The 57,671-nt window shown below is 34.6% G+C and carries 55 protein-coding genes and 1 pseudogene (2 of these 56 running past the window's edge); 20 read left to right on the top strand and 36 right to left on the bottom strand.

Translation table 11 applies throughout. The features are described from left to right. The 5 genes from BUC31_RS11875 to BUC31_RS11855 all read left to right on the top strand — a co-directional run. On the top strand, positions 1–1,454 hold the 3' portion of the coding sequence (locus BUC31_RS11875; RefSeq protein WP_170861956.1) for a TonB-dependent receptor plug domain-containing protein. The gene continues 1,042 nt to the left of window position 1, outside the view; 1,454 of the gene's 2,496 nt are visible here — the last part of the coding sequence; its start codon lies beyond the left edge, outside the window; the stop codon is at positions 1,452–1,454. A gap of 169 nt (positions 1,455–1,623) precedes the next feature. After that, the gene (locus tag BUC31_RS11870; protein WP_073244450.1) at positions 1,624–3,078 is read left to right on the top strand and encodes a vanadium-dependent haloperoxidase; all 1,455 of its coding nucleotides are present in this window, start codon (positions 1,624–1,626) and stop codon (positions 3,076–3,078) included. 145 nt (positions 3,079–3,223) lie between these two features. Beyond that, positions 3,224–4,435: a cytochrome-c peroxidase gene (locus BUC31_RS11865; protein WP_073244448.1), complete on the top strand. Its 1,212-nt coding sequence runs from the start codon at positions 3,224–3,226 to the stop codon at positions 4,433–4,435. Positions 4,436–4,835: 400 nt separating this feature from the next. Then, positions 4,836–5,696 (top strand): outer membrane beta-barrel protein, encoded by an 861-nt coding sequence (locus BUC31_RS11860; RefSeq protein WP_073244446.1) that lies wholly within the window; start codon positions 4,836–4,838, stop codon positions 5,694–5,696. A 254-nt stretch (positions 5,697–5,950) separates the two neighbouring features. Continuing rightward, the gene (locus BUC31_RS11855; protein WP_073244444.1) at positions 5,951–7,978 is read left to right on the top strand and encodes an NADPH-dependent 2,4-dienoyl-CoA reductase; all 2,028 of its coding nucleotides are present in this window, start codon (positions 5,951–5,953) and stop codon (positions 7,976–7,978) included. 38 nt (positions 7,979–8,016) lie between these two features. Here the strand turns inward: BUC31_RS11855 and BUC31_RS11850 are convergent, their stop codons facing one another. The 4 genes from BUC31_RS11850 to BUC31_RS11840 all read right to left on the bottom strand — a co-directional run bounded on the left by BUC31_RS11850 (position 8,017) and on the right by BUC31_RS11840 (position 12,199). Further along, positions 8,017–8,811 (bottom strand): hypothetical protein, encoded by a 795-nt coding sequence (locus tag BUC31_RS11850; protein WP_073244442.1) that lies wholly within the window; start codon positions 8,809–8,811, stop codon positions 8,017–8,019. A gap of 155 nt (positions 8,812–8,966) precedes the next feature. Beyond that, positions 8,967–10,202, bottom strand: coding sequence for a pyruvate kinase (locus BUC31_RS11845; RefSeq protein ID WP_084135027.1), 1,236 nt, complete (start codon positions 10,200–10,202; stop codon positions 8,967–8,969). Positions 10,203–10,243: 41 nt separating this feature from the next. After that, positions 10,244–10,783, bottom strand: a complete 540-nt coding sequence (locus BUC31_RS19905) for a pyruvate kinase (protein ID WP_084135026.1) — start codon at positions 10,781–10,783, stop codon at positions 10,244–10,246. A 129-nt stretch (positions 10,784–10,912) separates the two neighbouring features. Further along, on the bottom strand, positions 10,913–12,199 hold the full coding sequence (locus BUC31_RS11840; protein WP_073244440.1) for a putative glycoside hydrolase: 1,287 nt from the start codon (positions 12,197–12,199) through the stop codon (positions 10,913–10,915). A 120-nt stretch (positions 12,200–12,319) separates the two neighbouring features. Between BUC31_RS11840 and BUC31_RS11835 the strand changes: the two genes are divergently transcribed. Next, entirely contained in the window at positions 12,320–13,660 is a 1,341-nt protein-coding gene (locus BUC31_RS11835) for a hypothetical protein (protein WP_084135025.1), read from the top strand. A 92-nt stretch (positions 13,661–13,752) separates the two neighbouring features. On the opposite strand, the gene BUC31_RS11830 is transcribed toward BUC31_RS11835, so the two are convergent. The 4 genes and pseudogenes from BUC31_RS11830 to BUC31_RS20435 all read right to left on the bottom strand — a co-directional run bounded on the left by BUC31_RS11830 (position 13,753) and on the right by BUC31_RS20435 (position 17,151). Continuing rightward, the gene (locus tag BUC31_RS11830; protein ID WP_073244438.1) at positions 13,753–14,055 is read right to left on the bottom strand and encodes an EF-hand domain-containing protein; all 303 of its coding nucleotides are present in this window, start codon (positions 14,053–14,055) and stop codon (positions 13,753–13,755) included. A 124-nt stretch (positions 14,056–14,179) separates the two neighbouring features. Next, positions 14,180–14,974, bottom strand: coding sequence for a 5'-methylthioadenosine/adenosylhomocysteine nucleosidase (locus BUC31_RS11825; RefSeq protein WP_084135024.1), 795 nt, complete (start codon positions 14,972–14,974; stop codon positions 14,180–14,182). Next, positions 14,965–16,269, bottom strand: a pseudogene (locus BUC31_RS20560) (NCS2 family permease). The gene BUC31_RS11825 and the pseudogene BUC31_RS20560 overlap by 10 nt, the downstream one beginning before the upstream one ends. A 153-nt stretch (positions 16,270–16,422) precedes the next feature. Beyond that, a complete protein-coding gene (locus BUC31_RS20435) occupies positions 16,423–17,151 on the bottom strand; it encodes a hypothetical protein (RefSeq protein WP_211573866.1) in 729 nt (242 codons plus the stop codon). Between the two features lie 244 nt (positions 17,152–17,395). Here BUC31_RS20435 and BUC31_RS11810 point away from each other — a divergent pair, with 244 nt between their 5' ends. Continuing rightward, positions 17,396–18,088 (top strand): nitroreductase family protein, encoded by a 693-nt coding sequence (locus BUC31_RS11810; protein ID WP_073244436.1) that lies wholly within the window; start codon positions 17,396–17,398, stop codon positions 18,086–18,088. A 186-nt stretch (positions 18,089–18,274) separates the two neighbouring features. Here the strand turns inward: BUC31_RS11810 and hxlA are convergent, their stop codons facing one another. Both hxlA and hxlB read right to left on the bottom strand, forming a co-directional pair. Then, positions 18,275–18,904, bottom strand: a complete 630-nt coding sequence (gene hxlA / locus BUC31_RS11805; RefSeq protein ID WP_073244434.1) for a 3-hexulose-6-phosphate synthase — start codon at positions 18,902–18,904, stop codon at positions 18,275–18,277. A 50-nt stretch (positions 18,905–18,954) separates the two neighbouring features. Then, positions 18,955–19,539, bottom strand: a complete 585-nt coding sequence (gene hxlB, locus BUC31_RS11800; RefSeq protein WP_073244432.1) for a 6-phospho-3-hexuloisomerase — start codon at positions 19,537–19,539, stop codon at positions 18,955–18,957. A gap of 227 nt (positions 19,540–19,766) precedes the next feature. Here hxlB and BUC31_RS11795 point away from each other — a divergent pair, with 227 nt between their 5' ends. Continuing rightward, a complete protein-coding gene (locus BUC31_RS11795; protein ID WP_073244430.1) occupies positions 19,767–20,609 on the top strand; it encodes a helix-turn-helix domain-containing protein in 843 nt (280 codons plus the stop codon). Positions 20,610–20,654: 45 nt separating this feature from the next. Here the strand turns inward: BUC31_RS11795 and BUC31_RS11790 are convergent, their stop codons facing one another. Continuing rightward, on the bottom strand, positions 20,655–22,010 hold the full coding sequence (locus tag BUC31_RS11790) for a M24 family metallopeptidase (RefSeq protein WP_084135023.1): 1,356 nt from the start codon (positions 22,008–22,010) through the stop codon (positions 20,655–20,657). A gap of 238 nt (positions 22,011–22,248) precedes the next feature. On the opposite strand from BUC31_RS11790, the gene BUC31_RS11785 reads away from it, so the two are divergent. Continuing rightward, a complete protein-coding gene (locus BUC31_RS11785; RefSeq protein ID WP_073244426.1) occupies positions 22,249–23,109 on the top strand; it encodes a sigma-70 family RNA polymerase sigma factor in 861 nt (286 codons plus the stop codon). Positions 23,110–23,213: 104 nt separating this feature from the next. Here BUC31_RS11785 and BUC31_RS11780 read toward each other — a convergent pair whose 3' ends face one another. The 4 genes from BUC31_RS11780 to BUC31_RS11765 form a co-directional block, all read right to left on the bottom strand. Beyond that, positions 23,214–24,548, bottom strand: coding sequence for a DEAD/DEAH box helicase (locus tag BUC31_RS11780; RefSeq protein ID WP_073244424.1), 1,335 nt, complete (start codon positions 24,546–24,548; stop codon positions 23,214–23,216). 204 nt (positions 24,549–24,752) lie between these two features. Beyond that, on the bottom strand, positions 24,753–25,793 hold the full coding sequence (locus tag BUC31_RS11775; RefSeq protein ID WP_073244422.1) for a leishmanolysin-related zinc metalloendopeptidase: 1,041 nt from the start codon (positions 25,791–25,793) through the stop codon (positions 24,753–24,755). A 553-nt stretch (positions 25,794–26,346) separates the two neighbouring features. Beyond that, positions 26,347–26,919, bottom strand: a complete 573-nt coding sequence (locus tag BUC31_RS11770; protein ID WP_073244421.1) for a hypothetical protein — start codon at positions 26,917–26,919, stop codon at positions 26,347–26,349. A 120-nt stretch (positions 26,920–27,039) separates the two neighbouring features. Beyond that, the gene (locus tag BUC31_RS11765) at positions 27,040–28,254 is read right to left on the bottom strand and encodes a patatin-like phospholipase family protein (RefSeq protein WP_073244419.1); all 1,215 of its coding nucleotides are present in this window, start codon (positions 28,252–28,254) and stop codon (positions 27,040–27,042) included. A gap of 246 nt (positions 28,255–28,500) precedes the next feature. Between BUC31_RS11765 and BUC31_RS11760 the strand changes: the two genes are divergently transcribed. The 6 genes from BUC31_RS11760 to BUC31_RS11735 all read left to right on the top strand — a co-directional run bounded on the left by BUC31_RS11760 (position 28,501) and on the right by BUC31_RS11735 (position 33,378). Further along, entirely contained in the window at positions 28,501–29,085 is a 585-nt protein-coding gene (locus tag BUC31_RS11760) for a TetR/AcrR family transcriptional regulator (protein WP_073244417.1), read from the top strand. 1 nt (position 29,086) lies between these two features. Next, positions 29,087–29,758: an NAD(P)H-binding protein gene (locus tag BUC31_RS11755; RefSeq protein WP_073244415.1), complete on the top strand. Its 672-nt coding sequence runs from the start codon at positions 29,087–29,089 to the stop codon at positions 29,756–29,758. A 10-nt stretch (positions 29,759–29,768) separates the two neighbouring features. Beyond that, complete coding sequence (locus BUC31_RS11750; protein WP_073244413.1) at positions 29,769–30,401, top strand: NAD(P)H-dependent oxidoreductase; 633 nt, start codon at positions 29,769–29,771, stop codon at positions 30,399–30,401. 47 nt (positions 30,402–30,448) lie between these two features. Further along, a complete protein-coding gene (locus BUC31_RS11745) occupies positions 30,449–31,606 on the top strand; it encodes an iron-containing alcohol dehydrogenase (RefSeq protein WP_073244411.1) in 1,158 nt (385 codons plus the stop codon). 139 nt (positions 31,607–31,745) lie between these two features. Further along, a complete protein-coding gene (locus BUC31_RS11740; protein ID WP_073244409.1) occupies positions 31,746–32,645 on the top strand; it encodes an EamA family transporter in 900 nt (299 codons plus the stop codon). Between the two features lie 121 nt (positions 32,646–32,766). Continuing rightward, positions 32,767–33,378, top strand: a complete 612-nt coding sequence (locus tag BUC31_RS11735) for a DEAD/DEAH box helicase (RefSeq protein ID WP_073244408.1) — start codon at positions 32,767–32,769, stop codon at positions 33,376–33,378. 14 nt (positions 33,379–33,392) lie between these two features. Here the strand turns inward: BUC31_RS11735 and BUC31_RS11730 are convergent, their stop codons facing one another. From BUC31_RS11730 to BUC31_RS11630, 21 genes are all read right to left on the bottom strand, one after another. Then, a complete protein-coding gene (locus BUC31_RS11730; protein WP_073244407.1) occupies positions 33,393–34,157 on the bottom strand; it encodes a patatin-like phospholipase family protein in 765 nt (254 codons plus the stop codon). Between the two features lie 30 nt (positions 34,158–34,187). Next, positions 34,188–34,805, bottom strand: a complete 618-nt coding sequence (locus BUC31_RS11725; RefSeq protein ID WP_244534043.1) for a DUF6134 family protein — start codon at positions 34,803–34,805, stop codon at positions 34,188–34,190. Between the two features lie 165 nt (positions 34,806–34,970). Then, on the bottom strand, positions 34,971–35,561 hold the full coding sequence (locus BUC31_RS11720; protein WP_073244405.1) for a DUF6515 family protein: 591 nt from the start codon (positions 35,559–35,561) through the stop codon (positions 34,971–34,973). 193 nt (positions 35,562–35,754) lie between these two features. Continuing rightward, a complete protein-coding gene (locus BUC31_RS11715; RefSeq protein ID WP_073244403.1) occupies positions 35,755–37,653 on the bottom strand; it encodes a monovalent cation:proton antiporter-2 (CPA2) family protein in 1,899 nt (632 codons plus the stop codon). 62 nt (positions 37,654–37,715) lie between these two features. Next, entirely contained in the window at positions 37,716–38,246 is a 531-nt protein-coding gene (locus BUC31_RS11710) for an NAD(P)H-dependent oxidoreductase (RefSeq protein ID WP_073244401.1), read from the bottom strand. 35 nt (positions 38,247–38,281) lie between these two features. Further along, entirely contained in the window at positions 38,282–38,908 is a 627-nt protein-coding gene (locus tag BUC31_RS11705) for a MarC family protein (RefSeq protein WP_073244399.1), read from the bottom strand. Between the two features lie 405 nt (positions 38,909–39,313). Continuing rightward, on the bottom strand, positions 39,314–40,432 hold the full coding sequence (locus BUC31_RS11700) for an esterase-like activity of phytase family protein (RefSeq protein WP_084135022.1): 1,119 nt from the start codon (positions 40,430–40,432) through the stop codon (positions 39,314–39,316). Positions 40,433–40,515: 83 nt separating this feature from the next. Beyond that, the gene (locus BUC31_RS11695; protein WP_073244397.1) at positions 40,516–41,301 is read right to left on the bottom strand and encodes an SDR family NAD(P)-dependent oxidoreductase; all 786 of its coding nucleotides are present in this window, start codon (positions 41,299–41,301) and stop codon (positions 40,516–40,518) included. A 191-nt stretch (positions 41,302–41,492) separates the two neighbouring features. After that, positions 41,493–42,455 carry a 2OG-Fe(II) oxygenase gene (locus BUC31_RS11690; RefSeq protein WP_073244395.1) on the bottom strand — a complete coding sequence of 321 codons (963 nt, stop codon included), beginning with the start codon at positions 42,453–42,455 and terminating at the stop codon, positions 41,493–41,495. Positions 42,456–42,662: 207 nt separating this feature from the next. Next, the gene (locus tag BUC31_RS11685) at positions 42,663–43,646 is read right to left on the bottom strand and encodes a zinc-dependent alcohol dehydrogenase family protein (RefSeq protein WP_073244393.1); all 984 of its coding nucleotides are present in this window, start codon (positions 43,644–43,646) and stop codon (positions 42,663–42,665) included. A gap of 142 nt (positions 43,647–43,788) precedes the next feature. Beyond that, positions 43,789–44,634 (bottom strand): enoyl-CoA hydratase/isomerase family protein, encoded by an 846-nt coding sequence (locus BUC31_RS11680; RefSeq protein ID WP_073244391.1) that lies wholly within the window; start codon positions 44,632–44,634, stop codon positions 43,789–43,791. 122 nt (positions 44,635–44,756) lie between these two features. After that, positions 44,757–45,623: an AraC family transcriptional regulator gene (locus BUC31_RS11675; RefSeq protein WP_073244389.1), complete on the bottom strand. Its 867-nt coding sequence runs from the start codon at positions 45,621–45,623 to the stop codon at positions 44,757–44,759. 14 nt (positions 45,624–45,637) lie between these two features. Then, on the bottom strand, positions 45,638–47,281 hold the full coding sequence (locus BUC31_RS20635; protein WP_084135021.1) for an FAD-dependent oxidoreductase: 1,644 nt from the start codon (positions 47,279–47,281) through the stop codon (positions 45,638–45,640). 12 nt (positions 47,282–47,293) lie between these two features. After that, positions 47,294–47,563, bottom strand: coding sequence for a UBP-type zinc finger domain-containing protein (locus BUC31_RS11665; protein ID WP_073244385.1), 270 nt, complete (start codon positions 47,561–47,563; stop codon positions 47,294–47,296). A 32-nt stretch (positions 47,564–47,595) separates the two neighbouring features. Next, entirely contained in the window at positions 47,596–48,069 is a 474-nt protein-coding gene (locus BUC31_RS11660; RefSeq protein WP_073244384.1) for a Dps family protein, read from the bottom strand. Between the two features lie 284 nt (positions 48,070–48,353). Next, entirely contained in the window at positions 48,354–49,202 is an 849-nt protein-coding gene (locus tag BUC31_RS11655) for a DUF4437 domain-containing protein (RefSeq protein WP_073244382.1), read from the bottom strand. Between the two features lie 16 nt (positions 49,203–49,218). Beyond that, positions 49,219–49,686 carry a cupin domain-containing protein gene (locus BUC31_RS11650; protein ID WP_073244380.1) on the bottom strand — a complete coding sequence of 156 codons (468 nt, stop codon included), beginning with the start codon at positions 49,684–49,686 and terminating at the stop codon, positions 49,219–49,221. A gap of 30 nt (positions 49,687–49,716) precedes the next feature. Next, entirely contained in the window at positions 49,717–50,724 is a 1,008-nt protein-coding gene (locus tag BUC31_RS11645) for a zinc-binding alcohol dehydrogenase family protein (RefSeq protein WP_073244378.1), read from the bottom strand. Positions 50,725–50,739: 15 nt separating this feature from the next. Beyond that, positions 50,740–51,399, bottom strand: a complete 660-nt coding sequence (nfsB, locus tag BUC31_RS11640; protein WP_073244376.1) for an oxygen-insensitive NAD(P)H nitroreductase — start codon at positions 51,397–51,399, stop codon at positions 50,740–50,742. 210 nt (positions 51,400–51,609) lie between these two features. Further along, positions 51,610–51,909 (bottom strand): putative quinol monooxygenase, encoded by a 300-nt coding sequence (locus tag BUC31_RS11635; protein ID WP_073244374.1) that lies wholly within the window; start codon positions 51,907–51,909, stop codon positions 51,610–51,612. A gap of 66 nt (positions 51,910–51,975) precedes the next feature. After that, entirely contained in the window at positions 51,976–52,605 is a 630-nt protein-coding gene (locus BUC31_RS11630; protein ID WP_073244372.1) for an alpha-ketoglutarate-dependent dioxygenase AlkB family protein, read from the bottom strand. 177 nt (positions 52,606–52,782) lie between these two features. Between BUC31_RS11630 and BUC31_RS11625 the strand changes: the two genes are divergently transcribed. From BUC31_RS11625 to BUC31_RS11605, 5 genes are all read left to right on the top strand, one after another. Then, a complete protein-coding gene (locus BUC31_RS11625; protein ID WP_073244370.1) occupies positions 52,783–53,679 on the top strand; it encodes an AraC family transcriptional regulator in 897 nt (298 codons plus the stop codon). 357 nt (positions 53,680–54,036) lie between these two features. Then, complete coding sequence (locus BUC31_RS11620) at positions 54,037–54,777, top strand: SDR family oxidoreductase (protein WP_073244368.1); 741 nt, start codon at positions 54,037–54,039, stop codon at positions 54,775–54,777. Positions 54,778–54,797: 20 nt separating this feature from the next. Further along, positions 54,798–56,192: an NAD-dependent succinate-semialdehyde dehydrogenase gene (locus BUC31_RS11615; RefSeq protein ID WP_073244366.1), complete on the top strand. Its 1,395-nt coding sequence runs from the start codon at positions 54,798–54,800 to the stop codon at positions 56,190–56,192. A gap of 239 nt (positions 56,193–56,431) precedes the next feature. Then, on the top strand, positions 56,432–57,430 hold the full coding sequence (locus tag BUC31_RS11610) for an NADP-dependent oxidoreductase (protein ID WP_073244364.1): 999 nt from the start codon (positions 56,432–56,434) through the stop codon (positions 57,428–57,430). Positions 57,431–57,473: 43 nt separating this feature from the next. After that, positions 57,474–57,671 carry the beginning of a type 1 glutamine amidotransferase domain-containing protein gene (locus BUC31_RS11605; protein WP_073244362.1) on the top strand. Its footprint extends 480 nt past the window's final position, so 198 of the gene's 678 nt are visible here — the first part of the coding sequence; its start codon is at positions 57,474–57,476; its stop codon lies beyond the right edge, outside the window.

Raw genomic sequence — 57,671 nt, 5'->3', positions numbered from 1 at the left:
ACCCTAGTATTAATTCCCCAAAATTAACTGCCTTCTCTAATCTTAATTTTCAGGGTAGTCGTTTAGAGGATGTTGCCGATGATGTCAATAGTGAATTTTTTAAAGTGGGATTTTATGATATCAATTCAAAACTCGTCTATGATATTAATGAAAACCATAAGGCAACCGTTAGTTATATCAGTATTCAAAACCTATTGTCGGCAACTCTAGAAGATACTGATGATAAGGATAATAAAGATTTTAGGGATTTGTCTCTAGATAACTGGGGTATGACCGTAAAGTGGGAAGGTACATTCTCAGAGAAGCTTAAAGCGCAGGCACGGTTTAGCAAATCATCACTATTTATAGATAATAAAAGTGAAGGTTTTTCTGCATCAGAGCGTTCAAGTTTTGAGAAATACTCCAATACCATTGAAGATACTAGGTTCATCACTGAAGTTCAATTACAACTAAACGAAAATACCGCTCTAGAAACAGGATATACATTAACAGATTACAGTTTAAGGTTTGATGAGCGAAATGATGAGAATAGCATTGACAGCCGTAGAGATCAAGATGCAATGACGCATAGTATGTACGCATCCTTTAATAAGAATTGGAACGATAAGGTAACGGCTAATTTTGGGATGCACACAGATTATTACGATCCTAATAAAAGATTCTTTGCAGACCCTAGAATTTCAATAAATGTTAGAACAAGTGATGCATTATATTTAAAAACTTCGGCAGGTCGATCACATCAATTCATTCAAAAAAAACTACGTGACGATTTTGATGATTTCAATAATCAGACGCAATTCTGGTATTTACCTGATCAAACCACAGCGGTATTGGAGGGTTACCAAACTATGCTTGGGGCTTTGTACAACAAATCTGGCTGGTTGGTAGATTTGGAACTATATATTAGAAATACCAATAACGTAACATTACAGACCAATACGGATACGCTAGAAAAAGGAAAGCTAAAAAGTATGGGTGCCGATCTCTTTGTAAAAAAACGGTGGAATAATTTTGAAACACTCTTTAGCTATTCCTTAAGTGAAGTAGATACCGACTTTGGAAAAACATTGCCTATTTACTTTGATCAGCGTCACATTTTACACGTAACAGGGCTATGGCATTTAGATCCCTTAAACTTGGCTGTAACTTGGGGTTTCTTTTCTGGTATGCCTGTAGTTGTTCCAGATTTTGAAACAGACGAAGGTACTTCTCAGGACGATTTAGATATTGGGTACACAGACAGATTTCCCCATATGCACCAATTAGATGTATCTGCCACGTATGCCTTTTCAAATCCTAAAAAAAGTTGGAAAGGTATAGTAGGTCTTTCGTTCGTTAATTTATATGACCAAGATAATATTGTCAATATCTTTCAGAATGAACCACCGGTTGACGACCCCTATCGTAAAACTATAGCCTTTGCTCCCAACCTTCAATTAAGCATACAGTTTTAACCGCTCAATGAATATTGGAACTTCAATTTATATTACCATTTTTTCAGCACCCAAAAATTAATTCTATTTATTTTTAAAATAAGGGTTGGGTAAAATCATAAGCTAAACGTATTAAGGAAAAGGCAAAAAAAATAGCCTGAAATAAACATTAACCTTAATGCGAAAATTTATGAGAAACTTTAATATAGGATGGGTGCTACTAATTTTATCGGTGATTTTAGTTCAATCTTGTGCAAAAGATGAATTAGATGTGCTAGAAATTAGCGAGACGGATACAGATGATTTTGATACCGTAGCTCAAGATTCCTTAACCGCCAGAAGACAGAACGATCGAAACAACGGTTTAAACCCTTCGGAAGAGACCGTACAGCTTATAACGGATTGGAATGATCTGTGGTTGGTATTAGATCGATACACGAACGGTTTAAGACCAAATACTACTGCGAGAGCTTTGGCATATATTCATTTGGCGGGATATGAAACTGCAGTTGCAGACATGGACGGCTATGGATCAACTAGAAATCAATTGCAAGGTTTTAATCTAGACCAAGATGATAGGGCTGATACTGTAGATAGAAATTTGGCATTAAACACGTGTTATGCCTTGGTATTCGATCATTTTATGTTCAGTGTATCCAACAATGCTAAAGCAGGTATTACCACTTTAGAAAATGAAATGGCAGAAGAACTTTCCGAAAATTTATCTCAAGAAGAAATAGAAGATTCTGAGGAATGGGGAGCATTGGTCGCAGAAATGGTCATTGCCTATAGCCAAACGGATAACGAAGCTGAAACCCAGCAATTAGATCCAAATCCGGGTTCTTATGTAGCTCCTGTGGGTGAGGGTCTTTGGGCGGCTTCAGAGGGAGAAACTGCATGGTTTCCTTATTGGAACAGGGTAAGAACTTTTGTGATTTCTCCAGAACAGACTTCTAGTACACCACCACCTTTTTCACATAGTGGGAATAGGAATAGTGGTTATTATAATCAAATGGATGAGGTGGAAAGTACTGCAACCACGGCAAGATTGGAAGATAATGAAGACTTATGGATTTCAGAATTCTGGTCAGATGATGTAGAGGGGTTAATGATGAGTCCTCCAGGTCGTCAGTTTTCAATAGCAAATCAGCTTATTGACCAAGAAGATTTAGATTATGAGCAAACCTTAGAGCTATTATTAAAATTGGGTTTCGCGATGAATGATGCAGCAGTTTCGGCTTGGGATGATAAATATACTTACAATACGGAGCGTCCAAGTAGATATATTTTAGAATATATAAATGACGATTTTCAAACGAATTTAGCACGGTTTATTTCCTCTCCAAATCCTGCTTTTCCTGCGTATCCTTCAGGTCATGCAACCTTTGCAGCTGTGGCATCTGGAGTATTTATGGACATATTTGGTGGTGATGCAATCAATTTTACGGATAGAACCCATGCCGGACGATCAGAATTTAGAAGTGATTCTAGAAGCTTCAGTTCTTTTTCTGAAATGGCAGAAGAAAACGGATATTCAAGAATACCCTTAGGTGTGCATATACAAGCTGATAGTGATGAAGGTGTCCGTTTAGGGTATGAAATTTCAGCTGCAATTAACAACTTCAGTCTTTCTCCAAATTTTTAGTATAAACTTTTAATTGTAAAGGTTTCGCCATTGCGTGGCGAAGCTTTTACTATTATAAAATATCTACCCTTCCAAAAATTTAAGTGACCTGAATGACAAAAAACTACTTTTTAATTTTTATCAATCCCTTTAAAATCAATTTAATATGAAAAAGTATGTTATCACCTTATGTCTAATGACATTTATAATTATTTCTTGCGGAAAAGATGAGTATATAGAAATTCCTGAAGTAGAGGAAGAAGTAGTTTTGGTTGAAGATGATAGTGAAGTTGATACCACGGTAGAAGAAGAAATATCAGATATTGTGGAGGTGGATGATTCTATCCTAAACCTACCTGATTCACCTTTTAATTATGCCAATATTCTTTTACCTGATTTTTTCTTTGACAATGATGTCAGAGATGAAGATAATACTCCCAATAATAATTCTACAACAGATAATGGTGCAACTTTAGGTAGGGTTCTGTTCTACGATAAAAACCTATCTATGAATAACACCATTTCATGTGCTTCTTGCCATATACAAGAAAACGGATTTTCTGATCCCAATGCATTAAGTACAGGGTTTAATGGAGAATTGACTTCAAGAAATTCTATGGGGCTTGCAAATGCCAGATTTTACGAGAATGGAAGATTCTTTTGGGATGAAAGAGCAGTAACCTTAGAAGCCCAAACCTTAGTACCGATACAAGACTTAGTTGAGATGGGGTTAACATTGCCTGAACTTGAAGAGAAACTAACACAACAGCCCTATTATGCAGCTTTATTTACAAATGCTTTTGGCGATGAAACGATAACAAGCAATCGGGTGGCATTGGCACTATCACAATTTATAAGATCAATGGTTTCTTACGAATCTAAATTTGATGATGGGCTAGCTCAGACCCAAGATATAGATGATAATTTCCCCAATTTTACGACATCTGAAAATAGAGGTAAACAATTATTTATGAGTAATCAAACGCGATGTTTTGATTGTCATGCCACTAATGTATTTGTAGGAGATGATGCAAGAAACAATGGATTGGATGCTACTATAACAGATTTGGGTGTAGGTGGTATAACAGGAAACAACAATGAGTTAGGTGAATTTAAAGTGCCATCATTAAGAAATATAGCCTTAACCGGACCGTATATGCACGACGGAAGATTTGAAACTTTAGAAGAAGTTATCGAACATTATAATAGTGGTGTCCAAAATAATCCTAATCTAGATAATAGATTAACCCAAGGCAATAATGTTCGTCGATTAAACTTGTCTGATACAGATAAACAAGCCTTGGTAGATTTTCTAAATACCTTAACAGATGATGAGTTTATAAACGATGAAAAATATGCCAGTCCGTTTTTGGAATAATTTAGTCATATCGAACGGTTTATTACTGCTTTTGTTCATTCATACGTTACTGTTTATTGGGTTTAAGACTCAAAAAAATGATTGATGTTAAACAAAAAACAAATTATCAATTCCCAATAAATTGCAATAAAGTAGGTTATAAGGTTCTTGTTTTGTTTAATTGATAATGCAAACGGCAAAATCAAGTATAGACTTCATATAGAGTGTTAAATAATAATCATAGATATAGGAATTTTCCTTAATAAAGTAACTTTGATAGACTAATTTAAAAGAAGCAATTAAAATCTTAGCAATACTTTTAAGGTTGTTGGTCAAAACTCTGTTAATCAGCAGTTAATGTAGTTTGGCTTTTGCTAATAAATTAGGTTTTAATCAATTTTCAACTTATAAATCATTTATTATGAAACACTTAATCGCTGTATGTGCAGCTGTTTTATTTAGCACGATATCTTATGGACAATTGCAGGTTTCTGCAAGTTCTGGATTGGCAATTGGTAGTGCAACTATGAAATTAGGAGAACGCGTTAATGCTTCTAGCACCGAGAACTCTTATGGTAGTTATGGAGAAGGAATTAATTTTCAAATTAGGGGTACCTACTTCTTTGACGATTCATTTGGTGCAGATTTAAGTATTGGGTATTTAAAAGGAACAGATCAAGATGTATCTATAGTTAATTTGCCAAGTACAGAAGTTAATGCTGTAGCTAGAGCACGTGCTTTTGGAGCTTCTGCATCTGTAGTCTATAAGTTTACTAATAATATTTATGGTCGTTTTGGAGCCTTATTAAAATTAGGCGGAAAAACTGAGGGTGTTATCTACCAAAAATCTGTTTTCTCTGAAGCTGAAGCTGAAGCTTTTGGTGTTCCAAATGGTTCATATTCTGAAACAAACTATAAGGAGGATTTTCACGGACATTTCCCTTTAGGTTTTGTAGGTGCATTTGGTTATAAGTATGACTTAGATTCTAATTTTAGTCTTTTTGCTGAAGTAGAGTATTACGGTATCAGTTTAAAGCGTAAAGATTCTGAAATAGCTGAGTTTAATACCGATGTTAAATTACCTGATGGTACAGTTGCGGTTAGCGGATTGTATACTATCGATAATTTACCAGAGGGCATAAACAAGACTACCACCTATGTTGATGAATTATCAAATACAAATACTGATACTTCTAGAGAGTTATCTCAAAAAGTACCTTATTCTTCTTTTGGTATTAACTTTGGTATTACGTACAAATTTGCACGGGCTATAAAAGAATAATTGTAAAGGTTTAATCCTTTTAGTAATAGAGAAAAATCCCTATGAAACTTTTGGTTTCATAGGGATTTTTTTATTCTGCTTGTTAAGGTTTTAAACTCGATACTGAAGAACTTCGGGTAGTCAAAATCTAAGTGTATAATTGAAAATAAGCGGTTTATACTCAAAAAATGTTTAGTTAGTTTTCAAATATTAAAAACGTATCTTGTTAACTATTATGCATGCATAATAAATAATCAACTAAAAAGTAACGTGTAATGACCAAGTACAAGCATATTTTTGAGCCTTTAGATTTAGGATTTACCACCCTTAAGAATCGAATTTTAATGGGTTCAATGCATACCGGATTAGAAGAAGAAAAAAATGGCATAGAGAAAATAGCCGCTTATTATGCCGAAAGAGCCAAAGGCGGAGTCGGATTAATAGTAACTGGCGGAATAGCGCCCAACGTACAAGGTTGGACAGGTCCTTTCTCAGCACGAATGAGTACTAAAAAACATGCAGAGCATCATAAGGTCATTACTGATGCCGTACATAAAGAAGGTGGTAAAATTTGTATGCAAATACTACATGCTGGCAGGTATGGATATCATCCTTTTGCTGTGGCACCATCAGCTATAAAGTCCCCCATCTCCCCTTTTAAACCATTTAAGCTCAACAAATCTGGTATTAATCGCACCATTCGTGATTTTGTAAATTCTGCTAATCTTTCAAAACTAGCGGGTTATGATGGCGTAGAAATTATGGGTTCTGAAGGTTATTTAATTAATCAATTCATTGCAGAAAGAACAAATAAACGTACCGATACTTATGGTGGTAGCTATGAAAACCGAATGCGTTTACCCATAGAATTAGTAAAGCAAACACGTGAAGCCGTTGGTGAGGAATTTATTATTATCTATCGCTTATCAATGTTAGATTTGGTAGAAAAAGGAAGCTCTTGGCAAGAAGTGGTTGCCTTGGGTAAAGAGATAGAAAAAGCTGGTGCCACCATTATAAATACAGGAATTGGTTGGCATGAAGCCCGCATACCAACAATTGCAACATCGGTACCTAGAGCAGCATTTACTTGGGTGACCAAAAAGATGAAAGAAGAATTAACCATTCCGTTAGTTACCTCTAACAGAATAAATATGCCCGAAACTGCTGAGCAAGTTTTGGCAGAAGGTCATGCAGATATGGTTTCTATGGCGCGACCATTTTTAGCAGATCCAGAGTGGGTCAATAAAGCTGAAGCAGCTAAGGCAGATGAGATAAACACTTGTATTGGTTGTAATCAAGCTTGTTTAGACCATGTTTTTGAACGTAAAGTTGCTAGTTGCTTGGTGAATCCGAGGGCATGTCATGAAACGGAACTGAATTATAATCCAACAGAAACAAAGAAAAAAATAGCCGTTGTAGGTGCTGGTCCAGCAGGTTTAGCAGCGTCAACAATAGCAGCACAGCGTGGTCATAATGTTACACTTTTTGATGGTGAAAAAGAAACAGGCGGACAATTTAACCTGGCTAAGCAAATACCTGGTAAAGAAGAATTCTACGAAACCATTCGCTATTTCAATAAGCAATTAGAGCTGCATAATGTAACGGTGAAATTGAATACTAGAGTAACAGCAGAAGACTTGCAAAATGGCAATTTTGATGAAGTTATTGTAGCAACCGGAATAAAACCAAGAACTCCGAAAATTGAGGGTGTTGACCACCCAAAAGTCCTAAATTATATAGATGTCTTAAAATTGAAAAAACCTGTGGGCAAACGCGTTGCCGTTATCGGCGCTGGCGGAATCGGTTTTGACGTCTCTGAATATTTAGCCCATGAAGGGGAAAGTACAGCGTTAAATATTGATGCTTGGCTTAAAGAATGGGGAATTGATAAGACCTTAGAGGCTCGTAGTGGTATTGAGAACATACGGTCAGAAATACACCCATCGCCAAGAGAAATTTTTATGTTTAAACGTAGCAAAGGTAAGTTTGGTGCAAACCTTGGTAAAACCACAGGTTGGATTCATCGTTCTACGTTGAAAAAGAAAAATGTACAATTTATTAATGAAGTGCAGTATACTAAGATAGATGATGAAGGTTTGCATTATACCCAAAATGACGAACAAAAAATACTAAAAGTAGATACTATTATTATTTGTGCAGGACAATTACCATTTAAAGAACTGTTAGAACCATTGCAGGCAAAAGGTATAAAAGTACATGTCATTGGTGGTGCAGATGTTGCCGCTGAATTAGATGCTAAACGTGCAATAAATCAGGCTTGTAGATTAGCCGCTGAAATTTAATGCAGCTAAAACAGGTAAAGGCGCTATTTTAAAATGATTTAATTTTCTAGAGGTATAAACACTCCGTTTTTATACCTCAGTTTTAGAATTTTACCGGTAGAATCCATGAAGCCTGATGGGGAATCTAAGTCTCCATCGATATAATTCTCTACCAACTCATGGTATGATATTTCCATGGTATCAGGGTTGTATTGTGGTATCAATTCATCATGACCTCTACTTATCTCGTACATGAATTTATTATCGCCATTAAAACAGCCATCGCAGTCTTTTAAAACTCCATCCCTAAAACTTAATAGTCTAAACATGTAAAACTCTTTACCACTACCGTGTGTACCGTAAGCTTTTGCAAGGTATTTGTCGTTGTCGATACTATAAATTTGATAATGGTAAACTTCTGTATTATCAGTAATATAATGATCCTCAGTTTTGGTTGTAAGAAAACCTACGGCCAACTCATTATTTACTTTATACTGATACATAGAGTTATAGATGTGCCAGGTGCCACCATTAAATTCATCCCAAGAAAAGATCTTTAGTTTATCATCTTTTGAAGTTATTATCTTCATGTGTTCAGATAACGAATCATATTTTACATTCAAAAAAGATTCCTTCCTAAGTGTTTCAGCCAATGTGTTTTGAAATCGTATTAAAATGCTGTCTCTAGCTTCTCCATATTTACCACCGTAGTCATGTCTATTATCCTTAAACTTTTTATAAATAGAAGTCAAATGAGTATCTACAGAATCAACATCAATGGATTGTTGTGAATGTATGGTAGTACTATATCCTATTAATATAATAAAGCTGAGTATAAAAATTGATTTATTCATTATTTGAGAAGGGCTAAATACGCTACTATATTAAGTAAAAATTAGAACATTGGAGTAAATTCATAATTAACGACAAGCAACGTTTTATAAAACAAGTTTTTAGCAGGGCTGTGTGTTTTACTTAGTGTCAAGATTTTTATCAAATTTGATAGGTCTTAGAGTTTTCTAATCTTTGGCAGCATTGTTTCGTTCTTTTCTTGGTAGTCTTCCATATTAGAAAGAATTGTATTTAAAAGTACCAGTACATCTTCCATATATGGACCTTTGTTAACCATTACACATTCTGAATTTAGCGCCGTAACCACATCGGTAATTTCTGATCTTGATGGTAGTCCGTTTTTTGCGAGGTTCTCCAAAACTTGTGTCGCCCAAATTACCGGCACATGAGCTGATCCGCATATAGATAAAACCTCATGTTGCACTTGCCCTATATCTTGCCAGCCAGTTTCTACGGCAAGATCACCGCGTGCAATCATAACCCCAACATCTCTTACTTGCATGGCTTCTTGTAGTATTTCCTCTAGATTATCGAAAGCAAATTTTGTTTCTATTTTTAATATGACTCCAAGAATATCAAATACCCCCAATCTTTTAAATTCTGATAGCAGCTCGCTCACATCTTTTTTAGAGTTTACAAAAGAGAAATTGACAATATCTGCATGTTTGGCAACAAATTCAAGGTCTTCTATATCCTTAAGGGTGAGTCCGCCAGTTCCCAAATTAGTATTGGGAAAATTCATGCCTTTCTCCGCCTTTAATTTAGTTCCCTTCTCTACAGCTCTAGTGATAATTACTTCAAAACTTTCTTTGGATACAGATTGTATAGTTCCTTCAATTTTACCATCATCAAATAAAACTAAATCACCGTGGTTCACTTTTTCGAATATATCAGCAAACTGACAAGGAATATGAGCTTTTTCAATAATCTCCCCTATCTCATTTACGATAGCAGAACTCCCTAAAATGCTCTCTTTTGTTACCACTAGAACATCACCTTTATGGAGTAGTACTGCCTTTTGAATTTCTGGTAAAGTACCTATAGTTCCTTTTTTATTTAATTTCTTACACTCTAAAAGCATACCGCTTTTAAAAATAATGCGTTTTTTAGACCTTACAATAATTCCATTTTCAGACACGCTAACTACTTTTAGCTTTCTAAATTTATTCTTAGCATCAACTAAGCTAAGTGTATCATCTACAGTAAGTTGGTCTAGCCATTCTGCTTCAATAGGTACGGCATTAGTCGGTATGATTTTAGAAGTCGCAGAAACCAGTTCAATATCAACAGGATTTACAACATTACCCTCATCATCTTTCTCGGGTTTGAATTTTACTATTCTACCCCCTGGTTTAACGTTGCCAGTTCTAATTTTAGGTCCGGCTAAATCCATTGCAATTTTAACTGATGTCTTAAGTTTCTTAGAAGCTTCTTTTATATTTTCAATAATTGCCAGCCAAACCTCAGGTGGTCATGCGCACAATTAATTCTTGCGCAATTCATACCGTTTTCAATCATTGTGGTAACGAATTCTTTGTCATACGCGGCATGAGAAGGCATGGTAACCATAATACGAACTCTACGGCCCTTTGAAGGAGAGCCTAAAAGCGATTCTGTATTGAACTTTAAAAGTGCTTTACTCTTTTTAGTAGATAAATTTACTTTCTTAAAATCTGCTGATTTACCATCTTTTAAACGGTATAACAGATATAGTACTTTTATCAAGCTATCTTCAACATGACCTTGAGCATTCGCAAAGCGAGTCATACCTAAATCACCTAATTTTCTTTGACTTACTCTAAAATCTGATTTTCTAAATCTTTTATAATGCACAAGATTTACGGCACTCATTTTATGAAGTAGATGTATCTTTTTCAAAGTAGGTGCCGTCTTTTTCTCCTCTTTCCTAATTTTTCGCAATACAGCTTCCACTTCTTTAATGAGACTATTTATCTTTTTATGATTGATATTCATAGGTGCTTTTGTAAAAGGATTGACTTTGCGGGTAAGGTATTGAAGACTACTTTTTTAAAATATGACAACTGTCATTTAAAATTCTATATATTTCAGAATAGAAGGGGTGATTAATTGTACACAGAAACGCTATTGTTCACTTATCTTTCTCAACACGGTTCCGCTTAAGGCATTCACTACAATAGAACTTACCTCTTCCCCTTCTTCATTTAAATAAGGCGTGTCCAAATCTAATTGTACGCTGCCAGTGTCACTTGCGTTTACCAAAACTAAGGCACGAGAAAATTCTCTTTGGTAGAGTCCGTTTTCTAGTTGCGTAAAGTTGCCAGTGGCTACCCCAAAATTCCATGTGTATTCATCTCGCCAAGGCGAAGGTTCATTATAGGCATCGGTAACCTCTTGTTCAGAAAAATAGGTAGAACCATCGTTTACCAACCAGTAACTGGCAAAGGCATAATAAAAGCCTTGGTTATCATTTGTAGAAGTATGCGGTTGTACCAAGGTGATTTTGTTTTTCGACTCATTAACGACCACTTCGTTAATCTGCGGTATAAATCCTTCAGTATAATCAGAAAGGTAATTTCCGTTGCCGAAAACAAGCCACCATTCATCTAAAGCACCATCTAAATGTTGCATATAGCTTTCCCAAACATCGGGGTGTAATCTAGTATTGGTAATATTGGCAATTCCTATTTTATTATCAACCTTAAGCCTAGTGTTTATAGTCGTTAACATTGACTTATATGCCAGTTGAAAATCTTCATTAGATTCATAGTTCTTAGGGAAGATATTTTCATGGTATGTATCTAGCGTATAAATAGCATTATCCATTAAAACTCCGTCCCAATCATTAGCCACAAGCTCGTCAACCACTTGGTCTGCCCACAGCTGCTGGTATGCTGTATTACCAATATCCATCTGCCAATGATCGGTATAGCCGGTATACTCCAATCGATTATTATTCTCATCTACTAAAAACCATTCTGGGTAATTGGAGTTGGCATATTCAAAACCAATCCCTGTGGGTAGATAAGCATTGTCTGTACCATTTTCTACAGCATAGCTTCTGGTAGAAGAAAGATCTTTGTAAACCAACGTTTTAATATCTGGATTAACAGATTTAAATTTTTGAACATATTCATGAAACCAAGCATTCATTACAATTAAATCTCGTCTTGGCGCCTCGGTTTCTATTAAGGCATTGGGTATTTCTTCGTGATGTAAGTATAACCAAAACAATTTGGTTTGGTTGACGATAGTATCATTTGAAGTTTCTTCTAGTACGCTTGGTGTTTCAATAATATCTATCTCAGAAGAATCAATTTCTTCGCTGATTGCTTCATTATTATCACTGCTGCACCCTTGGCAAATGAATATGATTGATACCGCTACTAAATTTAAAATAAGCTTGTTCATAAATCAATTTTGATAACCTGAAGATTGGGTAATCTATAGTCAAATTACATAAAATCATTGTTTTAACAACTATACCGATATTTCTAAACGTACATAATATAACCCCAAAATTAAAACGTTATGCGAAAATTGAAGACTTGCCTATGGTTATTTAGTCTTAGTTGTGCCATAATTGGCTGTACTAATGAAGAAGCTGTTTTACCAATAAATGACAGTATTGACGCTGAAACTGAAACAGCTGAAGAAACGGTTGAAGAAGAGGAAGAAACGGAACCAGCAACTGATGAAAATATAATATCAGTAGAAGTAGCAACAACACTCGTTGCAAATGACCTTGAACCACACCCTATGCAAGATGTTGCAAAACCAGATTATTTAGAAACGATAGTTGATCCGTCTTTTGGAACAATTATTCGTAGAATTTCTAATGCTGGTAATGGTGGAGTAATAAAACCCATGTATAGTACTATACAGGCATGGAACGCAGATGAAACTAGAATGATCTTGTATGATCAAACTAACGGAGTTCATCAGTTACTTAATGGTATGACATATGAGTTTATTCGGAATTTAGATGATGTACGACCAGACGATCTAGAGCAGTTGTTTTGGGATTTTAATAACCCCGATGTTTTGTATTATTTGGATGCCTCTACCGATGAATTTGTAAAGTACACAGTATCATCAGGTACAAAAGATATACTTGTGAATCTTAAAGATGTTTCTAACTGTTCAGGAAGCATTAGTATGGGCAATGACGTGCAAATGATGTCTTGGGATTCTGATCTTATAGGATTTAGATGCGACAATAACGAATCTTATTCTTATAGAATATCTACACAAGAATTAGTCACTTTCAATTTAGATGATGTCAATTATACAGCGGCAATGCCAGCGCCAAGTGGAAACTTGTTCTATCATAATGTATCATCCTATGATGCCAATGGAGATTTTAAAGCAAGATTAAATATGACTAAGCCAGAACATTCTTGCTTAGGACAAATGGCAGATGGTACGGATACAAATTTCTCTGTAAGTTTTGATGCCGGACCAAATGGTGGATGCCAAGGAAATATCATTGCCTATGATTTGAACACTGGTGATTGCTTACCGGTCATATCAGAAGGTTTGGGCTATGCCTATACGAAATCGGGAACACATATTTCGGCTGTTGCACATAAGAATCCGGGATGGATTGCAGCATCAATGATTGGTTTTGAAGGAGACGGTCAGGCATTGTTGGATCAAGAACTGGTAATAGCTTATGTATCACCTGGTAATGTAGAACTATACAGAATTGGACATCATAGAGCCGATGAAGATGAGTTTGATTATTGGGGAGAGCCACATGCAGTAATTAGTCCCACAGGTACAAGAGTACTTTTTGGTTCTGATTGGAGCGGTAGTGAAGATGGCACCTCTGTAGAATCTTATGTAGTGGAACAGCCTTCTTTTAATTAGATAACCACCTTGTAAATTATTAATATCTGTAAGTACTAAAAACAAAAAAAGGCGTATTCTAATGAATACGCCTTTTTTAAATATCATATAATTTACTTCTTCAACAAAGCAAGAATACCTTCTAGTTCAGTAAGGTTTAGATTAGAACTGTTATCAGTATCTAATACATCAAAGTTTTCAGCTACAGAGCCAATAGCTTCTGTAGAGCTAATAGCTTTGTCATTATTAGTATCTAAAAGACTAAATAGACTTGCTACTTGTTGTACTGTAGAGTTAGAGCTTAAAGAACCTAATAGTTGAGCAGCATCTGAAACCTTAGAGGTATCCATATTTTTTACGCTATTACAGCTAGTTATTGTAGCTGCTAGAATGAATGTTGCAATTACTTTTTTCATGGTTATGTGTTTTAATTTAATAGCAAAAGTACTCTTAACGATGTGTTATTAAAAAGATTATATACAAATAAGCTTTTTAAACCTATTAACCGCCTTTATTTATAGATGAAAACATGGGGGGATTTTAGAGCGTATTTTCAAGTAAAGCCAAAACCATTTGGGCTGAATTTACGGCAGCGATTTCAACAAATTTAAAATAATCTGTATGAGCGTCGGTATTTGCATTATCGCTACAACTACGTATTACGATATAAGGTAGATTTAACATTGTGCAAATCTGGGCTACCGCGGCTCCTTCCATTTCAGTGGCAAGCGCATTAAAATTGGAGTATAAAGCTTTAGCCTTCATAGCATCGCTTACGAAAGTATCACCAGTAGCAATTGTCCCTATATAGAATTTAGGCACTCTGTTTTTAAATGCCTTTAGTTGAATAGTATTAGAGACTATTTTACTTGTATGAAGTAAGGTGCTATCTACAGAGAGAAATACCGGGTTTTTAGTATTCTTAATAAGATTTCGTGTTGGCCATGTTATAAATTCATCATTCTGTAATTGCCCAAAATCATATTGAACCAAACTATCGGCAATAACAATATCACCTGGTAGTATATCTGGGTGCAATCCGCCAGCGACACCAGTAAAAATCAGCGCATTAAGTTTAAAGTGAGTAGTAAGTATTGCAGTACTGTATGCCGCATTTACCTTTCCAATACCAGCCTTTAGAAGAACAACTTCCTTGTTTTTAAGTTTACCGGTGTAGAATATAATTCCGTTTTTCTCTATTTCTTCTTTGTTCTCTAATTGCCCCTTTAGAAGTTCTATTTCTTCGTCCATCGCGCCCATAATTGCAATACGTTGGGCTTTTACTCCGCATAAAGCAAATAGCATTAGAAAAATTAGATAGTGTCTTATAGCCATAGGTAAAGAATTGATAATGCATTTATAATTAATAACACTGGGTTTATTTCTGATTTCTTACCAACAAAGAGTTTTAGTAAGGTATATGTTAGAAAACCAAAAATGATTCCTGTGGTTATGCTGTACGTTAATGGCATTAGTATCATGGTAAAGAAAACCGGAATAGCTTCATCTGCTGTATTCCAATCAATTTTAGTTAACGGTTTCATCATAAAAGAACCTACTAAAACCAATGCAATAGAACTAGCTATACTTGGAACTATGGATAACAATGGAGAGAAGAATAGAAATGGTAAGAAAAGAATGCCGGCAGTAATTGCTGTAAGTCCCGTTTTACCACCTTCGCGAATACCAACAGCAGACTCTATATACGCAGTACCTGAGCTCGTGCCTACCAAACCTGAAAATATGGTGGTAACCGCGTCTACCATTAAAGATTTTTTAAGATTTTTTGGATTTCCGTCTTCATCTTTATAGCCAGATGCTTCTGATAAACCCACGAATGTAGAAAGACTATCGAATAAATCTGTAAAAGCAAATACAAAGATTACTGGTAAAAATGCATATTTAATAGAACCTAATAAGTCAGCTTTGAATAATAAGCTGAAGTCTGGCATTGAGAAAACTCCTGAGTAATTAACAATAGTAGGGATGCCATAATTTACAAGAGAGGCATCTCCCCACCATCTGCCAATTGGTCAGGCAAGAATAGTAGTTAATACTATACCTATAATCATAGCTCCCGTAACCCTTTTAGCTATTAATATGGCAGTAATGATTAGTCCGACTAAAAAAGTAAGACACATAGGGTCTTTAAGTGAACCCAGACCAACTAAGGTTGCTTTATCGTCAATAATAAAACCTGCATTTTGGAAACCTATAAAAGAAATAAAAAGTCCGATACCGGCAGCAATGGCAAATCTTAGGGAGTGTGGTATGGCAAGTACAATCTTATCCCTGACTTTAAGAACACTTAGGATTAGAAATAAAATACCTGCCCAGAAAACGGCACCTAAGGCAGCTTGATAACTTAAACCTAAGCCTAATACGGCGGTATAGGTAAAAAAGGCATTTAAACCCATGCCCGGTGCGATAATAAAGGGATTTTTTGCATATAATCCCATCATAATACTACCAAAGGCACAAACAAGTACCGTTGAGGTTACCGCTGCAGAAAAGGGCATTCCGGAAGCAGAAAGAATTGATGGGTTTACAATGATGATATAAAATGTTGCTAAAAATGAACTAATACCTGCTAGTATTTCAGTTCGTATAAACGTACTTCTATCTTCCATGAAAATTAAAATAGTAAGAAAAGAAGCATTTTACACGTATCGTTGACGGAATCTTAGAACATTTTTCGAATCATCATTTATAACTGTATATTTTAGGGATTAAAGCTATTAGTGAGTTAATAATTATTGATTTTAAAACGTTAAACAGTCCATTTAACCTATGTCTGCCTTAAACCAAATATCTATAGTCGTTTCTTCTGGTCTATCATTTTGTGGTGATGGTCCACCTTGAGATCTGCCGCGACCACCGCCGCCTTGACCTCCTTGTCCTCCTCTACCACCACCTCCACCGCCTTGACCACCACCGCCAAAACTGATGTTTGAATCTTTATCTTTAGATTCTTTTTCCCTTTTAGGTGTTACGATACCAATGGATAGTTTAGATAAGTTAGCATCGCTAATTTTATATTTCGGAATGATTAGTTCGTATTGAAGCTCTTTGTTTTCTTCATTATAAACGTAGGTAATAGAAACTCCTAATTGGTTTAAGTCTAAATGGAATTCTTGTTCATAATCTAGATTGGTATATTCCCCAATTTTTGGCATTTCGGCTAGCAGTGTGGCAATATCAGGAACTCTTTGCTCCTCTTCTAGTTCTTCTCGGGTTCCATTATTTCTTTCGTTTCTATTTGGTCTTTCAGGAGGTGCAATGTTTATAGGATACTGTATAGCCACATTCTTTTTTCTTTTACCCTTAACATCAAAATAAACATAAAAGCCCTTATGTAGCATGGTAAGCATTGTGGCTTGGTCAAACGTGCTTAGTTGTACGTGAACATTTTCGTCCGTAATAAAACTACTATAATTAATGTTGTCTTCTGAGTTTTGGGCTTGGCTGGTTGCCATTACTAAAACCATCATTACTTGAAAATAATATCTCATACTTAATTGCTATTGTCTATTATGGTTTCAAACTTAGCGCTAATGCAAAAGCAAGATGTTAACTTTAAGTGGCTTTAGAGTAGCTCTCAGTGAACGTAAGATGTTTGGAGGTAATTGAATTAGGTTCTCACTTAAACTAGTTCATAATTATTGTTTCAATGATTAAAACAACCGTATTAAATGTTACTTTAAAAAAGCAATATCTTTGAGAGTAGAAATAGAAATTTAAATAACACTCAAAAAAATGGCAACCGAATCTCATATATCTGTAAACGGACATACGCATGTACTTTATAAAGAAAATGCCTTGTCTCAAGATGAACTTATAAAACAGAGCGAGGCTTTTTATAATCTTTTAGATGAGCGAAGATCGGTTAGGGAATATGCAGATACACCTGTTCCAAAAGAAGTGATAGAAATGTTGATTAAAACGGCTTCTACAGCACCATCAGGTGCGCATAAACAACCATGGACCTTTTGTGCGGTATCTAACTCAGAATTAAAAACAAAGATTAGAGAAGCCGCTGAAGCAGAAGAGAAAGAAAGCTATGAAAGTAGAATGAGCGAACGTTGGTTGAAAGATTTAGAACCAATGGGCACGAATATGTACAAACCGTTTTTAGAAGATGCCCCTTGGCTTATAATCATTTTCAAAAAAGTACATGATATAGATACCGATGGTGAAAAAGTTAAAAATTATTATGTAAACGAATCTGTGGGTATTGCTGCAGGGATGTTAATTACAGCGATACACAATGCCGGATTGGTTACACTAACACATACTCCAAGTCCTATGAACTTTCTAGCAAAGCTATTGGGTCGGCCAAGTAATGAACGCGCATTTTTACTGTTGCCAGTTGGTTACCCAAAGACACCAACATATGTGCCAGATATTGAAAGAAAATCATTGGTTGAGGTTTCTAAATTCTACGAGTAATACTTTAAGTAATGATACTTTAAATCCTATCTAATAATATTTTAGATAGGATTTTTTGGTTGTAGTTGATTTTGGATTTTAAATATTTTAATGTATAAATATCGATAGTGGTATAAAACAACAAATCCCCATTAAAATAATGAGGATTTGTGTTGCTGTAAAAGTGTAACTATTGCCTTCTACTACTTAAGCCATTGCCAATGCTTGTAATTCTTTGGCAGCTTTAGCAGGATCTTCTGCACCATAGATAGCTGCACCAGCTACTGCAACCGTTACTCCAGAGTTTTTAACCGCGGTAATACTGCTTAAATTAACACCGCCTGCAATCGAAACTGCCACTCCTGCTCTAGTTGCTTCATCAATTAGTACTTGAATAGAGTATCCGTCTTCAGCTTGCTCATCTAAACCAGCATGCAATTCTACGAACTCAGCACCTAAAGCAATAGCTTCTTTAGCACGTTTTACTCTATCTTTTACGCCAATGGTATCAACAACTACACCTTTACCGTGTGCTTTTGCTGCTTTGACAGCACCTGCAATTGTAGAATCGCCCGTTGCACCTAATACTGTAATATAATCTGCACCAGCACCAAAAGCCATGTTAGCTTCTAGCTCACCAGCATCTGCAGTTTTAAAATCAGCCAGTACTAATTTATCAGGAAAAGCATCTTTCATCTTTCTAATACCTGCTAAACCTTCACTTTTAATAAGCGGTGTACCTAACTCAATAATATCTATATACGGAGCAACTTTGGTTGCTAATGCAATAGCGTCATCAATATTTAATAAATCTATTGCTACTTGTAATTTTGCCATAATATGTTATTTAAAATGTTCTTAATTTATATCTGTATTTCTATTTGTAATTATTCCATATTCGCATGACGCTCCCATAATTCAGAAGCAGAACTACCGTCAAGATCCCAAAGCGTTTGTATTAAAGCATCGAAAACCAAAAGCAACGATTGTTCAAAAAGGCTACCTGCATATTGTTTAGATACATTTTCGTCACGCTCTTGTTTTTGTGCAGCAGGTATTAATACTGTTTGTTTAGATAAATTAGCCAAAGGTGAATTTCCATTAGTAGTTATGCATACTACATCTGCACCAACTTTCTTCGCAGTTTTTGCAGCATTTACAATACCGCCAGTTGTACCGGATCCAGAACCTGCAATCAACACATCACCTTCTGTAATTGCTGGTGAAGTGGTTTCGCCTACTACATGAACATTATAGCCTAAGTGCATTAAACGCATAGCGGCGGCTTTCATCATTAGCCCTGTTCTACCAGCACCCATTATAAAAATTTGCTTGGCATTGGTTATAATAGGAATCAGTGCAGCTACTTCATCATAATTTATGGCATGTACTAGTTTTATGTGCTCATTTATAATGATATTCATAGCACTTTCAACCAACTGGGTATCTTTGTTTTCAAGTAAATTTTCCATAATTACTGTGTAATTTTTTACTGCTTCATTAATTCGAGTACAAAGTTATAGCCGTACTTATCCTAATACTTATACAATTTGATAGATGTGTGGTACAATCTGCCCATAACACAAATATCATTGGTATTATTTTCTATTTTTGTGGTACATTTTGGAAATGACTGAATTATAACATGTAATAATTACTTATTGAAAATGACTATTGAAGTGCTAAAAAAAATTGAATTATGCTGAGTGATCAAGTTTTATACATTAAAGATTTAGGAAACTGTCCTCCATCCTATTTAAATGACCCTGCGAGAAGAGATTTCTATGAAATCGTTTGGTTGGTTAATGAGGATGCACTTCATGAGCCACAACATGATTTTCAAACCTTAAAAGGAGATTGGATCTATTTGATTCCGCCACACAGAGTTCATCAATTGAACAAAGCAGGTAAAAACGGCGTGCTTATTTCCTTTAAGCAAGAATTATTAGAAGGCGATTTAAAAGAGTTTTTGTTAGATGTTTTTAGAATATTTAATATTCAAGGAGAGTTTTCTTGTTTACAGGTGAATGAAGAAACCAGTAAAGGATTGGCGACCGTTTTACAATTATTGAAGGATGACTACAATAAAGAGACTGTTAACTTAATTATGGTCAAAGCACTTTTGAAAGTCTTTCTATTAAAGTTGATACATTTAAAAGAACAACATTTTACCCTTCAAGATATAAATGAAAAGCGCGTTTATGAGTTTATGCTTTTGCTTGAAAACAATTATAAAGAAGAGCGTAATGCCAAATTCTATGCAGAGCAATTGGGTATTAGCGCAAAACGATTGAATCAGATATTGAAAGAAAAACTAGATAAGACCGGAGTACAATTAATTCATGACCGATTAATTTTAGAGGCTAAAAGACAGATTATACATAGTGAGAGTACAATAAAGGAAATTGCTTATAACCTAGACTTTAAAGATCATTCCTATTTTAGTCGCTTTTTTAAACAACACGCAGAACAAACTCCGCAAGAGTTTCAGAACAAGGTGAAAAAGCATGTAATATCGCATGACAATACCTTGTATAGTTAGTTATTACGTCCGTTAATAGTATTCTAAACGTTAATAAATAGATATCTAGCCCTTTATCAATCTCTCTAAATCTTCTGGAGTTCTAGGCAAATCGGCACTTAATACCTCACAGCCATCTTCAGTGATAAGAATCATATCTTCAGTAAAAACTGATATGTTTTCATCATGATTATAATACCATGGCTCAACTGTAAAAACCATACCTGGTTTTAATTCTGCGGTAGATATATTAGGATCTCCGGTAGAGAGACCTAAATGATGACCAAAGAATAAACCTACTTGCATATACTTTTTTGCATCAGCAGGAATAATGCTATTAGTAAGCGTTTGTATCTCTTTAAATGTAATACCGGGTTTTAGAAACTTAATTATTTCATCGGCTATTTTAGTTTCCATGACAAGAATCTCTTTCTGTCTATCGGTAAATTTACCAGATACGGGAAAGGTTCTACCGATATCACTAACATACTGCTCATACTCACAACCGACATCAAAAATAACTAAGTCTCCATTTTCCATAACTCTATTTCTACGGTTATAGTGGGTTGCTAATATTCGCCATGGCCAATGAGAATTAGGTCCAGATTTAATGATGGAACCAAAAGCTAAGCGTTGAGATCCGTTTATTTTAAAATCGCCTTCAAGAATACCTTCTAAATAACGCTCATCTACACCAGGTTTTATCTTTGTAGCACATTGCTTAATACCATTTACTGTTATTGTAGCAGCCTTACGTATAATTTCAATTTCAGCTTCAGATTTAATCATACGTACATTGGCAACTGCCTCGTATATATTTTCATGCTTCAGTTTGGGATGTTTATTGCTCAGGGCTTGTAACAAAACTTGTACTGGAGTATAGGTAGCTATATATGCGTCAGATGCATACGCAATGTCACCTTGTCGCCCATTATTAATTAAAACCGTATTTTCCTTTTTACTTTCAGTATCCATTAAAGCTTTAAAGTCATCAATAGATGCGAGGATTACTCCGGTTTTTTCAGTAATGTTCTTATCGTTCAATAAAGGTCTACCCGGAAAATCATTTACCCTAGAACCATTTTCAAAACGTAAATCTCGTTCAGGAGTATATATAGTTACCGAATGGTTGGCAACATTCATTACTAAAATGGCATTTGGTAATTCTAAACCGGTGAAGTAATAAAAATCATCTGCCTGTCTAAACGTTTCACCGAACGAAAATCCGTCATTAGCAGGTATAACTATTACTCCTGATTTGCCTTGCTCTTCTAAAATACTCATTAAGTTATCTCGACGTTCACTTAACTCTTCTTTTGTGAATGGCAAGTTTGTCCATTCAAAATAGGATTGTACAGGAGTTTGCGCAAAAAGAAAAGTGGAAGAGAAAAGAAAGATAATGAATGTGATGGTTGTTCTCATTTTGGTTTGTTATGGTTAGTTCGAATTTTGAGATTTTTTCTAAAGGAGTGATTTCTAGGGATAACTATTGTCTACATATTAGAGATTTGATAAAATAACATCAAATTACTATAAAATATTATATTTAATTAAACGATTTTAAAAATTCATTAAAATAATTACAGCAAATACTTGATTTCATTAGGATTTCATTAAAAAATAGTTTACATTATAACAACGATAAAAACAAAGACAATATATGAGGCAACTGAAGATCACTAAGCAAATTACAAACAGAGACACTAAATCATTAGAAAAGTACTTTCAAGAAATATCAAAGATTGATTTGATTACCGCAGATGAAGAAGTGGAGCTGACTAGAAAAATACGTGAAGGAGATCAAAATGCCCTAAATACCTTAGTAAACGCTAACCTACGTTTTGTAGTTTCTACAGCAAAACAATATCAAGGTAGCGGATTACGACTTTCAGATTTAATCAACGAAGGAAATATTGGTTTGGTAAAAGCGGCAAAACGTTTTGACGAAACCAGAGGTTTCAAGTTTATATCTTATGCTGTTTGGTGGATTAGACAATCAATATTATCATCAATCTCTGAGCAATCTAGAATGGTACGTATTCCATTGAACAAAATTGGTGAAATCAGTAAAATCAAAAAGGTGTATTCTACTTTGGAACAATCTCTACAAAGACCACCAAGTACTACTGAAATAGCTAGAGAATTGGATATGAGTAGTACGCAGGTAAAGCTTGCATTAAAAAACTCGGGCAAACATTTATCAATGGATGCACCTTTTCAAGAAGGAGAATCATCTAATTTATATGATGTAGTAAGTTCTAAGGATGCAAACAGACCAGATGCAGGTATGATGATGGATTCACTTAAAACTGATCTTAATCAAGCATTAAATACATTGCCTAGTAGAGAAAGCGAAATAATTAAGCTGTATTATGGCATTGGTGAAAGTCACCCTAAAAGTTTAAGTGAAATTGGAGAACTTTTTGACTTAACCAGAGAAAGAGTAAGACAACTTAGAGAAAAGGCTGTACGTAAATTGCGTAACAAGTCTCAAAACGAAATGCTAAAAGCATATTTGTAGACCTCTAACTTTCCATATATCAAATAAAAAAGCCGACTTAATAAGTCGGCTTTTTTATGCTGTAAAAAGTCGTTAACAATAACGATTACTAGTGATTTTTATAATTATTTCTTCTTTTTCGGTTCCTCTGGTTTAATATTTAAACTGGCATTTTGAGCTAGGTAATTCGCTAATATTTTCTCTACCAATTCTTCTTTGGTCAAGTGATGAAATATCGTTCTTACCTTAGTTTTAAATTCTTCAGATACTTCACGATTAGGTTTAGTTTTAAAGATTTTTTTAGCCCAAAGCAATGTGTTGTTCTCTTCTATACTCTGTGCATCTGCCTTTTGGTATTTCGAGAAAGAAATACCTAATTCCTTTTCAAAATCAAATACTTCGGCTACTTCCTCTTTTTGTAGAATGGTTAATGAAAGTCCCTTCTCTCCTGCTCTAGCAGTTCTACCGCTTCGGTGAACATAGGCATCATAAGTATCAGGTAAATGATAATTAACTACGTACCCCAGTTCTTTTACATCAATACCACGAGCTGCCAAATCTGTAGCCACCAATATATCTATATGTCCATCTCTAAACTGACCCATTATACGATCACGAATACCTTGAGATAAACTACCGTGTAAAGCACCAGATGAAAATTTATTGATAGCTAAGTTTTTTGCTAATTTGTTGACTGCTGCTTTTGTTTTACAGAAAATAATACCTTGCTGCCCTTCTTTGGTATTCAAGAAATGCATAAGCACATCTAATTTTTCAATAGGCTCTACTACTACATATTTATGATCAATACCTTGGTGACCAAGTGTTGACATATCAGCCTCAACATGAACTACATTTTTAGACATGTAATTTTGAACTAGCTGTTTTATTGCGCCAGACATGGTAGCAGTGAATAATAACGTACGGCGAGATTTTGGAATGCCTTCGATTATGGTATCCAAATCTTCTTTCAAAGCAGTCACCATTTCATCCGCTTCGTCTAAAACCAGGTATTTTAAATTTTTAATGTCTATAGCTTCACGTTTTACCAAATCGACTAATCGACCAGGTGTAGCAACAATAATATGCGTTGCCGTTTTTAAACGTTCTATTTGAGGTTTTATAGGTATACCACCACATACCGCTGCTATAGATATCGCCGGACTATGTTTCGCATACGAAATTAGGTTCTCATGTATCTGCTGGGCCAATTCTCTTGTTGGCGCTAAAATAACGGCCTGTACGGCTGTGTTTTCTGTATTTATTATCTGTAGTAATGGCAAGCCAAAAGCAGCGGTTTTACCCGTACCTGTTTTTGCTAATGCAACAAGGTCATCTTTTTTCTTTAAGACAACAGGAATGCTTTTTAGTTGTATATCTGTAGGAACAGTAATTTGTAACTCTTCTAAACTTTGTAGAATTTCTTTATTGATTCCTAAATCTGAAAACTGCCTTGACATAAAATTATTTTTGGCAAAGATAGCTACAGTTTTACTAGGCGAGGGTATTAAAGGCTAAAGGTTACAATTAAAGTGATTTGGAAGATTGCAGAGTAATGAGTATTAATCAGGATTAAATAAAAAAAAGCTTGCAACAAATTTCTTTGATGCAAGCTTTATAGTAGTAATGATTGTATGTTAGTAAGAAGCTAAAATACTTAGGTATTATTTTTTAGCATTTACAAAACCTCTAACTCCAAGTAAAACTTCCATTTTAGCAATATTTAAACCTTGATTTTCAGCAGTGCCAAAATCACCAAGATCATTAATATCAACACCTTCTGTACCACGTGGTAAGTCATAAGACTCGCCAACAGAAGCAGAACCGTAACCAAGGTCTCTCATTGATCCAGCAGTTATTCTACTTAATGGGTTTTCTCCAAGATTTAAGAATCCTGTCATTAGTTCATTATTTAGAGTAGCTTCTCTCCAGTGACCTAAAGCAGTACCAGGACCACCCATGTTCTCAATAGGTAATTCATTAGTTCCACCTTCAGCATTCCAAAATACATTGGCATTTTTACCTGTAAAGTATGGGTTGCTATCAGGACCTGCTCTTAGGGTTCTATCAAATCCGAAAGGAGCTGTATTCCAAAGAGTACCTACGCCTAAAACGTGACCCATTTCATGAACGATTACTTCTTCGAACAAATCAATTTCTTCCAGAAAATCTAAATCTTCAACATCAAAGAACATTACTCCTGTTAATGATAGAAAATCTTCGGTTCTTACGAACTGCGGACCTGCCTGTCCTAAAATACCACCTGGTCCGTCAATTGGTGCTAAAGCAACTTCTATAACCAAATCATCAATAGTATCAATATCTGGAAAACCTTCAAAAGCAGAAGGTATAGGACCACTAACATCTGGTACATCTTTAATAATAATACGCTCCCATCGTGCCGCTGCAGCTTCAAATACTTCCACTTGTCTTTCTGTAGGTGGTAGTAAATACTTTAAGGTAATATTGTATCGACCTTTAGTGGCATTACTAGATTTTTCTGTTTGTGAATTAGTAACGCCAAGATCATCTATAATAATTGGTGTATTGGTGGGCGCTTTTAATTTGATTTCTAAAGATTTCACTTCTTGTGTTTCTTCTACATCAGATGCCAATTTATCTTCGGTACAAGAAGTAAATAGCATTGCGCCAAATGTACAACCTAAGGCTAAAATTTTGCCCGTTTTTTTAATCGTGTTCTTCATATTAATATAGTGTTTAGTGTTAAATATTTATGTTCTGGTTTAAAGATAATGTTTATATTTTGTTAAATTTAACATAAAAAAAGCATAGTAACAATGCGTAGAATAAAATAAATTGACTTTATTTTTTCTGCCAGCTTCTCCACCTATTCACTACTTCTTTGTACCATATATCCCCTTTAATTAGCGATAAATCATTAAAGCTTTCTACTTGAGCTCTATAGGCTAATTATATAAATGTCCCGCTTTCCAGACATCGAAATATTTAATCAATGTTTAAATTCCTTCAACTTTAATGAGGTCCATAGCTAACTTATACAAACTGATGAACCAAAGGAATTGTTGATTCATCAGTTTGTTCATCAATTTGAATTAAAGGCGTTAAGATTATAATTTACTAGGTAAGTAATTTCCTAGAAGCTACTTGCAAAAACATCATAGCAATGTATTTGGTAGTAACATCAATATGATTATTAGTGATATAAAATAGCTAAAGGTGATAGACTCACTGAAAAACAGTGAAATAACTAATAATATATTATGTAGTTATTCAATATTACTTGTCTATCCAACCCCATGGAGCTTCTGGTTCAGTAATTGGCTTAGTGATATCCATTACTACTTTAAAGACGCGATCAGTACCTAATCTTCTTAGATTATATGTGAAAGTAGTATCGTCAATGGTTATCCACCAAACATTGGTAGCAGCACCAGGTATCATTTTTTGAGTAGCAACATCAGCAGGGAAAAACTGAATATCTTCTTTACCCGCATTACTAGCCGTACCGCCGTAAAAATTTACATCATCTTCAGTACCATCTTCATGTCTATGGTCATGCTTTAAAGTAAGAATGCCATTATCATTATTTATTACCCATGTTCTAGATTTATCGTCACCCACATAAAACGGAATCTTAATTTCGTTATCACTGCAGGCTCTAACATGCATTACAAGTTTTTTGCCTCCAAAACTTTCATCTTCTTCAGGTAAAGCCAAACTACCTTCGTATGCCTTACCGCAATGAGATTTTAAAGTGTTCCAAAATACTTCAGAAGGGCTACTTTCTTGAGCTATAAGTGGTAATGTAAACAAAAAAGTAATGATGTAGAGTTGTTGTTTTAGTGTCATGGTGTTGAGTTATCTAGTTTCTCAAAAATAGGTAAAAGCATTGATAAACTTTATTACGATAGCAAAGCTGAATATTTATAAAGAATATCAGTTCTAAGTAGAGAATTTTTAATGTGGAGATTATTCAATATTTTCCCAACTCTTCCACCTATCCATGCCATCATGGTACCATTTATCCCCTTTAATAAGCGATAAATCATTATTACGCTCCACTTTAAACTCTATAGGCTGATTGTACAACTTCCCGCTTTTCCAAGCATCAAAACATTTAATCAATGTATTAATTTCTTCATCTTTAGTGAGGTCCATATCTAACTTGTACAACTCTTGAACTAGTGGTGTTATTGATTCATCAGTTTGTTCGTCATAATGAATTAATGGCGATAGGCGTATAATTTGCTCGTTAAGTAATTTACCCGTAGCTACCTGCAAAAACATCATGGCAATATAGTTGGCAGTATCTGGTGGTTGGTATAAAATAGTTTTTGCTTGATGAAGAACCGTTTCTTTAAAGAAATTGAATTGCGGTTTCCATTTAGAGAAAGCAAATTTCTTTCTTCTAAAAATTAATGCAATCTGTTTCCAATCCCAAAAGTTTTTCTTCGCATCTAATGACATTAACGAATTACTTGTTCCAAGAGATATAATTTGAATGGTTTTTAAGTCTACTCCTAGTTTATAAGCCTCTATGATTCCGGCTAAAATAGGGTTGTTGAATCCGCCTAAGGCGCCATCCCATAACTCATAATATATTTCACTTTGTTTCGCTTTAAATCGCGCTGGAAAATCGAAATATTGAACGGGAGCGTTAGATGATCCGTTTATAGCTTGGGTAAGTTTAACAGAATCATACTCATTAGGATTTGTTGAAAACGATTTAAAGAATTTGGCTCTGTTATTTAACGCATCATATGTTGCAACTACAATTTTTAGTGATTCTTTGCCAATAAGAGTTGGCAGCTCATCCATCTGAATTTTATCAATCTCTGGAAATAGATTTTCAAAAGCTTCCTTTTTTTTGGTAGCACTATATTTTGGTCCAAATCCTGCATTAAAAAGTCCCAAATAATCCACAGGAAAATAACGATCTTTAAAAGAGTTCTTATGAAAAATTTGCTCTCTATTTTGCTTTTCTTTAAAAAGAGAAATAGCCTTATCTAAAGTATAATTTTCTGCAAGAGCCGCTAAAACAATACTTCCGCCAGAATTGGCAATAACAAGGTCAAATTTTTTCAATATCTCGCGACCTTCTATATTACCATATCTATCTTTAAGCGTAAGTAGTTGAATAATAGCCCAGCTTCCGCCGCCATCTAACGATAGAATTTTATACATTTAGTATAGTTATTTAGAATAACAAATTAAGAGATTCATTATAAAATTGAAAAGGACTTAGGAACTACCTTTTTACTATTCTTTAAAGTTATAGAAATAAGAAATACCATGTCTGCAGAATGTTCTTAGATTTTATAAGGATATTATTCTTTTTTAACTACTATTTCTTCCTTTCAAATTAAAGTTCTGTTAATAAAAAAGAATGAACGTTCATTTTCTATATCTTTGTACTCTGATATAATAAAAATGGCAGCACTTCAAAAAAGTATAGACAAACGAAACGCATTGATAAATGCCACCATTGAGTTGGTAAACAATGACGGTTTTCATGCCACACCCATGAGCAAGATTGCAAAAATGGCATGTGTGTCCCCAGCGACTATATATCTCTATTTTGAAAATAAGCAAGATTTAGTGAACAAGACCTATATAGAGGTTAAAGCGAGCTACACGGCATATGCATTTGCGACATATAATGACACCATGCCGGTTGAAGAGGGTTTTGAGGTGATTTGGAAACGTATTGCTGAGTTTAAACTTAAAGAATGCGCAAATGCCATGTTTCTTGCACAATGCGATAATACACCAATGATAGATGAAGAAAGTAGACAAGAGGGTATTAAGCATCTACAACCGCTACTCGATTTATGGGCACGCGGCAAAAAAGAAGGAATTATAAAGCCCTTGTCAGATTACATGTTGTATGCATATGCAATTAATCCGCTTTCTTTTCTTATGATTACTCAGAATCGTGGTTCTGTAAAAATGGATAAAGAAGAATTAGAGGAAGCATACCAAGCAGCATGGAGTAGTATAAAAGTTTGTAACTAATATGAAAAAGACGGCAATTATTTTAGGGGCTTCCGGTTTAACGGGTGGTTTATTGTTAGAAAAACTACTAGTTGATGACAGGTACGAAACGATTAAATTATTTTCTAGATCTAGAATAGAAGGGCTACCAAACAAAGTGCAACAGTATATTGGTAATCTTTTAGAATTAGAACATTTCAAAAATGATTTTACGGCAGACGAAGTGTACTGTTGTATAGGTACCACAGCGAAGAAGACTCCAGATAAAACAATGTATAAAAACATTGATTACGGTATTCCTGTAGCTGCAGCAATATTAGCGAAGGAAAACGGTATCCCAACTTATTTAGTAGTGTCTGCAATGGGCGCGAATAAAAAAAGTAGTGTGTTCTATAATAGAACTAAGGGAGAAATGGAGCAAGATGTTGTCAACCAAGGCATTCCAAATACTTCTATACTAAGACCCTCATTAATTGGAGGTGATAGGGAAGAACGAAGGATTTTAGAAAAAATAGGGTTGGTACTATTCAAAGCCATTCAGCCACTATTTATTGGTCCGCTTAAAAAGTATAAAATAATTAATGCAGAAAGCATTGCGCAAGCAATGTTGAATTTAGCAAATACAACGAGTAATACCGATGTTATCATAACATCAAACGATATAGAACAATTAGCAAAACGCAACTTAAAATAGAAAAATTAAAATGGAATTATTAGATAAATTAAATTGGAGATATGCCGCTAAGGCAATGAATGGAGAAAAGGTAGCCGAAGATAAAGTAGAACGTATTTTAGAGGCAGCCCGCCTTGCTCCTACTTCTAGTGGATTACAACCGTTTGAAATTATAGTGGTTAAAAATCAAGATATTAAAGAACAGATTAGACCTGTAGCTTGGAACCAGTCTATGATTACAGATTGTTCTCACCTATTGGTTTTTGCAGCATGGGATAATTATACAGAAGATAGAATCAATTATATGTTCGATTTGACCAATGAAATACGTGGTTTTAAAAACGAAGGATGGGAAAATTATCGCAAAATGTTGTTAGATATGTATCCTCAGAAAGACCCTGAAGAAAACTTTAATCATGCTGCTAAGCAAGCTTATATTGCATTTTCTCAATCCATTGCTGCTGCGGCATTTGAAGAAGTAGATGCTACACCTATAGAAGGTTTTGATCCGGCTGCTGTAGACAAAATTTTAGGCTTACGCGAAAAAGGATTACGCAGTGCAGTGCTATTACCATTGGGGTATAGAAATGAAAGTGAAGATTGGTTGGTAAATTTAGTAAAGGTTAGAAAACCAATGGAAGAATTGGTAACTGTTATTGAATAAACGGTCATTAATGCAAGTGAAGAATAAAAATTAAAAAGAAAAAGAAAATGAACAATTTTGAATTTAAGAATCCTACTAAAATTATTTTTGGTAAGGATACGATAGATAAATTAAATCAAGAAATACCTGAAGATGCTAAAGTACTTATGCTATACGGTGGCGGTAGTATTAAGAAAAACGGAATCTACGATCAAGTTATGACTGCATTGTCAGGCATAGAGGTCGTTGAATTTGGTGGTATACCAGCCAACCCTGAGTACGCAATCTTGTTGGAAGCTTTACAGCTTATTAAAGATGAAAAAATTACCTATTTATTAGCTGTTGGTGGTGGTTCTGTTATAGACGGAACAAAATTCTTGTCAGCCGCAGCAGTATATGACGGAGCTACCCCTTGGGATATTTTAACGAAAAACATTAGAACAAAAAAAGGAATGCCTTTTGGTACCGTTTTAACTTTACCTGCAACAGGTTCAGAAATGAATTCAGGAGCAGTAATCACAAGAGCGGAAACAAAAGAGAAACTAGCAATGGGCGGACCAGGCTTGTTTCCAGAGTTCTCTATTCTAGACCCTCAAGTTATTAGTTCAATTCCTCAGCGTCAATTAGCAAACGGAATTACGGATGCTTTTACACATGTATTAGAACAATACATGACATACCCAATAGATGCATTGTTACAAGACAGATTTGCAGAAAGTATTTTGCAAACGCTAATTGAAGTGGCACCAAAAGTATTAAAAGATCCAACGGACTATAAACCAGCTGCAGATTTTATGTGGAGTTGTACTATGGCATTAAACGGACTAATTCAAAAAGGAGTTCCGGGTGACTGGGCAGTACATATGATGGGTCATGAGCTAACAGCATTATTCGGTATAGATCATGCACGTACCTTAGCAGTGATTGCACCAAGTCATTATAAGTATAATTTCGAAGCTAAGAAAGAAAAACTAGCGCAATACGGTGAACGTGTTTGGAATATTACCCAAGGTAGCATCGACGATAAGGCTTACGCTGCAATAGAAAAAACCGAGGCATTCTTTCACGAATTAGGTATTGACACCAAGTTGTCTGATTATACCAAAGATTATGAAGGTACGGCTGAAGAAATCGCTAAACGTTTTACAGACCGCGGATGGAAATTAGGTGAGCGTCAAGCTTTAATGCCAGAAGATGCACAGAAGATTGTGAAAATGGCTTACTAATCAAAGTTTAATAAATTTAAAAAAGGGTTGTCTTAATTTAGACAGCCCTTTTTTTATTTGGCATAGCCAATTATAAAGGGCATTTGATTTTAAATTCTTTAAGTCAGAACAGTCAAAAACCAATATCTTCGCGCGCATTATGTGGATGTACCTCGGACTTATAGCAGCACTCTTTTTAGGATTACACAACTTATGTAAGAAACATGCGGTACAAGGCAATGATGCCTTTTCTGTACTGTTGGGTACTTTAATAACCGGTTTCTTATTGTTTTTGCCGCTCTTTTTTGGGTCTAAGTATTATCCTGAAGAATTAGAAGCAATTGGTTTATTTGTGTCAGATATTTCATTGAAGACACACGGCTTCATTTTCATCAAATCTATGATTATGGCTTCGTCGTGGGTATTGGCATATCAAGCTTTGAAACACTTGCCAATTACTATTGTAACACCAATACGTTCTGCTGGTCCATTTTTCACCTTTATTGGTGCGATTTTAATCTATCAAGAACGCCCCAATTTTCTGCAGTGGATCGGTTTCTTTTTAATCATATTTTCTGTTTTTCTATATTCTAAAATCGGAAAAAAAGAAGGTATAAACTTTAAGAATAATAAGTGGATATATGCTATTATAGGCGCAACCTTTTTAGGAGCTTCAAGTGGTTTGTACGATAAGTTTTTGATACAAAGTTTAGCGTTGAACCCTCCTACCCTTCAATTTTGGTTTTGTACTTATACAATGTTGATCATTGGGTTGGTCGTTCTTATTACACGATCTACTAACCCTAATTTAAAGGGTACTTTTAAATGGAGATGGACGATACCAATGGTGGGGATTTTATTGCAAACAGCAGACTACTTCTATTTTAAAGCACTACAAGATCCAGATGCATTGATTATGCTACTATCTGCTATCAAGCGGAGCCAAATATTGATTGCTGTAGTCGTCGGCGGTTTCATCTTCAAGGAACAGAATAAGCGTAAAAAGCTTGTACCGCTAGCGGGTATTATGCTTGGCGTTTTTCTTATACTTTATTCATAGAAATTGTCTTGCTTTCTTGTTATAAGAAAATAGAGTGCTATAATAGGGCTAGCCCGTTGGTAGGCTGTATCTTTGCAAAATTATATATTCTTAACAAACGTAGAATTTTATAAAACATATTATGTCTTTTAAAAAACTGAACCCATACATACTTGAAACTTTAGAAGAATTTTCTATAGAAGAGCCAACAGCATTTCAGAAGAAAAGTATTCCAATTATTAAAAGTGGTGCAAACGTATATTGTACGGCACCAATAGGCAGTGGTAAATCAACGACCTTGATTTTGACGACCTTACAAAAATTAAAATGTAAGGCAGAAGGTAATGCACCTAGAGCTGTTGTTGTAGTTCAGAACAAAGAAAAAGTATTAGAACTTTACGAAGAATTTTTAAGGTATACTAAGTACTGTTCATTACGAGTGTATGCAAGTTATAAAGAGCTGCATATTGATATTCAAAAATCAGAAATATTTGAAGGCATAGATATATTGATTACTACACCTACTACCCTTCACAAATTGTTTTTATTAAATGGTGTAAGTACCTCACAATTAAAAATATGTAGTATTGATGATGGTGATTTTTTAATCCAAAAATCAGACTATACAGCAATGATTACGGTTGCGCAGAGTATTATGAAATGTCAGTATGTGATATATTCAGAGAAAATGCATCCTAAGTTAGAACGTTTTGAAGATTATTTCATGGAACGCGCTAGTCATGTGAAGATATAAAGTAAGCCTTCTTATTACTTTGAATGCCCCTGTTTCTTTAAGGCATTAATTGTGCTATTATAGCCAATTTCAAAAATGGCATCAATAGATCGCATATCAAATGTGGCATATTCGCAGAGCTCTTCGGGTGATATAATCAGTTCACATTCTGAAAATTTGGCAATAGATTCAGAGGCAGATTTTATTTTGTAGGCTCTTTCCAATACATTATAAGAATGTTTTAAATCCTTTATTTTAATAGCCTTTAGTGCGTTAACATAACTACCAATTATTTTATCGCATGATAGCTTCAAAGGCTCAATAGGAAAATTGTTCAAGACACCACCATCTACATAGTAAGATCCATTTATATTAATGGGTGAAAAAACCCCAGGGAAGGTTGCAGAAGCAAGCACAGGTTTTATTAATTCTCCTTTGTCAAAAATCTTTAATTCACCTTTAATAATATCAGTAGCCGTAATAAATAGTTCTTTAGGTAATGATTCAAATGAATCTATTGGAAAGAATTTTTTAAACTCATCGTAAAACTTCTCAGTGTCTAAAAATCCGGGTTTATTACGAGCGAATCTATTGGCATGAAAAATAGGAATTACTTTAAAGAACTCTAAAATATCTTCCCATTTTACTCCGCCGGCATATAAGGCACCAACTATAGCACCGGCACTTGTACCAGATATATGAGTTGCGTAAATACCGTGTTCTTCTAAGGCTTTGATTACTCCAATATGAGCTACACCCCTAATACCTCCGCCTGATAGTACTAATCCAGTATTTATCATAATTAATGTTCTTATTACGCTTTAAAATAATCATTTTTGAGCAACAATGTCAAATTTTATCACTCCTCCATTGATTTCCGCTTTTTCCAAAAATCCATTTTTATAGTGATAAATATTCTCATTGTTTTTAGCATTTATCTTTTTATATGAATGATTGCCTAAAGGTATAATCGTATTAAAACTTCCATCCTGTTCAGAATAGCACCGTTTTATATTTATTGGTTCATCAAAATATAGCAATATGGTAGCATACTTGATATCTTCTTCTACCACTAACTCATTTTTATCATTTTTTGAAACTTGGTAATAATCTATTTCCCAATTGGTAAGAATGTCGGCATAGGGTTTATCATTAACATCTATAAGAACATTTGCCCTTTTTAATTTGTTATTTTCATAGGTGACATTGTACAAATAATTTACATCTATTTCTTTGATGACCCTAGTGTTTATAGTAGTTACACTTTGGTAATGAACTTTAGATTCTTTAATAGTCTTTGAAGCCTTTAAACTACCAATTACATTGTCTTTATGTATAATGTCAAAGTAAAATGTGTTTTTTATGGGCTCTACATCTTTGTTTAAAAAACCAACAGGACCTATAAATAGGAGTGTAAAAACTATAATAAATTGATTAATTGAAGGCATTTTAAAAGGTTTAGCGGATTCAGAAATGTATTCTGGTAACCTTTGTAAAAGTAAGTAATTCCGTTTTTTCGAAACCTAACCAATATCATGTTATATACTATACAATAAAAAAATGGCTTACGAATTTCTTCGTAAGCCATTGCATTTTTAAAACTAAATTATATGTTATTCCATGTCAATGATCCCAACAACTTCATAAGCTCTAGAGCCATTTACTTGTATTTTTTCATACAGTATATTAGAGTATTCATAATAGGTAAAACCATCAATAGTAACTTTTTCATAGCCATCAGGTAATTCGCTAACCACCGTACCAATTTCAGGATCTACAACTTCGTATCCAGAATTAGCTTCAACATAGAAGGTACCACCAACATTAAAATACAAATGGTTATTGAAACGAACCCTTGCATAATTTGGAGGTAAGCTTTGTATTCTAAACCCAATTTTTGGTGCAATAGCAATATATCTACCACGAGATTGCGTATAGTATCTATTATTAGCGTAGTAGTAATTTTGACCATTATGCTTTACAATAGATCTATTAGGAACAGTTCTTACTGAAACCACTTTTTTTGTAGGTGTTCTATATTGAACTCTTTTACTTGAAACTCTACCGGGAGTTTTAGTAACAGTTGTGGTTCTTGTAGTCGTTGTTTTTGTTGCTGTCTTTTTACGTGTTTGTGCTGTACTTGGCAATGCAAATGCCACTAAAAATAAACCTAGTACTACGTATGTTTTAGTATTTGTTTTCATCGTTTTAAATTTAAAAGGTTAAACTTTTATTATTACGTTCAATACTTAGACATGTAATTGTTGTAGTGGTTTAATTTGAAAACCCACAAATGAAGTAGAAATAGACCAATAGGGGAATTCTATCTACGAATCTTTGAATTTTATAGAAGTATAAAACCCACTGTTTTGAGCAAATGAAAAATTGAGTATTACTTTATGATGGATTGTCCTTTTGTTGGTCTTCTAATACTTTTCTTATAGACTCACTATCCCAATGATTATCGTATTCTACAATACCTCTTTTAAAATCTTCGTTAAGTAATCTCTCTTGCTCCTCTAATTCTTTTCTGACCTTAAATATATAATTTTCACCTTGCTTAGGTTCTGCAGCCAATTTTCTTAAACTTGTTTCATCATATTTAATGAAATTCTGTACCTGTTGGTTTAAGGTATATTTTCTAAAACCAAGCTTGCTCAAAACATCTTTTGCTAACGAAAGTGAAGTATCTAAAGATTCACGGTAAATATTCTCCATACCCATATTCAATAATTCGTAAGCATCATTTCTATTTTGCGCTCTGATCATGAGCTCAACATGCGGGTATTTTTCTTTTACCATTTTTGTAATTTCTTTGGTAACACTAGGGTTGTCAATAGCACATATTAAAATTTTAGCCTGTGCAATACCTGCAGATTCTAATAAATCTATTCGTGTGGCGTCACCGTAATAGACCTCAAACCCCATTTTACGAAGAAAGTCAACGCGGTTAGAATCTTGATCTAGAATAGTAGCTTCAATACCATGAGACCTTAGAAAGCGACCAACGGTACTTCCAAAATGCCCAAACCCAACTAAAATAACATTCTGCGATTTGGCGATATGATCCATAGGTCGTTTTATGGATTCTTTAGTTCCTATTCTTGGAAGAATTAATCTTTCGTTTATGATACTTATAATTGGTGTTAGCGACATTGTTAATGCAGTAATTACCAATAAAATATCCATCTGTTCTTGTTCTAGAATATTCAATTCAAATGCAAACGAAAGTAGTACGAAGGCAAATTCACCAATTTGTGCCAAGCCAAAGGTTAATAATAGTTTCTGATCAAGTTTCATTTTAAACACCGTACCTATAGCAAATAGAACCAATGCTTTAATTAATATTACGGCAATTAATATTCCGCCAATGGTCAATGGCATTTTGGCAATAACTACAAAGTTGATTGATGCCCCAACGGCAATAAAAAACAACCCTAATAGTAGATTTTTAAAGGGCTCTAAGGTACTTTCTAGCTCATGTTTATATTCGCTATTAGATAGCACTACCCCACCTAAGAAAGCTCCTAAAGCAGGCGATAGTCCTACATATTCCATTAAAAAAGAAATACTGAATACTATTAATAGTGCAGATGCTATTAATAGTTCTCGTACCCCTGTCTGTGCAACTTTTCTTAACATTGGTACTATTAAATACTGGCCTGCACCAATAATTAATGCCACTGATACTATAATTGCGAGTGTTTGGTAACCCATAGGTAAACCATCTAAGAGATTGCTGCTTGCCTCATGGGTTTCGGTATTTGCCACCGCATCTGTATTTGAAAGTAACGGAATGGCACCTAACATAAAAATGACGATGATATCTTGGAATAATAGTATAGAAAAGGCAGAATTTCCAAAGGTAGTATCCATTAACCCTTTCTCTTTTATAGTCTGCATGGCAATTGCGGTAGATGATAGTGCTACTGCCATAGAAATTACCAAAGACACTTTCCAATCAAAATCTAATAGTATAAAAAAGAGGTAGGATAACGCCATGGTTGCTCCAACCTGTAGCCCGCCTAAACCAGCAATAGTCTTCCGCATATTCCAGAAATTCTTGGGCTCAATTTCCAGTCCTATTAAGAATAACATTACTACTACACCAAACTCAGCAAAATGAAGAATATCTTGACCTTCCTCACCAATAAAACCTAGTACATAGGGCCCGATAATAACACCTGCCATTAGGTAGCCGATAACAGAACTAAGTCCTAATTTTTTCGCAATAGAAACACAAATGATTGCGCCTAACAGGAAAACAATTGCATCAAATAATAAGCTGCCGGTCATAGTGGTTAGTTTATTTGTAACGCTACTATGTAGACATTACTTAGGTATTTAAAATACTAATATTAAGATTGTAGTTCGTCTATAAATGAACTGTATTGCGCTCCATAAACCTCTAGTTCATCATCTGTTAACTTATATGTTCCCATCACAGTAAAAGGTTTGTGATAGTTCATTAAACATAAATTAGCAGTTTGTTCAAAAGGTCTTAAAAACTCTGTTATGGTATAGCTGTTGATTCCTTGGGTACAATATAAATCTTTGCTACCCCCTGTGGTAATAGCGTTTAAGCAAACTTTAGAGGATAATGCTCTACCGTTAGGTCCATACGCCCAATTGAACTCCAGCACCATATCTATCCATTGTTTTAATAACGGCGGACAACTGTACCAATACATTGGGTGATGCCATATAATAACATCATGCTCTTTTAACAATTTTTTCTCTAAAGGTACATCTATATGAAAATCCGGATACTCTTCATATAAATCATGAAAAGTAACGCCCTCTTTATTTTTTATATGATTTACTAAAACCATATTCGCTCGAGATTTTTCGTACTTAGGATGAGCAAATAAGACAAGAACTTTTTTCATATTTCAGTAAGTTAAAGAAAGATTGCTAAAGCTGCTTATTGTTTGGTAACCAGATTAAAAGAAATTTTTATTCCTTCTATGATCATACCTGTACCAATAATAGCAATGATTAAACCCATTATTTTACCAATTACCGAAATTACATTGTAGCCCACTAGCCTAACGATTAAGTTGCTTAGTCTAAAGGTAAAATAAGTTAGTAAACTCATGAAAGCAAAAATCGCAATAACTATAGTTATATGAATAGGTTGAGCACTTGATACAAAGTTCATAGCTGTAACAATAGTACCAGGACCAGCTAAAATAGGAATGGCCAATGGCGAAACTGCAATATTTTCATCAATATTTACATGCTTAATGTTCTTTACATTAGACTGTTTTGATTGCAGCATGTCAAAACCGATATAAAATATTAAGATACCACCTGTAATTTTAAATGCAGGAATGCTAATATTAAAAAGCTCGAATATATATTTTCCTAAAAGAACGAATACCAATACAATGATAAACGCGATAATATTGGCTCTTTTATTAATATCAGCCTTGGTTTTTTCATCTGCCCCTTGCGTTAAAGATAGAAAAACGGTCATGTTAGAAATTGGGTTTGTAATGGCAAAGAAACCAGTAAAAACAGCAATAGAAAACGTAATTAAATCATCCATTATTTAGAGTAAAATTTAATCGTGCAAGAACTTCATTTCTTGTTAAAATTCCAAGGTTATTTTGAATCTTTTGGGAAATTATAGAATATAAGAAAAGCTGAGACTAATTCTAAATTAATCTCAGCTTTTAAAAGTGTAAAGTAAATGCTATATTTCTATTGAAAATCTGAAGCTTTAAACGGATATTTTCTTGGTGTTTTTTGAATAGTATTAGAATCTATAGTTTTATCTGTTCAAATAAACCGAATAAAATTGCTGTCGTTTACTGAAACAGTTGTGATTACATAAGTGATTACACGCTGCAGAAACTAAGGGAGAGTTTTTGTTTGAGGAATAGAAATTCGGTTAAATATGAACCCCTTCTTATCATGAAATAAAAAGGGGTTCAAAATTGATTCTCTGTATTTATTTCTCTACTTCAAAAAGTATAAACTGATTAAGTTGTGGACCATAAAGGCTAAAATTATTATCGGCTACCACTATTAAAGAGCGATTACCGTTTGCAAAGTCAGGTCCAAATGTGATTCCTTCAATATTATCTACAATACCGTTAGTCAAGTCTTTTCTAATATCCTCAAAATTGAATAAAAGCTTCTTTGTTACTTTGGTATAGCTCTCACCTTTTAAACTATTAATACTACTTACATCGGTTCCTTTGCTTGCATTTACATCGTAAATTTTAACGGTATTACCTCCGTCAGCGTAACCCATAGAATACGAACGTTCTAAAACAAAAAACTTATTTGTATCATATTCAAGAATCTCTACAATACCATTCAATTCAAACGTAGACCCGTTAATAGCTGGCTTTGATATATTATCTAACTCATAAACTATTTCCTTTTCAAAATGCCCTGTTTCTCTATTTATAAAAGCGATTCTTGCAGGTGAATCTGTGTCTTCTAAAGTAGGTTCAACTCCATCTTCTTTCAATGGTAATTCCATCGCAACCCAGTATCCTTTTTTATCAAAACTTAATGTTATGCCTTCAAAAACACCATTATGGTGAGGACCAAAATTTTCATCTGCATTTGGTAAATAACGTTTAGCTAGCGTAAACTCCTTAAAAAATATTCCGTTGGAATCTGCAACTTGTACAAAAGGTTTTAATCCATCTTTTATGTTTCCTTCACTTGTCCAAATAAAAGAATCATTATCATATCGAATAGATTCAGGGTCGACCATTCCTTTCGGAATCACTTCGCCAATAGAATCTTTGAAATGAGTAACAGATTTTATAGTAATAGAATCAAATCCGTTGATGTCATAAGAAATATTGGCGCTATAAAATCGTGGTGTATCACTATCATCGCTAATTGCATACCAATTACCATTAGCATAATCAATACCCGATAATCCCCCTACTCTAGTGTTCTCAAATGTAGTTTCATCTGGCAAAACATATTCATCTATAAAACGCAATTTTAGATTGTTTTTCGTTTCTTTAACCTCAATCTTATTACGGCAAGAAATCACGGTTAATAGTACTGTAAATACAATTAACGATCTAACTACAATCTTCATATATTGGTTTTTAATAGTGAAAGTTAAAATTTGAAATTATTCCTAATTCAAAGGTAGCATCAAAAAATAACAAGCCATATTATTTAAACCAATGTATTCGTCAATGAAAGTAATTCTTCAATCTTTTTAGCGTCATAAGCATCTGGGTGTGCTTGTGCATAATTGCCTTTATCATTATCAAAATACTTACCTGTTTCAGCTGAATCTGTCATAGCTAAATCGTACAAAATATCTACACCTTTCTCCGCTGGAGACCAATGTTGACCGTACGCTTCTTTTGCCATTTTAGTATCTAGAAGCGAACCAGGATTTACTGCTATAACAGAAATTGATGGTTCTTGTTTCGCTAAATAAAAACTCCACATCGTTAAGGCTAGCTTGCTTTGTGCATAAGCATCATTAGCTCCTAAACTAATACCGCCTTGTAATGCATTTAAAGAAACTGGAGATTGGGCTGCAGAACTAAGATTTACTATTCTAGGTGCATCTGCTTTTTTCAATAGCGGTAATACCGCATTTGTAAATTGATACGGTGCTAAATAATTCACTACTAAACGAACATCTACTCCATTCGCAGCAGTATCAATTTTAGCTTTAAAAACACCTGCATTGTTGACCAAAACATCAATTACCGGCATTTTTTCAGCAACCTCTTCAGCCATTTTTTTCACTGCATTTAAGTCTGAAAAATCCGCTAAAAAGCCTATAACATTTTCATTGTTAGATTGCTGTTTTATTTCTTTTAAAGTAGCGGCTAATTTAGCATCACTCCTACCGTGAATGGCTACAAAGTGTCCTTCTTTAGCCAAATGCAAGGCAAGTAATTTACCTATACCGTCGGTACTTCCCGTTATTAATATATGTTTCATTTTATTCTTTTATATAGATGAAAACTGGCAATAGAACTATAGCCAATTTTTTAATTTTATTGGCACCGCCAAAGAGGAAAATACTCCGAGGCTTGCCACAAATTTAAAAGTTTGTTTCCTTTGAATTCCTCATGGGCTTGCCCTGAGATGTTTTACTTTTCGTCTTAAATAATAACCTACGCTTACTGTAATTAAAACGGTGCAACGGTATCTTTAGGACCATCAGGTAAACTCCAACGTTGGCGAGCAGTAACGCTTTCTAATGCAACGTCTTTGATGGTGTCACTGCTACTATTTCCATAACTACTTGTACTACCGCGTGGTATTTGCATACGGTCTCCGTATAACCATACCACTAAATTACTACGTTGTCCGCTTGTAATTGGGTGTGTTGCGTGTGGTACATTACCTCTATGGATGATGGCTTTACCTGATTCAAAAACAGCTTGTACCGTTTTACCTGAAGCTTTATCATAAAAATCAACTTCAGATCCTGTAAACTTTTCATCTGGTAAGTTAATGTTGATATTTAACGTAGCTGCAGAAGCATCTGTATGTCCGTTTAAATCCTTATCTTTATCTGGATTGTACTGAATTGAGAAACCAAAAGTTTGATTGTCATAACCATAAGTTCCCAATAACAAACGTGCTATAGGACGCATAAAACGGTCCATCATATCATTATAAAAAGCCTGAAAATTAGGTGCTGCCAAATGCCCTTCAGAACGAGGATCTAACATCATTCCATATCGGTTTAACTGTATGCCATAAGGCGCACGTTTTGGTACTCTTGAGTTTGTAACAGCTTCTAAATAGTTGCGAAAATCTGCTAAGCGGTCTACATCAAAAAACTGTGCAGCATACACACCAGGTATAATTTCTTCCCATAAATCGGCAACAGCAGATTCTTTTTCAGGATTTTCCCAAGCGTCTTTAATAGCTTTACGTAAACGCGTGTCTAGCAAAGTTTCGTCAGGAACTAGTAAATCGTCTTTGTTTTCTATTTCCCATTCTGCCCAAGCAGCTTCTAACAATTTACGGTTTTCATTCCAAAATTGAGCAACTGATGGATCGCGTCTTAAGGATAATTCTCTTGATGGTACTTCTAAAGCACGAGCTTCTGCAAGTGCATTTGTATGTTCTATTGTTTTCATAATTATATGTTTTAAGTATAGCTACTGCTATTGTATTTTTTATCTATAACAAAATTACGCACAACCGGCTGTTCTCCTTTGGTAGTAAAAATGGAGGTTTTAGTAAAAAACAAGGTTTTACTATGTTTTAAATGAAAAATGCCTCTAAAAAGAGGCATTTAACACTATTGATCAACCATAAAGATACATTGCAAATCCCTATTGTTTTTAGTTCTCAACTACTATTTTACCAATAGCTTTTCCGCTTTGTAAATGAGCATAAGCCTCACCAACTTGTTCTAACGAAAACTTGTTTTCATCTACTATTGGCGTTAAATGTCCTTCATTGGAAATTTCAGCCAAACGCTCTAAAATATTTCCGTGTTCCTCTCTTTTAAAATTATGCAACATTGGTATTAGCATAAATACCACATGTAATGATGCTCCTTTAAAATGCAATGGTGTTAAGTCTAACTCACACAACGAAACCGTAGTAGAAATATGCCCGTTTAAGGCAACCGCTTCAATAGAATTGGTAAGGTTTGCGCCACCAACGGTATCAAACACCACATCAAAACCACCATCAGTATATTTGGCAGTATAATCGGCTACTTCTTCAGTTTTAAAATCGATAAAAGTTGCACCAAATTTTTCAACAATAGCTTTTTGATTATCGCCAGTACCTGTAGCAAAAACCTCTGCTTCAAAATACTTAGCCAATTGTACCGCTAAGTGACCAACACCACCGGAACCACCGTGCACCAATACTTTCTGACCTGCTTTTACGCCTGCTCTTGTTAAACCTTCATAAGCTGTAATAGCTACTAATGGTAAAGCTGCAGTTTCGCGCATTGTTAAGCCTTTTGGTTTGTGCGCTACAAGGTTGCTATCCGCTACAATATATTCCGTTAAGGTTCCTGGTAAATCGGCTAATCCGCCAGCGCAACCGTATACTTCATCGCCTACTTTAAAACTTTCTACGTCATCTCCAACCGACTCTACAGTTCCTGAGAAATCCATTCCCAATAAGGCTGGTGCAGCTGGTGATAATGGTAAATCGGTTCCCATATTCTTAATCATAGTGTCAATAGTATTTACACTAGATGCCGCTATTTTTACCAATACGTGATTTGCCTTTACTGTTGGTTTTTCTATTTCTGATACTTCGAAATTTCCGTTTTCTCCGTAGTTGTTTATAAGCATTGCTTTCATAATCTTTCTTCTTTTTATTGTTTTAATCTATTTATCTGTGGAAATATCTCTAGCCTTAGGACAGAGACTTTATTTTATTCGCTATTCGCAAGAATTGAAAAGTGATGTGCGTTTGGCGTAAAGCGTATTGCCCTCAGCGTTATTAATTTACTTCTTGAATATCCATCACCATTTGTTCCCAATTTTTTTGGTTGTTATGGTCAAACTGAGCGCCATTTTCATCTGCGTAGGTAAATCTTTTTATGGCTGGTGTTCTGCTTGTAGCCTGAAATAACTGGTAAGCTTCTTCTTTTAATGCCTCTTTAATTGGCAAGTCTATGGATGCATATACCGCACGTTTGCTAGCTGCAATAGAATCTGCCGGAAATTTAGAAATGCGCTCTGCCAAAGCATCTACATAAGGTCCTATTTCATCTGCATCTAATGCTTTGTTAATAGTTCCGAACTTTTCAGCTTCGTCTGCATCCCAATCTCTTGCACCCAAAATAATTTCAAGTGCTTTTCCAAGTCCTGTTTGTCTTGCCATACGTGAAGCGCCACCACCACAAGGTAAAATGCCCATACCTACTTCCATTTGCATAAATTTGGCTTTACCTCTTGCTGCAAAACGCATATCTAATGCCAATGCCATTTCGTGTCCGCCACCACGTGCAAAACCTTCAATTTTAGCAATAGTTGCTTGTGGTACATTGCTTAATCTTTCTAATACAGCTTGTAAGTCTAATAACTGTACTTCGTTTCTTGGTACCGCTTCCATAGACATATCTCTAAGTAAGTTGGTATCATAATGACATACCCAATAATCTGGATTTGAAGATTCAAAGACAACTACTTTTACGCTTTTATCGCGCTCTAATCGTAAACAAAGACTGCTTAAATCTGCAAGCATTTCTTGCCCTTGTACGTTTACAGGACCAAAATTGATAGTCACTGTTAAAATTCCTCCTTTTTGTTCTGCCGTAAATGTTTGAAAATTCTTGTATTCCATAGTATTGAGTTTTTGGTTAATTATTGTTCTGTTATTAATACAGTACAAAGTTACCTAGGCACTCAAGCTTTGGATAAGTAAAAAACAAAGGGCTTTTAGTAAAAAAAGAGGTAAATGGTAATTTATTGGGAAATACTTGCCTTATAAGCACCAATAGTCATCCCCTTATAACTTTGGAAGGTCTTGTTAAGGTGACTAGAATCTGTAAAACCTAATTCCATTGCAATTTCAGAAAACTGTAAATCGGTATATTTTAATCGGGTTTCTACGAGTTTTAATTTGTAGTTAAGAATGTACTTTTTTAGCGAAACATCAGTATGCTTTTTAAAATATTCACTGATGTAATTGTCCGCCATATGAAACTCCTCTGCCAAGTTTTTGGTGGTCAGCAATTCCGAATTGTAAATATTGGCGTGAATAAAGTTGATGATTTGCTGAATTTTAGAAGACTCCACTATTCTGGCACTCATATCAGCATTTAAAAACTGAATGTTACGGGCAATAAGGTGAAGAATTACAGAAAGTGAATTTTGAATGATAAACAGGTCATATGATTTCTTTTTATCGTTTTCTGCCGCCACCATTTTTATCAATGAAAGTAAATGTATTTTGTCCGATTCGGTTTCAAAACGCATTTCACGTAATTGATGACTTTCACTATTTAGAATCCCTTCAATTTTACGAAACCAATCGTTCACAGGAAGATTTGCATTTTGCGGTGCATCTCCCCTAAAAAAGCTCTTTAAAAACTTAATAGCTACAGTTGTAGTCGCCGATTCTGGGTTTACGATATAAATATCATCTGGCACAAAAACAAAAATACTATTAGCCGAATAGTTTACCGTTTTCCCATTAATCTTTATGGTGCCGCTACCCTTTTCAAAATACACAATCTCAAAAAACCGGATGGTAGTATACTTACAAAATTCAAAAAAGGTTTGGTCTTTGTATTCTTGAATTACAATATTTTCGATTATGGTACGTGGCATAGGGCTTAAAAGTACTATATAATTTTTGCTTCGGTTTCAAGCGCTAAAAATTTATGGATGTCACTAACTACAATAGACCCCTCACCTACTGCCGAAGCTACACGTTTAACCGACCCGGAACGCACATCCCCAACGGCAAAAAGTCCTGGTAAACTGGTTTCAAAAGTGTAAGGTTTTCTATGTTTGAAAACTGATTCGCCATTTAAAGCATTATCGCAAATAGTGAGCCCTGTATGTACAAAGCCTTTAGCATCCGTATCTATAATATTGTCTAACCACTCCGTACACGGTTTTGCGCCAACAAATGTAAACAGGTAATTAATGTTGTTTTGGACTAAAGTATCGCTTTGCTTGATTTCTACCTTTTCCAAATACGTATCGCCGTCAACCTTAACGACATTACTACCCGTTAAAACTTCAATATTATCACATGCGAAAATTCGCTGCACTAGATAGTCGCTCATTTTTGCGCCAATATCCTCGTTTCTTATAATTACATATACTTTATGCGCATGGCTTGCTAAAAACAATGCCGCCTGACCTGCGGAGTTGCCACCGCCCACAATACCTATTTCGCTGTTTTTACACATATTGGCATGCATTGAAGTGGCGCTGTAGTACACTCCGGAACCTTCAAATTTTTCAATACCTTCTAAAGGCAGTCTTCTATACGCGGCACCTGTTGCGGCAATTACCGTTTTAGCCTTTAATATAGATGTGTTGTTAGAATTAACTTCGTAATAACCTTCTTTGCGCGCTATGCCCTCTACCCTATGCGGCACGGATATGGTGCAACCAAATTTTTGTGCCTGTATATAGCCATTATTCGCAAGGTCACGTCCTGAAATTCCGGTAGGAAACCCAAGATAGTTCTCAATTTTAGAACTTTTACCGGCTTGACCGCCAGGGGAATTACTGTCTATGGTCAAAACTTTTAAGCCTTCTGAAGCGGCATAAACACTAGCAGCCAATCCAGCGGGACCTGCACCTACCACCAGAACATCATAAACATCATCATCCAATTGCAACCGAACACCGGTACACGTACCAATTTCATCTATGGATGGACGAACAGAAATCTCATTTTGACTATTAATCAAAACAGGTAGATCAGATTCTTTTAAATTGAAAGTCTCCAATAGCTGCACCAATCCGTCTTCCTTATCTGAATCAATGAAATTGTACCAAATATCATTCTTATCCATGAAATCACGGATAGCGTAGGTTTCATTGGAGTGTTCAGAACCAATGAGCTTAATACCCTGAACATTGTTTTTCAGCGCGTCTTCACGCAATAAAAATGCATTCAGAAGTACATCGCTAATATCACTGAATTTGGCAATGGCACTTTTTAGGTTTTCAGGACTAATTCTTATAAGCTGTGTATTTGCCAAGGTTTCACCGCAAACCCCAACGGTTCTGTGTGAAAGAATACTACTTGAACCTGAGAATTGATGTCTGGTATGAATGGCAATATTTTCATCTTTTTTATCAGGGTCTATAATTCTGATTCCGCCAGTAAGCACCACAAAAAAATCATAATGCCGGTCTCCAAAATCCAAAACGACCGTTGGCTCTTTATAGAATTCTATTTCACCGTAATTCTTAAGCCTTTCTACCTGAACATTAGTTAATTCAGGAAATTTTGGATCGATCATAATTGGTTTGATTTAATAGGTTGCAAAAGCATTATCAAGATAGCACCAAAACCATTTTTCATTAGGTTCTGCCGAACTTATAACCGGATGCTTGGTTGCATGAAAATGAGCCGTAGCATGTTTGTTTTTAGAATCGTCACAACAAAGCGTTACGCCACATTCTTGACATGTACGCAAATGCACCCAGTCATCACCAAGTTTAATACATTCCTCACAAATATGCTCAGTAGCAGTTTTAATCTTGGAAATGGTTTTTATGTGGTGACAGTATTTTTGTTGCATAATTTAAATCTATACCTTTTGTATAAATACTTTTAGCTTAAACTAGCACGTAACATCCAAGCCATTTCTTCATGTTCTTGTAACAGTCCAGTTAAAAAATCGGCAGTACCAACGTCTCCAAAATCTTCTTCTATTGTAGGGATAATTTTTCTCATTTCTACAATAATGGTATCATGGTCAGCTAATAAGACTTTCATATAGTTTAAGCTAAAATTATCACCTTTTATTTCTTCCGATAAATGTGTTAACTGCAAAAATTGTTTTAAAGTTCCAGGGGCATAATGACCTATTTTTCTAATACGTTCTGCAACACCGTCAATATATTCCTTAATTGCATTATAGTGATCTTCAAAAAACACATGTTTGGTATGAAAATCAATACCCTCTAAATTCCAATGTGCTCTTAAAGTTTTGGTATACAGCACATATTCATCAGCCAATATGGTGGACAAATGCTCTGCAACCTTTGATCTGTTTTCCTCGGTAATTCCAATATTTGTTTTCATTTCTTCAAATTTTATGTTCTACATCTCATTAAACTGATATTTATAAATTTAAAGAAAGAACTTCAATGAAACCACTAATTACTAAGTAGTTAATAGCTTATTTGAAATTATATTTGACCCTTTTAACATTTTTATGTCATTTAATGCAAATCCGTTATGACTAAAGGTTAAGAATTTTTCAAGAAAACTATTTTAATTAATTAGTTGGAGTCGGTACATTTTTATGACCAAAAAAAGAAAGCTTTTTATCTCTAATACAATTAAAAAATCAGCATATAACCCGTTTACTTTACTTCAAATTTGCCGTTGCTTCTTATATAAATAACTGTTTCTTTTTTTGTTGAAATTTTTGATGTAGTACCATTTTGCGCTCCAAAATAAGAACCGGGTTGTAACTCGTTTTTAGTATCTTTTTTAATAAACTGATGTGTTACTTCACCAGAAATTACCACTGCTCTAAAATTAGGGCTTAAGTTTTTTATGCTTCCGTTAAAACCAGCTGGCAGTTTTAAGAGCGTGGCACGTAGCTGATTTTTTTCGTGACTTCCCCATAAAAATGCAGTTTTTACATTGCTCTTTTCAGAAACCCATTGGATGTCGTTAGCATTTAACCAAACCAAGTTTGTTTTATCAACATTTACAGGTCTTTCGCCATTATCAAAAGCTTCAGATGTTGGTTTTACTAAATACGGACCTTCTTGAATGTCTAAAAACGCCATATTTTCTTCACCGTCAGCAGCTGTAATATGTGCTTCGCCTGCTGGCTGCTGCCAATAAGAACCTGCCGGAAGCCATTGTTTTTCGGCATTTTCATCATCATTGTGCAACAAACCTTTAATTACAACACCTCTATAAGTTATGTTGTGAATGTGTGGAGGTGATGAAAAACCTTTTTTGAATTTCACTAAAAACCCTGCTGGTTCGTTTTTTGTACGGTCTCCCCAAAGTTTACCTGCAGCCGGACTTTTATCTCCTCGCAACGGATTTAACCAACTCCATTCTACATTATCTGCGGTAACTACTTCGTTTACAGACTTAATATTGTCTGTTGTTGGTGTTTGTGCATTTAAAAAAAAACTTACAGTTAGTGCTAATGCAATTAAAAAGTTATATTTCATTTTGATTGATGTCATCCTATTAGTTTTCTATTTATTCGCTCTTCTTTAAATAATCAGGCAACTCTTTCGACAACCAATCTTGACGAACCGGAACGTGAACATCTAAATCCACCGTTTTTTCTAAAGCCCAAAACTCATGAGGTATGTTCTCTGGGAATACAATTACCTCGCCTCCAGAAACAATAACAAACTCCTCTTTGCCGTCGATAATAGTCTTGATTTTAACCTTACCGGACATGATATAGGTAATCTGCTCATTAGGATGTTGGTGCCATGGAATATGTGCCCCTTTTTCCAAATTGAAAATGGTCATTTGACCTTTTTCTCCATGAAACCATTTACGCTGAATACCTTCGCCAATAGTTTCCGATTCCATTTCATCAAAATTGAAATGCTGCACTTTTGAAGTTGCCACGGAATCAATCGTATTTACCTGTGCATTTGCCGAAGTACCAGCAAAAATTGCTGCTATAAGAAATATTTTAAGTGTAGTTTTCATTTTCTTTTTAAATTATTTGACTCATTGCGTCTAAAATCCTTCTAAAACAATTTTACCTTTTGCTTTTCCTGTTTCTAAGAAAGCATGGGCTTTACGCATATTCTCTGCGTTAATAGTTCCAAAGTTTTCTCCTAAAGTGGTTTTAATAGTTCCGTTGTCTATCAATTTAGAAACCTCATTTAAGATGTTGTGTTGCTCAATCATATCTTCCGTTTGGAACATAGAACTAGTGAACATCAACTCAATATGAGTAGACACAGCCTTACCTTTAAAAGGCATGACATTAAATGACTTAGGGTCATCAATAAAACCGAATTTACCTTGTGGCTTTATCACCTTTACAATCTCGTCTGCATGTTGCTCGGTAGCATTTAAACTCACGATGTAATCAGGAGCAGGAAGCTTGTATTTCTCAAATTCCTCACTCAATTTATTTCTGTGATTAATAACCGAGTCAGCACCCAATTCTTTTAACCAATCTGTAGTTTCTTCACGGGAAGCCGTTCCTATAATATTCAGTTTTGTAAGCTTCTTAGCTAATTGTACCAAAATAGAACCAACACCACCTGCAGCACCAATTACTAGAATAGATTTACTGGCATCATCGGTTGCAACTTCTAATCTATCAAACAACATTTCCCAAGCCGTAAGAGAAGTTAATGGTAAAGCCGCAGCTTCAGCATAAGATAAGCTAGATGGTTTCTTGCCCACAATACGCTCATCTACCACTTGATACTGAGCATAACTTCCTTGTCTCGTGAAATCGCCCGCATACCAAACTTCGTCACCAACCTTAAACAACGTAACATCTTCTCCAACTTCTTTTACAATCCCAGTAGCATCCCAACCAATAATTTTCCAATCATCGCCTTCAACAGGCATACCTGCTCTTACTTTATAATCTGCCGGGTTTACAGAAATGGCTTTTATCTCAACTAGAATATCTCTTCCTTTTGCTTTGGGAGTATCTATTTCGATGTCTTGAAGAGATTTTACATTCTCTATTGGGAGGTTCTCCTTGTATCCTATTGCTTTCATATTAGCTTCGTGTTATTATATTAACGTGAAAATTTCACTTTCTGGTAATCTAGATTTAGGAGTTTTTTCAGTTGAATTAAAATCAGATTCAGCTCTATATCCTAAAGAAACAGCTACTAAAGAAGTGTATCCTTTTTCTCTTAAACCGAATTCTTCATCCAAAGCTTTTACATCAATACCTTCCATTGGTGTAGCATCAATTCCTAAACTTGCAACTCCCAATAAAAAGTTTCCAATGTTAAGATATACTTGCTTTTCCATCCAGTGTTGTAAGTCTTTTAAATCGTATTTATGAATACCTGTAAAAGCTTTTACAGCACCTAAAAATCCGTTTTTAATATCTTGGTTAGGGAATCTTCCGCTTTCATCTTCTGTATCTGCAATATGCTGATAGTAGGCATCATCTGCATCAATTTTTGAACAAAATAAAACAACAGCTGAAGCATTAGTTACTTTTGGCTCGTTAAAACTAAAAAAACCTTGAGTCCCCTTAGCAATGCGTGCTTTACCTTCTGTAGTTTCAGCAACTATAAAATGCCAAGGTTGTAGGTTTACACTTGAAGGACTCATTCTTAACAAGTTTTTGACTTCTGCCATATCTGCATCAGAAATTTTCTTGGTGGTGTCGTATTCCTTTGTTGTGTATCTCCAGTTTAATGTTTCGTGTAAATTCATTTTTATATGTTTTAATAAGGTTAATCCTATTTATATGGCAAAGGTAAATAGGAAATAAAGTTTTTATAATGTATAAAAAAAGGAGAAGAAGGTATAAATAGAGGTTTTATAGAGGTGAAATCTTAATTTTAAGCCAAAAAGCACTTGATTCAATTCATTTTATTGAATTAAACTATAATAATTTATAGGGAAACCTTTATTAATACAAAGTTAGTTGGTCAGTTCTGTCATTTTAAACAAAGTGACATCAACTAACTTCTCTTCGGTTGCAGCCTTATATTCAGCAATATGTTTACTTTGAGAATGTTTTTGAAGTAATTCTTGACTAACCCATTTCTCATGGAATAAGAATAAATTTGGGTTAGAATTATCTTGATGTAGGTCATATGAAATATTACCCTCTTCACCTCTAGTAGGACCAACAAGTTTTAGTAATTCCGCTTTTACATCTTCTCTATATTCTTCTTTTGCTAAAATATGCACGACTACCGTTAAATAAGATTTTTTCATAGGATATTACTTAAGTTTAATTTACTAAAAGTATACAATCAAAACGTAATGTATGTAAATATAAGGTTAGTTGATCCACCGAAACGTAAGATTAATTCTTGGATGAATCTGTTTTTTTGTTTTTGGTATTTTATGTTTCCAGTTATCTTGAGTAGCACCTTTCATTAGAAGTAGGCTTCCGTGAGTTAAAGGAATAGCTACACGTTTTAAATCTTTACGGGTAGTATGTTTTAATTGAAAAGGTCTGGTCTCTCCAAAAGTTACCGAAGCAATAACTGTGTTTTTACGTTGGTCTCCTTTATAGTCTTGGTGCCAATCTACACTGTCTTTGCCATCTCTATAATAATTAAGCAAACAACGTGTAAATTTTACATTGACCTCCTGCTCTATTCGCTCTTTAATAAAAAGTAAATCAGCATTCCATAAATGCATTGTACTTTTTGTATTCGTGTATTTAATATCCTTGGTAACATCTCCATACCAAGCTGTTAATCTGGGATAGTCTACATCTTTTCCATGAATGGTAATTTGCTCTTGCTGCCATGGGGTGTTTTGTAATAGGCTATTATACAGCTTATTGCTTTCTTCTAAACTGAAGAAATTCTTGAATAAAGTAACATTAGCTCCTGGTAAATCAAATTCTATTTTACGGACTTCGTTTTTTGAAAATAAGTCCGCCTGATTAAATAAATCCATTTACGATATACTAATTATTTGAAATCCTTCTAAAACAAAGTTACTAGCTTTAGAGCGTTTTTTTGTAGTTGAAATGTTGGAATTAATGGTATAAATAAAGGTTAATGAGTTAGTGAATTAGTTTGAAACCTATTTTTTAGCCTAAATTTGTCCTATTATTCCATAAATACCATTAAAATGCAAGTATTAGAAGCCTACAAACCTTTTGAAATACAAGAAATAGAGTTAACGGATTGGAAACAACGCCCGGTTAAGAACAATTTTTTTGAGTTGGTTCTAATTAAAGATGGACAAGGCACACAGTGCATTAATTATAATGATTATGCCTATGGGAAGAATAGTATGTTTTTATTACCTCCGTTAAAATGCCATTCTTTTACTATAGAAAAACCTACCAGATTTGTATTTCTAAAGTTTACTGATTCATTTTTTAAGAATGCAAACAGAATTACCATTGATAGAAATGAGTGGTTTAAAGAAGCTTCGTTTATATTATCTAATTACAATCAGTTACCAGGAGATATTATTAAAAATGAATTAGATAGAAGCTATTTAGAAAACCTAATTGGTATGATTCTTCAAGAATCTAGAAATTATGGAGAAGAATCAATAAACCTAGTCACTAGTTTAATGACTAGTATTTTAGAAATCTTAATTCGCAATATTAAAAAGAGCAACTACTTTGAATTACCAAAGAACAATTCTGATGAAAGAATTACTAAGATGCTGACTTATATTAATATCAATATTGACAAGACTGAATTATTGAAAGTTGAAAATTTAGCCGATGTTTTTATGATGTCACCTACATATGTAAGCGAATATTTTAAAAAGCAAGTGAGCATGTCTTTGCGAGAATATATCATTAAGGCAAAACTGAAGTTAGTAGAGATTCGGCTTTTAAATTCAGATTACACATTAACACAAATTGCAGATGATTTAGGTTTTACCGATGTAAGTCATCTTTCAAAAACTTTTAAACGTTATACAGGTTCATCTATTCGTGATTTTAAAACAAAGGGAGAATATATGTTATTGAAAAGAGCGTCTTGCACACCAACAGCAAGTGCTTAAACAATCTTTTTTTTTAATTAACCGTGTTGCCGACGATATAGAGGTGTCGATAATTGTCTGTTTTCTACTTTTTTTCAGGTCTAGAACAACTTAAAGCATTGCTGTACATGCTATGATAGAGCTTGCGGTCATGTGCTTTATGACCACTGAATATCCTTCCTATTATTATACATAGCAATAATCATATTGCTAGTGTAATTACTTGTGTACTTGCCAGAGGGTTCTATTTCGCTGGTTTTTTTGACTCGTAAAGTTTCAATCTTACCTCATTTCCATATCCGTCAATACTTCATTTAATCTAGCTAAAAGAGTCATTTCATACCTATTAACTTGTCTTCAAATCAAAATTAATACACTATGAAATTAGAAGATAAAGTAATTATAATAACGGGAGCATCAAGCGGAATTGGCAAAGCAACAGCAATAAAACTAGCTGAAAATGGAGTTAAGGTTGTTTTAATGGCGAGAAGCGAAGATGAGTTAAACGACCTGAAATCTGACATTATTGAAAAAGGCGGAGAAGCCTTAGTGGTAGCGGGCGATGTAACAAAGAAAGCAGATTTCGAAAATGTTGTTTCTAAAACTAAACGCAAATACGGTAAAATATCAGGTTTAATAAACAACGCAGGATTAATGCCTTTATCATTTGTTGAAAAACTTAAAACTGACGAGTGGGATAAGATGGTAGATGTGAATATCAAAGGAGTCCTGAACGGAGTTGCTGCAGTATTACCAGAGCTAAAAGCTAACAAAGGCGGTAATATCATTAATATTTCTTCAATGGCTGCAAATAGATATTTTCCAGGTGGTGCAGTGTACTGTGCAACCAAATCTGCAGTGAAAATGTTTTCAGAAGGACTGCGTCAAGAATTGGCACCGAAATACGGAATTAATATCACCTCTATAGAACCTGGTGCAGTGGCTACTAATTTGACAAGCACCATTAGCGATGAGGATATTAAAGAGATGATGAAAGAAATGCAAAAGATGGAAACCTTAGAAGCAGAAGATATTGCTAACAGCATCTACTATGTTTTAACACAACCAAATAGAGTAAACATCAATGATGTGTATTTGGTACCAAGTGAACAACAATAAATAAAATTTAAAAACAAATTATGTCTACGACAACAAAACAAGATACATTCAAAACAATTAACCCTACTACAGGAAAAACACTGTCCACATACACATATATGACAGATGATCAGGTGGAAGAAAGCATCCAAAACTCTCAAAAAGCATTTTTGAAATGGAAAATGAAATCCATTGAAGAACGCGGCGAGATTATAAAATCTATAGGTAAAGAATTACAGAATTATAAGAAAGAGCTAGCAGAGTTAATGACCGATGAAATGGGTAAACTTTTATCTCAAAGCGAGCATGAAGTCGACCTTTGTACATCAATTTGCGATTATTCTGCAGAGAACGCTCCAGAATTTTTAAAAAATGAAGAAAGAAAATTATCCGATGGAGGAAGAGGAATTATAACCTATTCACCCATGGGAATTATATATGGTATTCAACCATGGAACTACCCAAGTTATCAAGTATTAAGATATACTATTGTTAACTTAATGGCTGGTAACAGTATTTTGCTAAAACATGCATCTAACGTTACAGGTACGGCAAAATTGTTGAAATCTATATTTGATACAGCTGGTCTACCTGAGAATTTATTCAATGTCATGGTTATTGATCATGAGCAGTCTAATGCGATTATAGAACATAAATTAATTAGAGGTGTTACCTTAACCGGTAGTCCGGTAGCAGGAGAAAAAATTGGCGAATTGGCTGGTGCACAATTGAAAAAGACAGTATTAGAATTGGGTAGTAATGATGCCTACTTGGTGTTAGATGATGCAGATATTGATTTGGCTGTTGAAAAAAGTGTAATGGGTCGTATTTATAATAATGGAGAAACCTGTATTGCGGCTAAAAGATTTGTTGCTACAGAAAAAGTGTATGACGAGTTTAAAGAGAAATTCGTAAAGGCTATGGATGCCTTAAAAGTAGGTGATCCCAAAAAAGAGGAAACGGAACTAGGACCAATGGCTCGTGAAGATTTAAGGAAAAAGATTCACGAACAGCTTGAAGAAAGTGTTGATAAAGGTGCTGAAATTTTATGTGGCGGAAAAATTCCTGAAGGGGAAGGCTACTTCTACCCTGCCACGGTATTAGGCAATGTAACGCCAGGTCAACCAGCATATGATGATGAGCTATTCGGACCGGTTGCTTCATTAATTAAAGCAAAGGACAATGAAGATGCCATGCGTATCGCTAATGATAGCAGATTTGGATTAGGCGGCGGAATCTTTTCTAAAGATGTTGATAAGGCAATTGAATTGGCTGAAAAGCATTTTGACACGGGTATGGTATTTATAAATTCCTTCGGATTAGCAAACCCAATGATGCCTTTTGGTGGTGTAAAAGATTCAGGTTACGGAAGAGAACATGGAGGATTTGGAATGAAAGAATTTGTGAATGTGAAAGCCATTACAATAATGGAATAGATTGCAGCATGAACTAAAAAGCATCGTAACAGATGCTTTTTTTTAATCCAAAAAAGAAACACCTTTTATAAACCTTTGTTAAAAAATGAATGTTCATTCTTTTTTTGTAATATCTTTGAACTGTCTAAGAAAAAAAGATTGGAAGTTTGCAATCAGTTACATGAAAGCATACTTGTAAAAGCACTAATTATTACATATCTCTTAGGCAATAATTTAGCATAAAATTTAAATAATAACTTATGAATAAGTCCATTAATTTAAAAAAACGTCCGGTAGGTACTCCTACCCTTTCTGACTTTGAATTTGTTGAATCTGATGTAAATCCTAGTATTTCTGATGGTCAATTATTGTTAGAAGCAAAATATATTTCTGTAGACCCTTATTTAAGAGGTCGTATGAGCGATGCTAAATCGTATGTACCACCTTTTAAGTTAGATGAACCAATAAGCTCCGGGGTGGTAGCAGAAGTTATTGAAACCAAGAACGACAAATTCAAAAAAGGTGATTTCGTATCAGGCTTATTGCAATGGAAAGAGAAGCAAATTTCTACTGGCGAAGGCTTACAAAAAATAGATAAAAGTAAAGCACCATTAAGTGCATATTTAGGTATTGTTGGTATGACTGGCTTAACTGCCTTTTTAGGACTTCACGAAATAGGAAAACCAAAAAAAGGTGAAACTTTAGTTGTTTCAGGTGCTGCAGGTGCCGTTGGTAGTGTTGTGGGTCAGATCGGTAAAATACTTGGACTTAATGTTATTGGTATTGCTGGTACAGATGAAAAGATTGATATGTTGAAATCTGAATTTGGGTTTGATCATGGTATCAATTATAAAACTACTAAGGATATGAAAGCCGCCATTAAAGAAGCGGCACCAAACGGAGTGGATATCTATTTTGATAATGTTGGCGGACCAATTTCCGATGCTGTTTTATTCAATATAAATCAGTTTGCACGTATTATCATCTGTGGTGCTATTTCTGTTTACAATAAAACAGAAATACCAATGGCAGTTGCTGTACAACCTTTCTTGGTTAAGAATAGTGCATTAATGCAAGGATTTATTGTTTCTAACTACGCAGATAAATTCCCCGTAGCTATGAAGCAATTAGCAACTTGGTTAGGTGAAGGTAAATTAAAGTATAAAGAAACTGTTGTTGAAGGATTTGAGAATACCCCACAAGCGTTCTTAGATATGATGGATGGTAAAAATAAAGGAAAAATGATAGTTAAAGTCTAAATAAAAGACTTGCTATAAATCAATAACTTAAAAACAAAAAACAATGAAAATATTATTTGTATTAACGTCTCATGATCAATTAGGAGACACAGGAAAGAAAACAGGATTTTGGATTGAAGAGTTTGCAGCTCCGTATTACGCATTATTAGATAAAGGGGCTGAAATTACAGTGGCTACACCAAAAGGTGGTCAAGCACCAATTGATCCAAGTAGTGATTCAGAAGATGCTCAGACAAAAGAT

The organism is Maribacter aquivivus (genome assembly GCF_900142175.1).
Lineage (GTDB): Bacteria > Bacteroidota > Bacteroidia > Flavobacteriales > Flavobacteriaceae > Maribacter > Maribacter aquivivus.
The sequence above is the reverse complement of the archived record's forward strand: the minus strand, read 5'-3'. Positions and strand labels throughout refer to the sequence as shown.

Bases quoted from the DNA above. Each gene is read 5' to 3' on its own strand.
- BUC31_RS11735 (WP_073244408.1), top strand. From the start codon at position 32,767: ATGTCTTTTAAAAAACTGAACCCATACATACTTGAAACTTTAGAAGAA.
- BUC31_RS11615 (WP_073244366.1), top strand. From the start codon at position 54,798: ATGTCTACGACAACAAAACAAGATACATTCAAAACAATTAACCCTACT.
- BUC31_RS11680 (WP_073244391.1), bottom strand. From the start codon at position 44,634: ATGGAATACAAGAATTTTCAAACATTTACGGCAGAACAAAAAGGAGGA.
- BUC31_RS11810 (WP_073244436.1), top strand. From the start codon at position 17,396: ATGGCAACCGAATCTCATATATCTGTAAACGGACATACGCATGTACTT.
- BUC31_RS11675 (WP_073244389.1), bottom strand. From the start codon at position 45,623: ATGCCACGTACCATAATCGAAAATATTGTAATTCAAGAATACAAAGAC.
- BUC31_RS11780 (WP_073244424.1), bottom strand. From the start codon at position 24,548: ATGTCAAGGCAGTTTTCAGATTTAGGAATCAATAAAGAAATTCTACAA.
- BUC31_RS11760 (WP_073244417.1), top strand. From the start codon at position 28,501: ATGGCAGCACTTCAAAAAAGTATAGACAAACGAAACGCATTGATAAAT.
- BUC31_RS11855 (WP_073244444.1), top strand. From the start codon at position 5,951: ATGACCAAGTACAAGCATATTTTTGAGCCTTTAGATTTAGGATTTACC.
- BUC31_RS11770 (WP_073244421.1), bottom strand. From the start codon at position 26,919: ATGACACTAAAACAACAACTCTACATCATTACTTTTTTGTTTACATTA.
- BUC31_RS11700 (WP_084135022.1), bottom strand. From the start codon at position 40,432: ATGAAGATTGTAGTTAGATCGTTAATTGTATTTACAGTACTATTAACC.
- BUC31_RS11785 (WP_073244426.1), top strand. From the start codon at position 22,249: ATGAGGCAACTGAAGATCACTAAGCAAATTACAAACAGAGACACTAAA.
- BUC31_RS11765 (WP_073244419.1), bottom strand. From the start codon at position 28,254: ATGTATAAAATTCTATCGTTAGATGGCGGCGGAAGCTGGGCTATTATT.
- BUC31_RS11630 (WP_073244372.1), bottom strand. From the start codon at position 52,605: ATGGATTTATTTAATCAGGCGGACTTATTTTCAAAAAACGAAGTCCGT.
- BUC31_RS11655 (WP_073244382.1), bottom strand. From the start codon at position 49,202: ATGACATCAATCAAAATGAAATATAACTTTTTAATTGCATTAGCACTA.
- BUC31_RS11725 (WP_244534043.1), bottom strand. From the start codon at position 34,805: ATGCCTTCAATTAATCAATTTATTATAGTTTTTACACTCCTATTTATA.
- BUC31_RS20635 (WP_084135021.1), bottom strand. From the start codon at position 47,281: ATGATCGATCCAAAATTTCCTGAATTAACTAATGTTCAGGTAGAAAGG.
- BUC31_RS11850 (WP_073244442.1), bottom strand. From the start codon at position 8,811: ATGAATAAATCAATTTTTATACTCAGCTTTATTATATTAATAGGATAT.
- BUC31_RS11755 (WP_073244415.1), top strand. From the start codon at position 29,087: ATGAAAAAGACGGCAATTATTTTAGGGGCTTCCGGTTTAACGGGTGGT.
- BUC31_RS11645 (WP_073244378.1), bottom strand. From the start codon at position 50,724: ATGAAAGCAATAGGATACAAGGAGAACCTCCCAATAGAGAATGTAAAA.
- BUC31_RS11740 (WP_073244409.1), top strand. From the start codon at position 31,746: ATGTGGATGTACCTCGGACTTATAGCAGCACTCTTTTTAGGATTACAC.
- BUC31_RS20435 (WP_211573866.1), bottom strand. From the start codon at position 17,151: ATGAGATATTATTTTCAAGTAATGATGGTTTTAGTAATGGCAACCAGC.
- BUC31_RS11690 (WP_073244395.1), bottom strand. From the start codon at position 42,455: ATGAAAACAATAGAACATACAAATGCACTTGCAGAAGCTCGTGCTTTA.
- BUC31_RS11870 (WP_073244450.1), top strand. From the start codon at position 1,624: ATGAGAAACTTTAATATAGGATGGGTGCTACTAATTTTATCGGTGATT.
- BUC31_RS11695 (WP_073244397.1), bottom strand. From the start codon at position 41,301: ATGAAACATATATTAATAACGGGAAGTACCGACGGTATAGGTAAATTA.
- BUC31_RS11790 (WP_084135023.1), bottom strand. From the start codon at position 22,010: ATGAGAACAACCATCACATTCATTATCTTTCTTTTCTCTTCCACTTTT.
- BUC31_RS11745 (WP_073244411.1), top strand. From the start codon at position 30,449: ATGAACAATTTTGAATTTAAGAATCCTACTAAAATTATTTTTGGTAAG.
- BUC31_RS11830 (WP_073244438.1), bottom strand. From the start codon at position 14,055: ATGAAAAAAGTAATTGCAACATTCATTCTAGCAGCTACAATAACTAGC.
- BUC31_RS11625 (WP_073244370.1), top strand. From the start codon at position 52,783: ATGCAAGTATTAGAAGCCTACAAACCTTTTGAAATACAAGAAATAGAG.
- hxlB (WP_073244432.1), bottom strand. From the start codon at position 19,539: ATGGAAAATTTACTTGAAAACAAAGATACCCAGTTGGTTGAAAGTGCT.
- hxlA (WP_073244434.1), bottom strand. From the start codon at position 18,904: ATGGCAAAATTACAAGTAGCAATAGATTTATTAAATATTGATGACGCT.
- BUC31_RS11610 (WP_073244364.1), top strand. From the start codon at position 56,432: ATGAATAAGTCCATTAATTTAAAAAAACGTCCGGTAGGTACTCCTACC.
- BUC31_RS11845 (WP_084135027.1), bottom strand. From the start codon at position 10,202: ATGGATTTAGCCGGACCTAAAATTAGAACTGGCAACGTTAAACCAGGG.
- BUC31_RS11795 (WP_073244430.1), top strand. From the start codon at position 19,767: ATGCTGAGTGATCAAGTTTTATACATTAAAGATTTAGGAAACTGTCCT.
- BUC31_RS11710 (WP_073244401.1), bottom strand. From the start codon at position 38,246: ATGAAAAAAGTTCTTGTCTTATTTGCTCATCCTAAGTACGAAAAATCT.
- BUC31_RS11720 (WP_073244405.1), bottom strand. From the start codon at position 35,561: ATGAAAACAAATACTAAAACATACGTAGTACTAGGTTTATTTTTAGTG.
- BUC31_RS11730 (WP_073244407.1), bottom strand. From the start codon at position 34,157: ATGATAAATACTGGATTAGTACTATCAGGCGGAGGTATTAGGGGTGTA.
- BUC31_RS11775 (WP_073244422.1), bottom strand. From the start codon at position 25,793: ATGAAGAACACGATTAAAAAAACGGGCAAAATTTTAGCCTTAGGTTGT.
- BUC31_RS11750 (WP_073244413.1), top strand. From the start codon at position 29,769: ATGGAATTATTAGATAAATTAAATTGGAGATATGCCGCTAAGGCAATG.
- nfsB (WP_073244376.1), bottom strand. From the start codon at position 51,399: ATGAATTTACACGAAACATTAAACTGGAGATACACAACAAAGGAATAC.
- BUC31_RS11620 (WP_073244368.1), top strand. From the start codon at position 54,037: ATGAAATTAGAAGATAAAGTAATTATAATAACGGGAGCATCAAGCGGA.
- BUC31_RS11840 (WP_073244440.1), bottom strand. From the start codon at position 12,199: ATGAACAAGCTTATTTTAAATTTAGTAGCGGTATCAATCATATTCATT.
- BUC31_RS11835 (WP_084135025.1), top strand. From the start codon at position 12,320: ATGCGAAAATTGAAGACTTGCCTATGGTTATTTAGTCTTAGTTGTGCC.
- BUC31_RS11715 (WP_073244403.1), bottom strand. From the start codon at position 37,653: ATGACCGGCAGCTTATTATTTGATGCAATTGTTTTCCTGTTAGGCGCA.
- BUC31_RS11660 (WP_073244384.1), bottom strand. From the start codon at position 48,069: ATGAAAACAAATATTGGAATTACCGAGGAAAACAGATCAAAGGTTGCA.
- BUC31_RS11650 (WP_073244380.1), bottom strand. From the start codon at position 49,686: ATGAAAACTACACTTAAAATATTTCTTATAGCAGCAATTTTTGCTGGT.
- BUC31_RS11860 (WP_073244446.1), top strand. From the start codon at position 4,836: ATGAAACACTTAATCGCTGTATGTGCAGCTGTTTTATTTAGCACGATA.
- BUC31_RS11635 (WP_073244374.1), bottom strand. From the start codon at position 51,909: ATGAAAAAATCTTATTTAACGGTAGTCGTGCATATTTTAGCAAAAGAA.
- BUC31_RS11705 (WP_073244399.1), bottom strand. From the start codon at position 38,908: ATGGATGATTTAATTACGTTTTCTATTGCTGTTTTTACTGGTTTCTTT.
- BUC31_RS11665 (WP_073244385.1), bottom strand. From the start codon at position 47,563: ATGCAACAAAAATACTGTCACCACATAAAAACCATTTCCAAGATTAAA.
- BUC31_RS11685 (WP_073244393.1), bottom strand. From the start codon at position 43,646: ATGAAAGCAATGCTTATAAACAACTACGGAGAAAACGGAAATTTCGAA.
- BUC31_RS11825 (WP_084135024.1), bottom strand. From the start codon at position 14,974: ATGGCTATAAGACACTATCTAATTTTTCTAATGCTATTTGCTTTATGC.
- BUC31_RS19905 (WP_084135026.1), bottom strand. From the start codon at position 10,783: ATGAATATCAATCATAAAAAGATAAATAGTCTCATTAAAGAAGTGGAA.
- BUC31_RS11865 (WP_073244448.1), top strand. From the start codon at position 3,224: ATGAAAAAGTATGTTATCACCTTATGTCTAATGACATTTATAATTATT.